Below are 57,671 nucleotides of genomic sequence, written 5' to 3' on the forward strand. Positions count from 1 at the left end.
CCTTCAAGACCGTTGCCAGGACTATCAGAACTCATTATCTGGGTATCCTCAACTTCTTCAACAACAGAGCCACCAATGCGGCTGCAGAATCATTCAATGCAAAAGTAAAGTCCTTTAGAAATGCACTACGAGGGGTGCGGGATGTAGAATTCTTTCTTTATAGATTGACTAAACTTTATGCCTAAAATTTATGGACATCCCCCAACTTTTCAACTTGATCCACGATTTTGAGAGTCTGCAAAATCGTCTACAGTAAAAATTTTTAATTTACTGTAGACGATTTTTTCTGAGATGCTTACCGGTAAATGATTTGGCGACTTGCAAACCAATCCAAAAAACACCAAACAATACCAAAAATCGGTAACCAAAACTTAGTAGACTATGAAAGTAAGTCAGGATTTATCAATCCTCTTATATCTCCGGTACGATACCATGAACCCAGCGGCAAAGCAACTATCTGCGTCCGTATCACCGTCACCGGATTACCCAAAGACAGTTTTTCTCTCGGCTATCAGGTTGATCCCTCCAGGTTTGACAAGAGGGCGGGCTTCGTCATGGGCAGATCAATAGAGGTAATTGAGATTAATGACCAGCTATTGCATGTTAAAGGTGAGCTGCTTTGCCACTACAACCTGTTGAAGAAGCAGGGATCAGCTGTTGTCCCCACTATGATTAAAAACGCCTACCTGGGTGTTCATCAGGAAAAACAAACACTGTTGCAGGTCGTAGATTTTCACAACGGGAAGTTTAAAGAAAAGGTAGATAAGGGAAAACGCGAAAACAGTACCTACAAAAAATGGCTCACCACAAAGGACAAGATCACCGCTTTTCTTTCCGGCGTTCTCAAAATGAAAGATATCCCCCTCGAAAGAATTGAGTTTTCCTTCGCGGAAGATTTCTTCGACTACCTCACCCTTACGGAAGGTATCCAGGACAACACCGCCATGAAATACCTGAAGAACACCAAGCAGCTGTTAAAACTGGCGGTCCAGCGGAATGGTTGCAGTGTAATCCCTTGCAGGATTATGTATGTTCCTATATCAACCCGGAGCGGGATATACTCACCGTGGCAGAACTCAGCGCACTGTATCATAAAGAATTTTCCATTCCCCGCCTGCAGGAAGCAAAAGACGCCTACGTGTTTATGACACTCACCGGCTACGCCTATAAAGACGCGCTGCTACTCACTCCCGACAGTATCTCCAAATATTTCGACGGCGAAGACTGGATCGTGAAAAACAGGGAAAAGACCTGGTGCCGTGAAAACGTTCCCCTGTTACCGTTAGCCAAATAGATCCTGCGGAAGTACCGCGAACACCCGCACTGCGTTGCCAACAATGTATTGCTGCCCATCAAAAGCAATCAACGTTTTAACGGATACCTCAAAGAAATAGCAGACCTCTGCGGCATTGATAAGAACCTCACCACGCACACCGCGCGGCACACATTTGCCACCACCGTTACGCTGGCCAACGGTGTGCCGCTGGAAACCGTGAGCGCCATGCTGGGGCATAAATCTATCCGCACCACGCAGATCTATGCTAAGATAGTAGCTAGTAAAGTGAGTGAAGACATGCAGGTATTGAAGTAACGGTTTAACCTCAAATTACCGGAATCCATGCTGAGCAAGGCTGTGGCTTAATTTAAACTCATCAAGGCAGGCCGGCTGAAAGGTCCGTCTGCTTTGATAAGTATCTGATTAAAAACTTAATTTATTAAATTGGGTTAAAATTTTAAAAAAAATTGGAAAACAAAAGTTCACAATGGTTAAATAAAGAAACTGAAGAAGGGATTATGTTTTTTACAGACATGCTGGAAAAGCTTCATTTAATGGTAACGAGCGATGTAGATTTTTCTGGTCCTATTTCTAAAAGCGGGGTATCACAAGGACATACTCTTCGTGACGAAATAAATCTTCTATACCAAGTTAGTGCGCTTACAACGATATCGATACTAGATTTAATGACAGTTTGTAGGGGGGTAGATAGTGCAGCAAATATTGATTGGTTAAAGATATTCTATGTTAAACAAGGATATCTCACCATATACGAAACAATTATGCACTATGACAAAGAATACAACAAATTGTTGAATAAACTAATTACAGAAGATCATCCACTTTTAATTGTAGATTTTAAGAATTTTACAAATGGGTTTAAAAAGTTTAAAACCAACTATTCTTCAAGATTAGCTTCAGTTCGAAATAAAATTGCAGGTCATATTCATACAAATTTCGTTGATTATTATTCAACGATGGCAGACTTTAAAAAGGAAGATCCTATTGCTATTATTTCAGCCTTTCTTCAAATATTAACTGAACTACAACAGCTGACTATTAGAATACTGCCAGAATCGATCAATAAAACATCCCTAAATATTAAACAGGACAAATGATATGCTTAAGAGGCATGTTGGGGCATAAATCCATACGCACCACGCAGATTTATGCTAAGATAGTGGCTAGTAAGGTTAGTGAGGACATGCAGGTATTGAAGCAACGGTTTAACCTCAAATTGCCTGAATCTAACTTATCAAGGCAGACAGGCTGAAAGGCGCGTCTGCTTTGGTAAGTACATGATTAACAACTCGTTAATATCTTCTTTTTGCCCGATATATTCAACCCCTGTTAATACTTAGCGTATCACAACCCCAGACCCCGATCATGTGACTATGAATGACCATTACGCAACCAAAACTATACTGCACGCATTTTAAAACCACCAATATGCAACAGTATTACCCATTATCCTTTTTTGAAAAATTTATTCACGTTGACCTGCAGCAAGCATCAACCGAACAAAAACACCCCGACGAACAATTCTACACGCACGCCATTAAAGACATCATCAACGAAAAAAACAAGATCCTGGAACGCACTGGCAAATACCTGTACGACCTCCCAGGCGTACCGCAGTCGTGAAGTCAATAACAGTCGCTTCGGCTCCCGTATCAAATAGAATTGTAGTGTATCCTGCTGTCTATCGTTGATCCAAACTTTTATTAAAATTAGCTCTGCTTGTTTTGCTGAGGGGCCGGCCAGGATCAATTCCACGGTACAGTTTACCAGGGAGGGGGCAGCGCATGTTCAAGAAGATCTTTATAATCGAGCATCTCTTTTGTATTTAACCTGCTGGACGCTTCGCTGAAATTGTGATTAGCGCAAAATCCGGTCAGACTTAATCTTTACCAGAGAGCCTCTTATTATACTTGTTTAATAGATCACGCGGGAATCTGCGCTGGGATATGATTGACAATTGAAATAAAGGGGTGGCTAAGAGGTCAGCTTCACATTAGGGGAAGTTCCTGGTCATTCCTTTATTATCCGGGAAAAAATCAAAAAATCACAAAAGCGGAGGGTAAAAATCTGTTTTTCTGTATCTCGTTGTTATAACGATCATTTGGTACCAGTATAAAAGCCAATTGTTTCCATTTATCTCCAAATTTTTGAAGATGAACAGAAAATTCGCGCTGTCAGGGGCGATCGGATGTTTAGTGTTTCTAATCATCCTTTGTAAGAAGGCAGGAGGTCAAACGTCCCGCATTATATCCGGTGTAGTAACGAATAGTGCCGGTGAGCGGATGCCGGGTGTTTCGGTACGTGAAAAGGGCCATGCCAATGGAGTAGTTACAGACGGCAACGGTTTTTATAAGATAGCCCTGTCTACGGCAACAGATAGTCTGTTGTATTCCTGTGTAGGGTATATTTCGCGGACGCTACCCGTAAAGAACGATACGGTTGTTGACGTAGCCATGCAGTCCAAGTCTGGAAATCTCTCAGCAGTAATGGTAATAGGTTATAGTACGGCAAAAAAAATCACCTATGCAGGTTCGGTGGCGACCGTTGGCGGCGACGAAATCAAAAAGAGCGGCGCCGTGAACCTGACCAATGCGCTGGCAGGCCGTTTACCGGGACTCGTTTCCATCGCGGGCGATAATGGAGGCGCTCCCGGCGCCGGTTCGAATCTTACTGTGCGTGGAATGAACACTATTAATGACCGTAATCATAGCAATAAACCACTGGTGATTATCGATGGCGTCCCAAGAAATGTGACATACGATGGGCTAGAGGAAACAGATGAACTGAGCAACCTTAATCCGGACGATGTGGAGAGTATTTCCGTGCTGAAAGATGCCACTGCCGCTGCTGTATATGGAGCACGTGCGGCTAACGGGGTCATATTGGTCACCACAAAAAGGGGCAAATCGGGCAAACCGGTGCTGGGGTACAGCATATTAACCGGTATCCAGCAGTATACCCGTATGGCTAAACCGGTGAACGCTTATGATTTTGCTGCGTTGTACAATGAAGCATTAGAAAACGAAGGGCTGGAGCCTTATTGGAGCCAATCTGCCTTGCAGCATTTTAAAGACGGTGATGAACCTGATAAGTACCCTGATACCGATTGGTGGAAAGCAGCACTTAAATCTCATGGAAGCCAGACAAGGCATAATCTGTCATTGAGCGGTGGCGCTGAATCGGCAAAATATTATCTGTCTCTGGGCTATGCGGATGAAAAAGGCTTTACCTCCAATAATCACTACAAACGGTATAATGTTCGTTCCAATCTAGATGCGCGTGTCAACAAAAATCTGACTGTGGCGCTGGACCTGAATGCGGTATATTCCATACAAAATCAGCCGGCCAGAAATAATTACGAAATGTTTACCGACCTGTTTCAGACGCCTGCGGTTGTTCCCAACAGGTTTAGCAATGATCCATCCAAATGGGGGGCCGTCGGAAACCTGAGCAATGCTGTTAATCCAGTATGGAGCACCAGTGAAGATAAAACCGGCTATCAGCGAATTGGAACTACTTCTCTCCAGGGAACGTTATCGGCAGAACAACAGCTCCCGTTTATAAAGGGGTTGTCTGTTAAAGGAGTAGCATCTTACAACAGGAACTATGGTAACACAAAAACTTTTAGTAAAAATCCACGGGTTTTTGGAGATGCTGCCACACTCTATTTCAAGGAGCTTAACTACGATAGGTTATTCCTGGTAGAATATGCCAACCAGTATGTAACCAAAACATTGGAGGCCCATTTGCGTTATAATCGCACAATTGATAAACATACCTGGAATGGCCTGTTTTTATACACACAATCACAGGAAGAACAACAAGTTCTGAACGGCAGCAGGAGTGGGTTTATTAGCCCGCAGTTGGACTACCTGGATTTTGGAGATGCGAAGACAGCTGTCAACTCCGGCAATATTTATCAGAACGCGAGGGTAGGGTATGTTGGCCGGGCGAGCTATAGTTATGCTGACCGTTATATGGCAGAAGCGAATTTCCGTTATGATGCTTCCGCTAATTTTGCACCAGGACACCGATGGGGCTTTTTCCCTTCCCTGGCGGCCGGCTGGAATGTAGCGGAGGAGCCTTTTTTTAAACGAGCGTCTGCACTCTCTTTTATAGACCAGTTGAAACTGCGTATTTCCTGGGGCCGCTTAGGGAACGACAAAATCAGTTCCGTTTTTCCCTTCCTGGATTTTTTCAATAGCACCATGGCGCGACCAACGTTTAATAACGATGCCGTTTTTACGTTGGCGCCCAGCGCTTTGTCTAACCCCGGCATTACCTGGGAGAAAGCCACCACTACCAATCTTGGTCTGGATATGTCTTTTTGGAACGGCGTCCTGACCTTGACAGCAGACTATTTTTATAAACGTACTACCGACATTTTAGCCCAACCGATAGCTACATACCCGGCTACTTTTGGGGCAGAGTTACCACTGATGAATGCAGGCATCGTCTCTAACCGGGGATTTGAGATACAATTAAAACATGAATATGACCTGGGCAAATTGCATTACAGCATCAGCCCAAATGTAAGCTTTTCCAGAAGTATACTGGATTATGTGCCGGAGAGTCAACCCAATCCTGTACTGGCGCGTTCCGGCACAACACAGGACTACTATCAGTTTGTTGACCCTACCAGTGGGCTGGAGCGGGGCGCATATATCGCCGATGGCTTGTTTCGGACGGATGAAGAAGCTCAAAAATCACCCACTCCCTATAATGTTCCCAAATCCACTGTCAAAGCTGGGGATATCCGCTACAAAGACCTGAATGGCGATGGAATCATTGATCAAAAAGATATGCGCCGTATTGGTCATTCACCAGTACCGGCTATTACCTATGCCGCTAATATTACGATTGGACTAAAGAGTTTTGATCTTAGCATCTTACTGCAGGGGACGGCCAAGGTCTCTGAATATTTGCAGTCGCTGCCCGCATGGGCCTTTCAGGGAGGCAACACGGTTTTCAATGGAAATGCCTTTGAACAACACCTGGGTAGATGGTCTCCGGATAAAACGCCGGAGGAAAATGCACAGGTCACTTACCCGCGTTTGTTCATCAATAACCTGAACAACAAGCAGCGTTCCACCTATTGGCTCACGGACGCCAGCTACTTGCGCATTAAAAATGTCGTGCTGGGTTATACGTTGCCACAACGCTGGCTACGTCCTCTGAGCATCAGTCATATACGGATCTATGCGAGCGCGCTGAACCTGGCGACCTGGAGTAAACTAACGCTTTATGATCCGGAAATCAGGAGTGATGGCTTTGGCGCACTGGTATATCCAATACAACGTTCCTACAACTGCGGGCTGGAAGTGAAGTTCTGATTTTAAAATTTACTTATGCGCTATAAAAAGATTATTCGAGGCATATTGCCGGTTTGCCTGGTAATAGTAACCGCATGCGGAAAGAAACTGCTGGATATCAAGCCCGTCAGTCTAAGTACAGACGCGGTATTTGCAGATGCTATAGCGGCCGGCGCTTTTATGAACAACATTTACAACCTGGTACCGTCGGGTTATTCCGGTACCTGGGCCGGAATGGGCATATCCTATTTGGATGTGCTGATGTTGGCCCAGGCCACAGATGAAGCGGTGTCTTCCTCAGCAGCTTCCCGGGCCAATCAGTTGGCTATTGGGAATTTCAATGCAGAGTCCACCAACCTGAATTATATGTGGGCAACTATGTATATGGGTATCCGGCAAACGAATATCTTCTTGGAAAATGTTGCTAAACTACCGGAAGGGGAGAGCAAGTCCGTATTGACCGGTGAAGCCTATTTTTTGCGGGCCCTGTTTTACCAGGAACTATTACGGCTATATGGTGGTGGCCCGGAGCAGTTGGGCGTACCGTTAATCCTTCACGTGCAACAAGTTGGTGGTGATGTATTCACAGACCGGAGCCCATACATGACTTGTGTCGACAGTATTGTGGCTGACCTGGATAAAGCGGCGCTATTGCTGCCTGACAGGTCGGCTGTAATTTCAGGTCGCCCCTCCAAAGGTGCTGCCATGGCTTACAAAACGCGCTTACTGCTATATGCCGCCAGCCCTTTCAATAACCCGGCCCGTGAACGAAAACGCTGGGAAAATGCTGCAAATGCTGCTAAGAAGGTAATGCAACTGACCGATGGTTATACATTGCATAATGACTATCAGCGGATTTTCCTCGACAAAACCAACAAAGAGCTGATTTTTTACCGGGAATATTCGATCAACGGTAAGCCTGTATCGATGCTGGATTTGTTTACCCAGCCTACTGGTTATGGCGGTCGTGGCGATTGTGCTCCCACGGCGGACCTGGTGAATGCCTATGAGATGCAAAACGGGAGACCCATCACAGATCCGGCGTCGGGGTACAACCCGGCAAAACCCTACGAAGGACGCGATCCCCGGTTTTATGCCAGCATTTTATATAATGGAGCGCCCTGGGCAGGACGTGCAGTGGAGACGTTTGATGGTGGAAAAGATAAGCTGTTGACCACCTCCACACAAACCGGCTATTACCTGAAGAAGTTTCTCGATCCTGTATATTTTTCCTCTGGTAATACCCGGACGCTTCCCTACAGCTTTCAACCGTATATCCTTTTCCGTTATACAGAAATTTTATTGGATTATGCTGAAGCGCAATGGCAACTGGGTAATATCGGAGAGTCGCTCCAATATGTAAACAAGGTACGGGAACGAAGTGGAATGCCGCCCATTGCGGAGAGCGACTATACCTGGGAACGTTACGTAAATGAAAGACGGGTGGAAATGGCATTTGAAGACCAGCGCTTTTTCGATCTGCGCCGCTGGAATATTGCTGCAACCATACTGTCAGGACCCGTGCACGGTACCCGGATCGTCAGACAGCCGGATGGCTCTTTTCGGTATCAGCAAACTGAAGTAGGACAAAGAGTGTTCCGTGCTCCGCAGATGTATCGTATGCCAGTGCCTTTGGATGAAGTAAAGAAAATACAAACCGTTATACCCCGGTTTCAGCAGAGCCCGGGATGGTAAATAAATAGTTGATAAACGTTTAAATCGATTATTATGAAGGGTTTATTTTTGAGCATGCTGTTGGGAATTACCAGCTATACCCTGGCACAGCAAAATACGGTGATCATCGCCAGAATAAAGGGCGCAACAGGTGATTCAGCCAAAATCGGAGTAGCACTCTCCGATCATACTGATTTTCCTTTCCGGATAATTCGGCAGGAAGCTCGCCCGGATGCAGCCGGTGTTGCCAGGCTCTCTTTCGGGTTGGGGAAGGCAATTGAAGGTATATTGTATGCGGCTCCGGTTAGGAAACGGATTGATCTCTTCCTGGAACCGGAAGATAGTCTTGAAATTGTTTGCCAGTCTGAGGAAGACGGCGCCCCTGTGCTGTTCTCCGGTAAAGGCGCCGCGAATAATCAGGTGTTAGCGCTGCTCAATCAATGTAAAACCGATCAGTATAAAAAGTCTGATATCGAGAAAATAACGCCGGACAACTGGGTGAAAGCAATACAGGATTGTTATAAAAGACAACAACAAATTCTGCAGGAGAATAAAACGGGTCTTTCCAAGGGCTTCCTGACATATGCTGTGTCGTCTATCCAGTCAGAATATATTAAAGCGCTGTTACAGGCACCTGGACTTTTGTCTATGTATCAGCATAAGAAAAAATCAGCGTTATTGCCAACGGGTTACTGGGCGTTTGAAAAGGAAGTGGCTGCTGCGGGCCAACAACTTCAAAGTAATGCTGAAGCTTCATTGTGGACTTACACTTATCCTGCATTTCTGCGTGAAAAGGAAATGTTCAGCCAGCATCAATTAGATGAAAAAGTAATAAATGCGCAGTGGTCACTTAGCCTTTACGGCATCGCCGCGAAAATTTATCGTCCCGGAAGGCTCCGTGCACTGGCAATGGCACGCTCCCTGGAAATGCTGTTGGGAAGCGCTAAGAAACCATCCGAATACCGCAATATGATAGAAGAATATCATAAGGAAAATGTTGGATTTCCAGCCTGGTATAAGGAGTTGAAATCGGTATACCAAAAGTATGCCGCTGTAGAAGTAGGCATGGTACCGCCTCCTGTAGAATTAAAAGACCAGGATAACAAGTCGGTGAAACTGTCCGATTTCAAGGGAAAGGCCGTATACCTCGACTTCTGGGCGAGTTGGTGCGGCCCCTGTCGCTACCAGATGAAAAATGGCGCCCCGGGACTTCATGCAAAATTCGGCAACAATAAAGACGTGGTATTCCTCTATGTCAGTCTTGATGACGATATTTCAAAATGGAAACGCGCTATCGCAGAAGACAAAATAGAAGGACTACACGTGTTGGCAGAAGGTGTGCGTGAAAGCAAGATTGCCAAAATATTCAACGTTGAGGGCATCCCGCGGTACATCATCCTTGATAAGGAAGGTCGCGTTTTTGATAATGATGCTCCCCGTCCCAGTGACGCCATTACTGAAACTAAAATCAGGGAAGCGTTGTCAAAATAAGGGGAAGAAATCAGCCGGTATACCGGTATATAGAAAAACAAAGCTACAAACTACTAAACGCGTTCTGTGGCTTTGTTTTTCTGCTCTCTCTATAGATGTCTTAAAACATTCAACTATTAGTACCTGGATCTAAATCCAGGCCTTGGGCCAAAGGTATCTCCTACGCCGTCCCATATAATATAGGTCCAGGCACCTTTCCCGGTGCCAACCACCAGTTTTGTTCTGAGCTTTACAATCGCTTTCTGTGCCATGGTTTTAGCTTTAAGATTTTAAGAAATTAGTTAAGACAGGCAACACCACTTCTGCGGCCACCCAGAAATCTATACAGGGCTACGGCATGCTCCGGTTGAATGTTTTCCCATATGGTGTTTCCTGGAAAAACCGCCGGGACCGAAGCCATCTAAAGCATCCAGCGTAAAATGAGCATAGATCAGTTAATTCAGCTGATTTTTTAAGATCAAAAACAAAGAGGTTCGGGTTTTGTACCATAAGGTTCACAAAAAAATACTTGCAGGATCTTGTAAATAGTCTTTACAAGATCTTTTTTCTTTTAGGGGCACACAGTAAGTACATTTTTGGAAAACGTTCCCTCACTTATTTTTTATCAAATGCGCGCATAGCTTTGTCCAATTCCTTATCCAGGATCTTAGCATAGATCTCTGTATGCTTTACGGAGCTAGTCCCATTAGCTTTGAAACATACTTCAATTCTCATGACCTGCTGTAATGCCCTCACTGCCCAATTGTCCGGCAGTGCTTAAGTATCCGACTTTCAAGCTGGATTTGTGTGGTTATCCAGTGATGAGGTCAATGTAAAACTCATCCCTGACTTTCAAAGATATCTAAATGAGAATCTGATTTGAAGTGGGATTTATTAAATGAACAAAATGAATAGTCCTGCTGCAGAATGAACAAAAAGATAGTTTATTTAATTCCGGAAAATATTTTACTTGCTTAAGTTTTTGCACAGCAGGATTTTGGAATGTTAAGCTAGTTAGTAAAAATTTTCACAACGATTTCTGCCATTATCTTCCTGGGTGGTTTATGCAAATAGACAAATCTTTGTTGAACCGGCAATAATCTAATTTACTCAGAATAACCGCTATTTATTTTTCCTGTAAAAACCCGATAGATTAATTGTCTTCTTATTTTCTGACTACCAACTATTGTTCTTTATGACCAATACAAATGTATTGCTTACTGGTGTTACCGGTATACTTGGGAGGCACGTATTGTATGAATTATTGTATCTATATGCATCAGGGAGGAAAATGGGTGCGTTGGGTGTTGTAATACGCACCAAGTCAGGCCAAACTGGCCTGGAACGGTTAAAGACCATTATTGCTCATCGTTACAGACCGGCATATTTAAAAGGATATGCCGTAAATGATCTATTGAAGCATATAACGTTGATTGAAGCAGGTATTGAAGAATTAAATGCAGCCCACCTTGTCACACTGGAAAATTTTGATAACCTGCACGTTATTCATACCGCTGCGGAAACCGACCTGTCCAATACCTCCACTGCGAATGAAAAGGCCTTTACCCATAACTATCTGGCTACAAAACATCTACTGGCGTGGTGTACGCCGAAATTGTACAAATTCATTTTTATCAGCAGCGCTTTTTCAATAGGTCATCACGAAGGTGTGATCACCGATCAGTATATACAATTCGATGCCGGTGGTGACCCTGTTTTAAATGAAGAAATTAAAAACCGTAACCCATACGAAAGATTTAAAATAAAAATGGAGTTTGAACTCATCAAATATTGCCGGCAACATGGCAAAGCCTGGCAGATTGTTAGGCCATCAAGTATATGTGGCCGTATGTTGGATGAACCCTTATATTATACTCCCACTTTTAACGTGTTTTACTTGTTTGGAAAATTTCTATACGCGTGCAGTTTATCAAATATCCTTCGTATGGGCGAGAAGATCAGGATAGCGGCGAACCCTGCCGGCAGCATGAATATTGTGCCGGTTGATTACGTAGCCAAAGCTATTGTCAGGTCGTTTGAAAATGATGCTATTGGCCAGCTGAATGCCGTTAGCTCCCGGCATGTGCCCGTTGCTTATTTATTTCAATCCATGTGCAATTACGCGGGAATAAAATGTGATCTGACAGCATGCGAGCCCCCGCCCGGGAGCATGTCAGTATTGGAAAAGCAATATTATGAAACAATAGGTCCCATGTTTTCCAGCTATCTGTCTACTCCGGTTCATCAATTTGATACTGTCACACTTCGGGGAATTATGTCTGATGTTGCTGAGGCAGATGTAGTGAAGGGATTTAAGGACCTGTATGAATTTGCTTATGAAAACGAATTCAGATCGCTCTGAAAAAAGAAATTTTCCGCACGTAAACATCTTTTTTAATTGCTATTACTATTCTCATCAATCATGCCATGGAAAAGAAAAGAATTGCTATTATAGGTATTGGCTGCAGGTATGCAGGGAATATTACTGATCCTGCAAGTTTCTGGCGTCTGCTAAGAAGTTGCCATGATGGATTAAGTGACGTACCGGAAGACAGGTGGAGCCTGGACAAATTTTATGATCCGAATGAGGACGCGCCGGGAAAAATGTATGTAAAGCGGGGGGCATTCCTTGGAGGAAATATTTACGACTTTGATTACAATTTTTTCGGCCTTTCCCGCAGAGAAAGCCTGACGCTCGACATTCAGCAAAAACTACTCCTGGAAACTGCATATGAAGCATTTGACGACGCGGGACTGGACGTACGTACGCTCAGGAAAACAAATACCGGTGTATTTATCGGCAGCTTCATGCTGGATAATCTGATGCTGCGGGTGGCCGGAGATGCGCTGCGATATATGAATACGCATACAGCGGTAGCAGGTTCCGCTACTTTACTTTCTAACAGAATTTCCCATGCCTTTGACCTTATGGGCCCCTCTGTTACCATTGATACAGCCTGCTCTTCATCCATGGTAGCCATTCACCTGGCCTGCCAGGCGATAAAGAACGGAGAAGCGGAGCTTGCTATTGCGGGTGGCGTAAATGTAATGCTCAACCCTGCAGCGAGTATATTCATGTGCAAAGGGAAATATTTGGCAAGAGACGGCCGATCCAAAGCTTTTTTTGAACAGGCTGACGGATATGGCAGGGGGGAGGGCGCCGGCATCCTTGTTTTAAAGTCGCTGGACAAAGCTATTGCTGATGGCGATGCCATTTATGCGGTGATTGAAGGCACCGCGGTTAATCAGGATGGGAGAACAGAAGGCATATCGCTTCCCAATCTGAATGCGCAGGTAAAAGTGATTCAGGAGGCGCTGAAGGTAAGCGGCATACACCCGTCAAAAATTGACTATGTTGAAGCGCATGGAACCGGTACAAAGGCTGGCGATCCTATTGAACTGAACGCCCTGGGCAGCATATACGGCAAAGGCAGACCGCATGCATTACCTGTTGGTTCAATAAAGCCCAATATAGGCCATACGGAAGCGGCTTCTGGTGTAGCCGGTGTAATTAAGGCGGCATTGATACTGAAATACCAGGAAATTTTGCCGCACATGAACCTTGGTCCGTTGTCCTCAGGCATACCATTCACCCAATTAAACATCGACATTCCTCTTCAGGGCGCCACCTGGTATCTGGAAAATAAACCGGCATATGCAGCAGTTAATTCTTTCGGCTATGGCGGAACAAATGGTCATGCCATCCTATCCAGGTTTAACCCCGATGCGTCGGTACCGGTTAACGTACCTGAGCAGCCCATTAAATATCAGTTCATTGTTTCCGGAAAATCTGCCGGAGCGTTGAAAGAGAATACGGTGAACCTACTGAGTTTCCTGGAAAAAGAGAGAGAGCTGCCGCTGCATAATCTGGCTTATTCCCTAACCCGGCGGAAAACACTACATGATTTTTCATGGCTTGTGGAGGCCGGCAGCCGGCAGGAGCTGGTAGCTGCCCTGGAGATGAAAATACTAAACGGAGAATATCCCAGAATAACAGCAAATAAAGACCCAAGACTGGTTTGGGTATTTACCGGTATGGGCCCTCAATGGTACGGAATGGGGCAGGAGCTTTACAAGTGTGATGTTGTGTTCAGAAATACGTTAGATAATTGTGATGCTATATTTACCGCTATTGCGGGTTATTCACTACTGGCCGAGATGCAGAAAGATGCAGCAACTTCGCAAATTACCAGCAACAATTTTGCTCAGGCAGCTAATTTCTTCATCCAGATTGGCTTGAGTGAAATGCTAACCGGGAAAGGCGTTCCCAAAGATGTGATAGTAGGACATAGCGTAGGAGAGATTGCCGCAGCAGTAATCGCAAAAACAATTACACTGGAAGAAGGTGTGCGCATTATTTACCATAGGGGCAATATTCTGGAAAAAATAGCCGGTAAAGGCACCTTGCTGTCGGTGGGGCTAAGCAAGGAAAAGGCAGCTGAGTACCTGCAATCCTTTCCAGATCTTGAAATTGCTACCATCAACTCTCCTCAATCGGTTACTATCGCCGGAACAGAGGAAAGCTTAGGCCTGCTCGACCAGCAATTGACTGCGGACGGATTTTTTTCCAGGTTTGTTCGTGTACAGGTAGCTTATCATTCGTCACAGACCGATGTTCTTAAGAAGGAACTGCTGGAGGCTTTCGGCTTTGTGCAACCCCGCCCGCCGGTCATACCTATATATTCAACCGTAACAGGAGAAGCTGTGAATATAGCCACACATGATGCAGGTTACTGGTGGAAGAATGTACGGCAGCAGGTATTCTTCAGCGAGGCGCTTGAAAAACTGATAAAACAGGGTTATACTAATTTTATCGAAATTGGTCCCCACCCGGTATTGGGCGGTGCCATCAAGGAAATTGCCGCAGCATCCGGCGTAAATGTGAGCACGTTCTTTACTTTGAAACGGCAAACCAACGAATCTGAAGCTATCTGTAAAAACATAGAGGGGCTGATTGGCGCTGGCGTGCCGGTTTTATTGAACCCAGGCATTAAAGGTGAAACAATAAAGCTGCCAGCCTATGCCTGGGACAAGGAATATTGCTGGACGCAGGCGGCGGAAATAGCCAGTTTCCGGTCGGGTGAAAATAATCCGAATCCTTTTTTGCAGGAAAAAATGACTGGCCCGGGCATCTCCTGGAGGACCCAGATCAATCGGCCGGCCTTGCATTACCTGAAAGATCACCAGATCGGGAACACTATCGTTTTCCCGGGGGCAGGCTACGTAGAAAGTATTCTATCCCTGCTGTCTGCCGACTTCTCCGGTGGAACACTTATTGTTGAGCAATTGGAATTTAACGCGGCATTTTCCTTTCAGGAAGAAGAGTACCCCGAATTGGTTACCTCCCTGCATCCGGAAGGTAGTTTTTCAATTTCGTCAAAAGTAAATGATAACTGGACAACTCATGTAAAAGGGATGGCCTGGACCTCCGATAAATATGCCACGTTACCCTGCAAAGATGTACACACCCTGTTGGCGCTTCCCCGCACTTTCACCAAAGCTGATGCCTATCAATATTTTGCATCGATAGGATTGAATTATAAAGAACATTTTCAGACCATTTCATCTTATTCATTTTTTAATAACAACGAGGTGTTCGCTGTTTTACAATACACAGGTGAACCAACCGGCCAGCAATCTATTGTGCATCCGGCGATCCTGGATGGTGCTTTTCAGTCGATTTTGCTGTTACTGGCCAACACCTATCCGGGCAAAGCCTACCTGCCTGTTAAAATTGATGCGATTAGGGTGTTTAAAACACTCCCACCTATTGTTTATTGCACAGGTGAAATTACCAGGCAAAATGCCAACAGTTTTTCTGGCAACCTGCAATTGTTGGATGATAACGGCAATGTACTGGTAGATCTGCAGGGGCTCTTCTGCAAAAAAGTAGCTATCAGCAATGAACTGGATCCACTGCAAAACTGGATATACAAGTATACCTTTTCGCCGTACCGGTTTGCTTACAACCATGATTATGCGCATACTCCTTTATTGGCAACAGGTGATCGTTCAACATTCGACAAGCTTTCGCTGCAGTCTGCGCTGCCCATTCAGTTTATACCCATTGATGAACTGGTGGAGATAAAAGATAAAGATTTCCAGCTACTCTATATAGCTGCTACCGATGGTAACGGTATAACTGATACCCTAACAGATTGTCACCGGTTAATAGCTTTATTACAAAGCCCGGTAAAAAGAAAACAGCTGCAACGGTTATTACTGTTGATAGAATATGGTCTCGCCGACGAAATCAATCCTGTAGTTGAAAAGATAAATCCACATCATACTGCCTTAGTAGGTTTTGCCAGAACAGTTACAACTGAAATGCCTCATATACAGTTAAAAACGATTGATTTGCAGCATCCACCGACGGACAGTGACCTAAGAGCACTGGTGCAAAGCTCATTTGAAGAAGAGGAATTGATCTATACCGCATCTGGCTGGTACCAGGGCGCTTTGGTCAGGGACGACATCAGCTTTCCGCAAAGGGCTCAAACGCCGGTAAAGAGAAGAGACAACCGGACATACCGGTTGGATATACTGCAAAAAGGAAAAATGGAAAGCCTTGCTTTCAGAAACATGGAGATCGATGCACCTGGCGCAAACGAGGTGCAGATTGCAGTGGCAGCTTCTTCAATCAATTTTAAAGACGTCATGAAGGCGATGGGTATGTTGAATGAGGCCGCCCTGGAAGATACTTTCTTTGGTACTGAATTTGGCCTGGAGGGCGCTGGTATTGTTACGCAGGTCCATCCTTCTGTTGAACAGCTACAGGTGGGAGACAGAGTATATTTTATTGGCAACGGGTTACGTACACATATTAACATTAACCAACAGTATGTATTCAAATTGCCGGATGACATTTCTTTTGAAGAGGCGGCTTGCTTTTTCGTGTACTATACCGCCTGGACGGCATTGATTGAAATGGGGCACTTGCAAAAAGACGAACGCATTCTGATTCACGCGGCTGCCGGCGGAGTGGGATTGTCGGCGTGCAATATAGCCTTGGCCAGGGGAGCCAAAGTATATGCTACTGCCGGTACAAGCGAGAAAAGAGCTTTATTGAAATCGATGGGTATCGCACATGTGTATGATTCAAGATCGCTGAATTTTTACGATGAAGTACTGAGGGATACAAATGGAGAAGGGGTGGATATGGTACTAAATTCCCTATCAGGAGCGGCCCTGCATAAAAGTCTCCGTCTTATCCGCACCCTCGGCAGGTTTATTGAAATAGGCAAACAGGATATCACTACCAACAGCAGACTTTCACTTCTTCCCTTCAATCAAAGTATACAATTCATTGCATTGGATCTGGATAAAATACTTCCTGTATCTCCTCAGATCGCCCGCCGGTTTTTCCTGAATTTCCTCAGGGATTATACCAGAAAATTATTGCCTTCACTTCCTTATGAAGTTCTTGATGGGGCTAAATGCCGGGAGGCGTTTAAAAAGCTGGCGTCAGGTAACCATTACGGGAAAGTGGTAATTGATTTCAATAATCATGACCTGGAAACAGTACCGGAGGTCGGGGAGAAGCTTAGGTTCAATGAAAATGAAAGCGTCTTAATAACGGGTGGTTGCAGCGGCTTTGGTTTACGAACCGCCCTATGGATGGCAGAGCAGGGAGTGAAACATCTTATATTGGGAAGCAGGAGTGGACGCATTCCTGATGAGGAAAGACATATCCGGGAGAAAATTGAATCTTACAGTTGCTCTGTTTATCCTATTCAATTGGATGTAACCGAGCCCGCTTCGGTAAAAAAGGCCCTCCAATGTTCTTTGGATAAAGGATTGAAATTGACAGGTATAATACACGCCGCGGCTGTGCTGGAAGATTGCCTTATCGAATCAATTACGCCCGCTGTTTTTGATAAGGTGTTTTTGCCCAAAGCATTAGGCGCATGGCACCTGCATGAGCAAACTCAAGGCCATTCCCTAAAATTCTTTGTATGTTATTCCTCCGTAACAAGCTATACAGGTAATACCGGGCAATTGGCCTACACCACCGCCAATTGCTTTCTGGATGGACTGGTGCTGGATAGAATACGACGGGGTTTGCCTGCAATCAGTATCAGTTGGGGGCCTATTGGTGAAACAGGCATGCTGGTAAGGAATCATCTGGCGCAATCTCATGTGGTTAACATTGGCTACAGACCCATAACACCAGCCATTGGTCTTCATTTAATGGGTGAAGCCATCAGTCACTTTCAAAACCACATCGGCATCATCGATGTTGACTGGAATAAAATGACCGCTTCGCTCCCTGGCGCCTGGAAAAGAATAGCAGGACTGCTGGGAAGCAGACAGCGTGGATCATTGCCCGATTTTGTATGCAGCCTTTTGGCTCAGGGAAGAGATCAATGGGATATTGTTGTACTGGATGGTGTTAAACAACTAATTGCTGAAATAACCCGCACTGCCGCAGATTCACTGCAACCAGAAGCCAGATTAAATGACCTGGGATTTGATTCCATTATGTCTGTTGAATTGGTCATAGCCATTCAATCTAAGCTGGGAATTGATTTACCCGTGATGGAAGTACTGGGCGCCGGAACCATTGCCCAATTGGCCCAGCTGCTAAAGTTAAAGATATACCGGTTAGAAACGGGCTTACAGGATAAGAAACAAAAGAGTGAAGAGACCGCAACGGTTACGGCGCCTGCCCTGGAAAAAGGTTAGGGTTTTGTACCATGGGGATCACAAAAAGGAAAAGAGGCTGTATCATAACTAACTTAATGGGTGTGAGAATCGCATATACGAAAATTTTCTCCACCCGGTACCCGAGTAAAATCGGGTAAAAGTTATTTATGATACAGCCTCCTTTCCTTTGTACTATTCTATGTTTCTTTTTAAATGGTCAGTAAAAATAAGCCCAATAGCGTTGCCGGCTGTTTAAGCATATTGACTGATTTTTATTATGGATTTTGCGTGATGTCTTTTGTGAGCGCCGTTGGTGGTATCAATAACGTATATCTGTTACTGTTAGGCGACAGATCGATACTGGTGCCATCCTTGAGATAATGATGTGCTGTGAAACCAAAGACCGGATCGTTGTTAAGCCGCCGCATATCAAACCAGCGCGCCCCATGGCCCAGCAGTTCTTTTCTTCTTTCGGCCAGCAGAATATTCATTGCCTGTGTGGCATTGGCAGCTTCCAGTGGTTTATAATAGGCGCTAACGATCCTGTTTTTGCGGAGGAGGTTGATGTCGGCCATGGCATCAGAGAGGCGCCCCAGGCGTATATTGGATTCTGCGCGCACCAGGTACATCTCCGGGGTGGTAATACTGATGTTGTTGATAAAAAATACATCGGCGTTATAAATATAACTGGTGTCCAGTTTACCGGTTGTTGTGTTGGTAGCGGTATCCGGCTTAATGAATATATTACGCAGATCGTGTGTTTCGAACATTTTGGCGGTGGCAGGGCTGATATCGAGCCCGGACATGCCTCTGGTGTTTGAATATATATGTACATGAATATTTTCCGGAGATGTCAGCATATTGCCAAAGGGTGCATCGATAATTGGCGTATACCGGCCATCCGATGTTTGGTAAACGGTGTTGTAGTTGATAAGGCGGTCATTGTATTTTAATGCGCTATCTGCCATTTTCGCTGCATCGGCATAGTTGCGCTGCATCAGCATGGTGCGGGCAAAGAGGCCGAGCCCGGCTGCCCTGGTGAATAAATAGGGATTGGTGGTGCTTGCGGGCAGGTTTTTAAGCGCTTCCTCCAGGTCAGCCCTGATGAGATTGCAGGTGGCTTGTAAAGTGCTTCTGCCGGGCAACGGCGCACTGATGTCGTTCGTGGTTATCCAGGGCACTCCCGGGGCATCGGATGCAGTGGCAGGATCAAACGGTTTACAATATAAGTTGACCAGATACCAGTAGCACCAGGCCCGGCCCAGCAGCGCCTGGGAGCGGGCGATGGCTTTGCGTTGGGGAGTGCCTCCGTCTGCCGCATCAATGTTGTTGATAACAGCATTGTATTGATAGATGTTGTTATATATCAGGCCCCAGATGCCATTATTATTCCACTCATCGGGCGTGGAATAAATTCCTGCCAACCACAGATAAATACGGCTGTCAACACTATTCTCTTTTAACAGGGATGCTTTGTCTACATCTCTTAAGAAGTAATCATCCGACAACTTTTCCAGCTCAATAGGCATTGCCTGCTGCAAATCCAACCCATTGAGCACGCGTTCCAGATCCTCTGTCGTTTGCGGTATTACGTAGCCTTTAGGTTTTACATCCAGGTACTTTTTACAGGAGAAGAAAGCCGTTAAACCCATTAGGGTTGCGAGAAATATTGTTATTTTTTTCATGATGGTTACCGGATTTAGAAGTCAAGGTTAAGGCCAAAGGAATAGGATGGCATTACGGGTAGTGTGCGGGTCTCGCCGCTAAATGCTTCAGGATCTATACCTTCGTGGTTACGGGTGATGGTCCACACATTTCTTGCATTGGCTGTTAATTGCAACCCTCTTACAATGCCCCAGTTGCGGATGGCCTTTGGTGAGAAGGTGTAACGCAGGCTTACGTCGCGGAGCTTGATGTAACCGGCGTCAAATACGTTTACATCCAGGAAGTAGCGATAATAGCTATTTGTATAGCCGTAACCGGTATAGTCTGCGATCACATTAGGAATATGTGTAGTTGCTTCATCTCCGGGTTGTTTCCAGGAGCTTTCCAATCGTTTATCAAACCTATAGACACCTTTTGAGGCTAGCGGCATTGACTGACGTGCTACCTGTCCCAGGTAGAAGACGAACATGAAGTTGAGATCAAATCCTTTATAGCTGAAATTATTGGAGAAGGCGCCGGTACTGACGGGCCTGGTGGTACCGGAGTAATATATCATGTTCAGATCCGTATGGTCTTTGTCCGGCGCTATCTTCCCGTTGGGGTCCAGCAGTTGAATCTGGCCACCGTCATGCGTTAGCCCGCCAAAGCGAAAGCTGTACATAGCGCCATAGGGGTCGCCTTCAACAAATGGATTGTTACTGGCGATACTAAGAGGTGAGGTATTATTGCTAATAAGCGTTACTTTAGTGATCTTATTTTTGTTATAGGCATAGCTTAAGGTAGTGCTCCATTCAAACCGGGGAGTGCTGACATTTTTACTGGTTAATTGCAGTTCCCATCCGTTGTTGGTCATACTGGCCGTGTTAACCAAAGCTGTCTGGAAGCCCTGTACGGGGTTTATTGCCTGATCACCCAACAGGTCGGTGCTTTTCTTTTTATAGTAATCCACTTTACCGGAAATGCGGCTGTGCAACAACGTAAAATCAATACCAAGATTGGTAATGGCAGTCTTCTCCCACCTTAATTGATTGTTGGCCGGTGTGGTAATTTTATTGTAAGGCAGGTTGTTAAGGAAGTTGGTCCCGTTTGTGGCAATCATAAATGGGCCATTATTTTTGGGAATGTTACCGTTTATACCGTAGGTAATCCTTGTTTGCAGATAGTCTACAAAGCCCAATTGTTGCACGAAAGGTTCATTGGAAGCTATCCAGCTCACACCGCCAGACCACATAGGGCGATACAGGTTTTTCGGATCAGTGCCAAACAGGTTGGTGGCGTCTATGCGGATGCTGCCACTGGTTACATATTTTCCGCGGAACGTATAGGCTGCATTACCGAATGCAGATACAAAGCGGTCCAGGGTATAGCTATAGCCATCCGACAGGTCAAAGTAGGAGCTCGCTGCAGGCCCTAAAATACCAGGAACGGATTTCAGCCTTTGTATGTCAATGTCCACAAATTGCAGGCTGTTATCGTCGTACCCGTATTTTGTAAAATGATTGCCGGTGGCTTTGCTTTGTCTTCTTTCTATACCCGCTACAGCGGCGATGTTATGATCATGGCGGATATTTTTATTGACATTAATCAATCCTCTTATTGTATAAGAAGAAAAATCATTGCGACTTTCGGTAATTGCTCCGCCCAGGGGTATATTATAAACAGGATTGATCAAGGTACCATCGGGATTGGTCAGGATATTATAGCCTGTATCTCTCTGTGGGAGAATGAAATCATTCACCTTCTTTACGAGCAGGGGCTCATCCGGATGGATAAGCACCTTGTTGTAGGAATAACTGTTTTCGAGTTGGTAGCTGATACTCACATCTACACCGGGAATGATGTTGTATTTCAGTTCTGCCTGCAAACGGGCGTAAATGCTATTGGTGTTGTTCTCAATAAGGTTTAGCTGTTTGAGCGGATAGAAAGATTCATCCCCCAAACCCCATTTCATCCGTTGTTCAATGGTGAATGCATTGGAACTATTAAACCCGATTGGATCTGTGACCTGGTTTACAACCTGTGGCTGCCCCTGCGCGTTTTGCAGCATGGAATAGGGTTTCAACCGGTAGATAAATGCCGGGTCGACCGGTGGAAGTGTAGCATCAGTATAGTTTAGGTTGGTACTGACGTTGAATGATAGTTTGGAAGAAACGTTATAATTGTTCTTGAACAGGAAGCTGTAGTTTTTTTTCCGGTCTTTTAAAGCAAATCCCCTGGTGTCAGTAAGCCGGATGGACCCATAGTAATTGTTCTTCTCGTTGCCACCCATAAATGACAGGCTATGGTTCTGGGTAAAGGGTGATTGCATCAGGAGATCGCGGATTTGCCGGCTGTTATCAAGAAGATGCAGCGAGTCTATCGACGTGGCATACTGTTCAGGCGTTATACGTCCGGCAACGGAATCCATATAAAGCCGTTCAAAGGTGGAAAATGCAGCCTTCCTGCCACGTAGCTTTGATTCGATATCAGGCGTAACAAGCATATTACTAATAGCGATATCGTCCGCAGCACCCAGCCGGTTCAGATAGCCCAGGTTTGGTTTGGGTTCAAATTGAAAACTATTCGAATAGGAAAATTGCATCTTACCCTGTCTGGCGGTTTTAGTAGTAATAACGATCACGCCATTGGCAGCACGGGCGCCCCAGATGGAAGATGCGGCGGCATCTTTCAGAATGGTGATACTGGCTACATCATTGGGATTGATGGCATCTAAAGTACCATCGAAGGGAAAATTATCAACCACGATCAACGGGCGTTTGGCGCCATACAGGGTAGATACGCCACGGATAGTGAGCCCATCGTCGTTGTTTTTGCCGTTGTCTTTGCCGTTGATGAGCACCAGACCGGGAACCTGTCCTTCCAAACGCTCCAGTACATTGGTTTGTACGCGGTTGGACAATTGTTTGGCAGAAATGACATCGAAAGCGCCAGTAGCCCTTTCCCTTGGGATCTTCTGGTAGCCTGTGTTTCCGGTCACTTCTACTTCCCCGATATTGGCGACCGCCCGGCGCATGCGCACCAGCAGCTGCTCACTACCTTTGGCCGGAATTTCTGCTCTTTCATAGCCCACCATGGTGAATACAAGAATCGCGTTGCCGGCGTTGGCGCCGGGAAGGTGGAATTGTCCCTGTTCATTGGTGGAGGTCCTGTGTTGGGCGCCTTTCACCATAACTGAAACGCCGGTCAGTGGTTTGCCTTGTTCATCGGTTACCGTGCCGCTGATGCCCGCTACCGGGGCCGGCGCCTGTACCGGTTCATATTTTACCAGGTTGTGGGCTGATAGCCGCAGACAAAAAGGAAGTAGCAAAACGGCTGTAAATCTTATCATGTACAATGATTTGGCTGACAGCCGGCGCCACAGCAGCTGTGGTTGGATTATCACGTAGTGATAACAGGATTTTCTGAGATTAAAGTACATATATAGTTTTGGTTGAGTGATGGGATCGTGAAATAAAGATCTTAAAGGACCAGGTTGAAAGGCGCGTTGTCACTGCGCCCGTCAACTGTGGTCCTGCTGGTTGGTTTATGTATTAATTGTTGCTCCTTATTATTTTAATGTCACAGATGAAAAATGATCACTATTTTCTTATTCATCTGAAGGCAGGCTCTTTTTCTTCCCCTCCGACATGTTTTTCTATTTATGTATACCTATGAGACATCATAGGGCACAATTTACCCTCCCGGGAGACATCTTTTTTTATAGAGCTGAGGTCGCAGTAATTTTTTTAAACATCAAGGGTAAAAAAGAATTCCCCATGTATCTACCTGTTCTAGTTAACAATAATTTAACTCAGATCTTTTAACAACATATGCAACCAACCAATTTCTACAAGACAAGTTTGCGATTTGCTTTTTTTTTTATGTTACTGCTTACCATCTGCAGCACATCATACCTTCTCGCACAACAAGACCCGTTAGTGGTGGTAAGCGGTAAGATCCGCCTCCACGGCAGGCATGCAAAAGATCTTATTGCACCGGGTGTCAGTATTTTGGAAAAGGGCACCAGTAATGGTACGGTTACCGATGCTGGCGGAAAATTTACTTTGAAGGTGAAAAGGAATGCGGTATTACTTATCAGAATGGTAGGGTACAAGACAGTAGAAGTAAAGACCGGGCCAGCATCTTCGCCACTGGACCTGGTATTGGAGGAAGACGTGAGCGGTTTGAAGGAAGTAATTGTTACCGGTTTTCAGCAGATAGATAAAAGTAAGTTTTCCGGGGCGGCAGTGAAGCTAAAGGCGGAAGACATCAAAATGGACGGCATAGCGGATGTGAGCCGCATGCTGGAGGGCCGTGCCGCGGGCGTTTCCGTACAGAATGTATCCGGCACTTTTGGTTCCGCTCCCAAACTTCGTATCCGTGGCGCTACCTCGCTTACCGGCCCTAACAAGCCTTTATGGGTAGTAGATGGTATTGTGCTGGAAGATGTAATTGATGTAACCAATGACCAGTTATCCAGTGGCGACCCATCTACATTGCTGGCGTCTGCGGTTGCCGGGTTGAATATGAATGACATTGCGAGCTTCGATATTCTGAAAGATGCGGCGGCTACTTCTTTATACGGAGCAAGGGCCATGAACGGTGTAATTGTGATCAATACAAAGAAGGGGCGTGATGGTAAGCTCCTGGTGAATTATTCCGGCACTTTCAGTTCCCAGTTACGCCCCAGCTACAGCAATTTTAATATCATGAATTCAGCGGAGCAAATGTCTGTCTACGCAGAGCTTTACAGGAAAGGTTTTTTCAACCTGGCCACTATAGGTAATGGCTCCGACAAAGGGGTATTCGGTAAAATGTACGACCTGTTACAGGAAGTGGATAGCGCCACCGGAAAGTTTAAGTTGGAGAATACGCCGGAAGGCAGGATGGGATTTTTGAAGCGTTACGCAAAAGTTAATACCAACTGGTTCAATGTGTTGTTCAGGAACTCTCTGATACAGGAGCACGCCATTAGCCTCTCCGGAGGAACAGAAAAAATGCAGTCCTATGTTTCTGCCAGCCTTTATAGCGATAATGGATGGACCATTGCGGACAAGGTAAAAAGGTTCACCTTTAACTCGCAAACCAACTACAACTTCTCAGATAAATTATCGGGAGCTTTCATTGCTACCGGTTCCGTAAGAGAGCAGGAGGCCCCGGGAACGGTAAATCGTACGGTGGATGCGGTATATGGCAGAATGAGCCGGGACTTTGATATTAATCCCTTTAATTATGCACTGAGTACCAGCAGAACGATGACTGCGTACGACGATGATGGAAACCTGGAATACTTTACACGCAACTACGCACCGTTCAATATCATTCATGAGCTTAACAATAATAAGATCAAGCTATCTGTGGTAGATGTAAAGTTACAGGCGTCGCTGGCTTATAAGATTAACAAACATCTCCGTTATGAGTTTCTGGGAGCGCTTCGTTATGCAAGAACTACAGAGGAAAACCTGGTACATGAAACGTCAAACAAGGCCGGGGCGTACAGAGCTTACGTTAATGCTATCATCGCTGAGCGAAACCGCTTCCTTTACAAAGATCCGGACCAGCCAAATTCACTGCCACAAATAGTACTCCCGGCAGGCGGGTTCTACAACCGTGCAGAAAATAGCCTCAGTAACTACAATGTCAGGAATCAATTGAGCTATTCAAACAGTTTTGGTAAACAGGCGCTGAATATATTGCTAGGGCAGGAATTGAAAAGCGCCAACAGGCAAAATGCATACAGTAACGGCTATGGCTACCAATATGATTATGGTGGACTTCCACTCATCAATTATATGATGATTAAGAAGGATGTGGAAAAGGGTGTTTCCTATTTTGGAATGGAAAGAAATTATGATCGTTTCGCCGCGTTTTATTCCAAACTTGATTACACATTAAGTAACAAATACAACTTAACTGCGAATCTGCGGTATGATGGTTCAAACCAGTTGGGAAAATCTTCCAACGCCCGTTGGTTACCAACCTGGGGAGTGAGCGGCGCCTGGAATATGGAGCAGGAGAAATGGTTGGGAGGTATAAATTGGCTCGATTACTTAAAGCTCAGAGCCAGTTATGGGCTTACTGCCAGTTATAGCACGGCTATTAACTCTTCCGTTATATTGAGGCCATATAGTACCTTGCGCCAATACCTACGCGACATTGAACCCGGAATCGCCATCGTTGGCCTGGAGAACAGCGACCTTACCTGGGAAAAAAATTATACCACCAACATTGGCGTGGACGCAGGATTCTTCGACAGCAGGCTTACACTGGTATTGGATGTATATAGAAGACGGGGATTTGATCTTATTGCAGATTTCAGAACTTCCGGTGTTGGCGGGCAGTTGATTAAAACAGGCAACTATGCAGACCTGAGATCGCATGGGGTGGAAGTAACCCTGGGCGGCGACGTTATACGGCAAAAGAACTGGAAATGGACTTCCAACCTTACATTTGGGTATAATAAGAATCGCATCACAAATGCCCGGAACACTCCCATCATTTTTGACCAGATTAGGGCCGAAGGGGGCAATAAAGAGGGGTATCCTGTGAAATCATTATTCTCCCTGGATTTTAAAGGGTTGGAGCCGGCAACAGGTATTCCAAATTTTACAAATGAAAAAGGAGAAGTATCCAGGGGCATGAATTTACAGGATAATGAAACCCGCTACCTGGTATATGAAGGGCCGGTTGACCCACCCATCAATGGCGGATGGTCCAATACTTTCCGGTATAAAAATCTTTCGCTCAATATCCTGTTAACCTACCAGGCTGGGAACAAGATCAGGTTAACGCCCATATTCAAGCCCACCTACTCGGATCTGGATGCGTTGCCCCGCGAATTCAAGGACCGCTGGAGCTTACCGGGCGATGAAAATATTACCAATGTACCTTCGCTGATGGATGCCTTAACTAATTATAGAATTGGAAACAATTTCCCTTATAATAACTATAATTATTCCACCGTCAGGGTGGCCGATGGCGGTTTTGTAAGGCTTAAGTACGTATCGCTTACCTACCTGTTGCCACCTGCCGCCATATCCCGTACGGGCTTAAGCAATTTGTCCGTTACTGCATCCGCCAGCAACCTTTGGCTATTATATGCTGATAAGAAACTGAAAGGGCAGGATCCGGAGTTCTTTAACACAGGAGGTGTTGCACAGCCATTACAGCGCCAGTTGGCCCTTACATTAAAAGCAGCGTTTTAAATCTTATAAGGAAATCTGTTATGAAGTATAATAAAACCAACGTTTATACAATTATTCCGGGTAATGGCTGCAAAACGCGGATATGGCTATTTGTATTAAGCGCCGCACTACTGGCGTCAGGATGTAAAAAATACCTGGAACAGGTTCCTGATAACAGAACGGAGCTCGATAGCCCGGAAAAGGTAGCGCAATTGCTTACCACAGCTTACCCGATAGCTGATTATATCACTTTCTGTGAGGCAATGTCTGATAATGCAGGTCTCCGTGGAGCGCAGGGTGGTTATCCGGAAAATGAAGAACCTTATCTGTTCAGAGATTTTCCCGGCACTGGTTCTGGTACTCCCAATTTTTACTGGAGCAGTTGTTACAAGGCTATTGCTGCAGCCAACCAGGCGCTGGAGGCCTGCAAGGGACAATCTGCCAACAATGCTTACGCCGCCTACAAGGGAGAGGCGCTGGTAGCCAGGGCATATCTGCATTTTATGCTGGCCGCCCTCTTTGCTAAAACATACGATCCGGCTACCGCTACCACAGACCCCGGGATACCTTATGTACTGGAACCGGAAAAAACATTGTACAAGCAATATGAACGTAAAACGGTGGCATATGTATACGAAATGATAGAAAAGGACCTCACAGAAGGCATATCCCTGCTAAATGATAACGCATATAAAATACCGGCATTCCATTTCACCAATAGAGCAGCGCACGCTTTTGCCAGCCGCTTTTATCTTTTTAAGCGTCAGTATGATAAAGTGATTGAACATGCCGGTAAAGCCTTGCCTGCAGGGAACCCCGCTGGCAGTCTGCGGCCATGGAATACCGTTTATCTGCCGCTTACGGATAATGAGCTGTTTGCGCGGTATACTAATTCCACAGAGAAGGCCAATTTCCTGCTTGCCGGTGCAGGTTCCGCATGGGCAAGGGAAGCTGGAGATTATAAATATGGCTTGAATTCGATTATTGCCAAGGAGTTGTTTAATAAGCCTAATGTCACTGGTACTAAATTCGTCTATATCATTTTAGAAACCACAATACCAGAGACAAAGGTATTGCCAAAATTTAAGGAAAACTTTGTGGAAACTGCCCCGGGCGTAGGTTATGCGTTTATATATATACCTTTATTTTCTGCAGAGGAGACACTATTTAACAGGGCAGAGGCCAATGTGATGTCAGGGAATTTTGATGCGGCGCTTTCCGACCTGAATGCTTTTGTAAGCACAAGAACGCGGAATTATAATGCAACACAGGATAACCTGACACCGGATAAAGTTAAAGCATTTTATAAAACCACGGATCTAAAAACTGCGCTTATAAGTACTATACTGGATTTTAAAAGGATGGAGTTTATGGGGGAAGGGTTTCGCTGGTTTGATATACTTCGTCATCGCCTGCCGGTTACACATAGAACGAAAGACGGAGCTGTAATAACACTAACAGCCGATGATCCGCGGAAAGTATTGCAAATACCGCAGTTTGCTCAGAGTTATGGAATTACCCCTAATCCCCGATAAATATTAAACCGTGAATATTATGAAGAAATATCTATTGATCTGCTCTTTGTTACTAATAGCAATAATTATATCCTGTAAGAAAGATGATAAACTGGATGATGTAGTACTGAACGGTTTGGGTGGTACCTGGAAAAGAACAGCCCTGGATAATTGGCTATATGATTCACTAACGGCGCCTTATAATATTGAGCTGAAATATAAATGGGACCAATCTGAGTTTGACATGTCATATACCCTGGTGCCACCCAGGGAAGAACAGGTGATACCTGTGGCCCGGGCCATACGGAATTTGTGGATAGAGCCCTATGACCAGGCAACCGGCACGGCGCTCTTTATGAAAATGTATAGCCCCAAGCTGGTAGTGCTATCTGGTGTCCCTGCTGCAAGAACAGATGGTGCAGGCATTATGGGCGTAGCTGAAGATGGGCTTAAAATAATACTATATGACGTCAATTCATTTAGCAAAAAAGATAAGCGAGCAATAGACAGAATTATGCACTTGCTGCATCATGAGTTTACACATATTCTTAATCAGAAAAAAGCCTATCCTGTCGAGTTTAACAAGGTCAGCGCCGGTAGCTATACTGATGGGTGGCAGCAAGCTGAGAATCCCGTTAGCTTGAGCTTTGTTTCCAATTATGCCATGAAGGCCCCCGAAGAGGACTTTGCAGAAATGGTTGCCTTTATGTTGGGGAGAGGCAAAGAGGAATATGAGGCGTATCTGCATACCGCGCCGGATTATGAGAAAGGCATACAAAAACTTCGTGAAAAAGAGGCGTTGGTGGTACAGTACTTCAAAGATGCTTATCACATTGATTTTTACGATCTGCAGACCCGTGTACAACAGGCCAAAAAAGCGTTCATGGATTGATGCAGCCAAAACCACTATCAGGATCATTAAAAGATAAGATATATATGAAGAGATATTTGTTATATATACTGTTGCTTCTCACATTTTTTTCATGTGGCAAAAATAAAGATGACAGTGTGTTCCCTGAAACCCCCGATCAACGGATCGAAAAGGTGTTGAAAGATTATGCTGCCAAACTGACTGCCGCTCCTTATGGCTGGAAAATGAAAGTAATACCGGCCGGTATATCGAGCGAGGTCAGAAGCTATTATTTTTGGATGCGTTTTAATGATGGAAATCGCGTAATAAGCCGGCTTGATAATGAAAAACCGCTTGAAAGCAGTTATCGCCTGAAGGCCTTGCAAAGGCCGGAACTTATCTTTGATACCTATACATATTTGGACGACGGAATTGATCCCGTTTCAGCAATATTCTCAGCTTATTTTGGTTCTGAGGTCGAACTTTTCGATTTTGAATTTGAGATCATTTCGGCAACTACAGATTCCATCATACTTAACGGGAAATATGGTGGGAGCAAGGCCATATTGTTAAGGGCGGCCCCTACGGATTCTACTAACAGCAGCATGCTGGCGCCACACGCCGGTACTTATAACGCAGTTGGCAGAGCGCTCTGTTATAGCGGTCCTGAGCCTGTCGGAGTACCGGATATTATATCCATTGCCAGACGGAAAGTAGCGGTTCCTCTTGCCGAAGATAATAGCATACTTCTGGACTTTTCCAATAAGGAGATCTTCGGCGGCATGTATCGCATTACTTTTGATCCAGGTACCAATAAGGTGACCGCGGTTGCCCCAGGTAGGTTCCTGAAAAAAGAGGTCAGGCCTGATAGCTTTAAGATGCTTACATTTTCTTCCGATCCCGTATTGAAACAGATTTATTTGAAATCATCCTACATTAATTTGGATAACCAATATTGCGAGGTAGAAGAAACGCTTACGTTAAAATAGGAACTACGCTGGTATATTTTAAGTTGTGAAATTTCTTTAATGGTGAACATGGAAAAGACAAAGTACGGGTAGCCTCACGTGCATATCTGTACTTTGTTTGGCTTTATGACAAACTACCTTTAATAAGGAAGTAAAAGGATAGGTATCCAAATTACAGCATGCTCCTGCTGTATGCTTTCAGTGATGCCAAAATGAAATGAACTTAAGTTAAAAAACAGCCCCAAAATATCCATGACATTTGACATAACAAATAACGTATCGTGTTATGACCACATTAAAAGAATCTCAAACTATTCAAACTGCCAGATCCCTGCGCAATCTCTATTTTTTACGCGCTTCATTTTCCATTATCTGGGTGATACTTGTTTCCCTGCTTGCTAAAAACAATCCCGGGATCGCCACTTTTCTTTTTATTATTTACCCGGCCTGGGATGCAGCAGCCACTTTCCTGGATATAAAAGCCAATCCGCCTGCTACGTCCAAAACGCCGCAGTATATAAATGCGACCATCAGTATAATCACCACTATTGCGGTGATCCTGGCATTGCAAAAAGGCATCCCCGGAGCCTTTATAGTTTTTGGTGTATGGGCAATTCTTAGCGGCCTCATACAGTTGATACTGGGAGTGCACCGGCGTAAACAACTGGGAGGGCAATGGCCTATGATCGTCAGCGGAGGTCAGTCTGTTTTGGCGGGTGCTGCTTTTATCAATATGGCACATGCTCCTAATGCCGGTATTACTACCTTAGCCGGTTACGCTGCGTTTGGCGCCTTCTATTTCATCCTGGCGGCGCTGAGGTTATCTAAAACGATTAAAGCTGCTCAGGTTGTTGCTTAAAGGCGCATAAAAAATGTAACCTTTATTAAGCAGGCCGCATTTATAAGACAACTATTACCTGTTGATCCTTTTGCGTATACGGCTTAAAGAAGGATTAGTGATGCCGAGGTAGGAGGATATATGATATGCCGGGATACGGTTAACAATGTTCGGATGCTCCTCCAGTAAGCGTATAAACCGTTCTTCGTGCGTTATGAAAAGTAATTCTTCCGTGCGGGTTTGTGAATAGGTAAAAAACAATTCGGCCAGCAACCGGCCAAACCTTGCCCAGTTGGAATGGGTATCGTAAAGGTTGGTAAGATCGCGATAGGCTATATAGATGATTTCCGAATCTTCCATGGCCTGGATGTAATAATGACAGATCTTACGGGTAATGAAGCTGCGGAAAGAAACCAGGAATTGATTTTCTGAAAAAAAGAAGATGTTTTTTTCTTCGTCTGTTTCCGGGTCGGCGTAATAAATCCGGAAGATGCCCTTCACTACCAGGCCCAGGTCGTTGCAAACCATGTTCTGCATATTAAAGAAATCACCCTTTTTGATTTTTCGCGTCTTCCAGAATATGCTGCTGTCTGCGATATCTTTTTCAGTTAACGCAGCAAAGTCCGCCAGGTGTATCTTGAGTGTTTCAAAATGGTCGCTCATACAATTGATTTTGACTTGCCCGGATGAATGGCAAGTGATATCTAAACAGCAATAAATTTACAAATAATCCTTTGCACGGGAACCTCACCGGTGCAACGGTCCGGCAAATGTCCGCAGGATGCCGGCAACAGTTTTTAACTTAAGTTAAAACCAGGTTACGGGCACATTTAATTTTACAACGGAGGTGTATGTGACCTTTGAAATGTATAAATTTGGGCATGACAGCACATAAAGAAAACCAGGGACAGTTCCGGGTGGCAGCTATCGGCGAAAATAAATGCACGTTGGAGTCCTATAACAGGAGAGACTTTTGTAAGATCAGCCTGGTGACGGCCGGAGGGCCACCCTGCCAGCTGTAAGAGAATGTTGTCACATGCAGATGTTGGCTGCTAAGAACAGCAGCAGTGTAAATATAAGTTTCATTATCCGGAAACAAAGTTTAAGCAGTAAAATATAGTACGGGAAGAAGTGCCCGCCTGTTAACAGTTGTGCAGCCTAAACTTGTTTGGGTGGTTGCCAGATGGCAGGGGAGAAGTCGCCTAACTGTGGTGCTGTATAGTTACTATGCAGTTCGGGCAGGGGTTGTAAAGATAACGGTTTTACCCTGTAAACCTCCGGCACAACTATGGCATGAACGGCGCCACAGGCAAAGAACGGAGAACAGGGAGATACCGGTTTATGGTTTTTGCCTGTTTCGCTTCCGGGGTGATGGCTGGTTTGTGTGGTGAAATCACTACAGCAGTCATCATCGGCGTCGCAGGGAGCGCCCGATAATAATAGCACGTATAATGAAAACAGGTAAACAAGCCATTTCATGCCGGCAAAGATACAATATTAATTAAACGACTGCCGGAACTCCATTGGCGAAAGATTTGTTTTTGTTTTAAATAATTTACTGAACGATTGCAGATGCTCGAATCCCAGTTCATAAGCGATCTCGCTGATAGAAAGGTTCGTTGTGGAAAGCTTCTCCTTTGCCAGCTCTATCAGCTTGTTGTGCAAATGCTGTTGCGTACTTTGCCCGGTAAGCGATTTAAGCAGGCTGCTGAGATAGCCCGGAGAAATATTTAAAGTTTCTGCAATGAGCGTTACACTTGGCAATCCCTTTTGAGCCAGGGCGCCGCCGCTGAAATATTCAGATAGAAAGTCTTCCAGGCGGGTGAGCACTTCATGGCTGGCTACTTTGCGGGTAACAAACTGGCGTTGGTAAAACCTTTCGGAATAGGTGAGCAGCAGTTCAATCTGGGCAATGATCACGTTCTGGCTGAAGCGGTCTATGTTCGTATTATACTCCTGCTCAATCTGGTTGGCAATGGCAGTGAGCATGGCTTCTTCCTTATCAGAAAGATAAAGCGCTTCGTACACGGAGTAGCTGAAGAACTCGTATTGTTTGATGTTTTTTGCCAGCGGTGTATTCCATATAAGGTCCGGGTGAAACAGTATCATCCAGCCTTCGGGACGTTTCATCTCACTGATATCATGCGGCATATCAATACCGAATAGCTGACCGGGCGACATGAAGAATAAAACCCCTTCGTCGAAGTCGCTTGCCTGTTGCCCGTACTTAAACCTTGCATTACCTACTTTTTTCAGCGAGATGGAATAAAAGTCATAGATCAGGCTGAACGGAATATCGGCGATGGGCTGTTTAATGTCGTCCATATGAACCACGCTGATCAGCGGGTGCGCAGGATTGGGTAATCCTGCGGCCCGGTGATATTCGGTGATCGTACTGAAGCGAAGGATCTGTGGGCTGTTCATCTTTATAAAGTTAATTACTTCTGTGATAGGCTTCCGCAAATTCTTTGGCGAAATCGGCCAGTTTGATCTTACCCATTTTGGGGTTGTTCCGGTGAAAGTTTTCAAGCGGTTTACCGCTATGCATAACTGCCTGCATTTCTACAAGGGTTTCAGCCAGTTTCTCCGGCACTTTGGCCATTTTCAGACCCTGCAGCATGGCTTTGTCCGACAGCAGCACCCATTTCAGCCATGGCTTGCCTATAGCCTCGCCAATGATCTTTGCCGCCTGGTTACAGGTCATTTCCTCGCTGCCTACATAGCGGATCGTCTTTTTTTCAGGATGCAGTAACAGTTCCTCAGCAACAGCATCCGCGATATCTTTCGGCGATACAAAAACGATCCTGTCGTTGCCGCCGTAATTTCCCATCAGCAGGCCGGTTTTCCCGGTAAGTAGCGCGCCGATCCCGGAATACCGCAGTGTCAGGAATTTGCCAATGAGGCCTTTGCCCCTGATCAGGTCCATCGACTGGTAAAAGTTGGTATAGAAAGCAGCAGGGCGCATGATCGTAAGAGACGTTTTCAAATCATCAAAAACATCCTCGGTATTTTCGCCACGTATCAGGTCTGCCGACCAGCCGCTCAGCAGCACCACACGCCCAACGACCGCCTGTTTTAGCGCCTGCACGTAATTTTGTGCTATCCTGCGTAAATAATCGCCCAGGTCTGGTTCGGTAAAGCTCAGGGGGATCATGACATAAACGGCGTCTGCACCTTTGAAGGTATCTGTTAGAAAACCGGCATCGGAGATGGAGCCAATAGCGGGTATGGCGCCCATTGCTTTAATAGCCGGCTGTTTTTGCGGATCGCTGCTAATTACGGTTACCTGGTGCCCCTGGGCAACCAGGGTTGCTGTCAGCGGTTTGCTGATGTTCCCTAAAGAACCGGTTACAATGATTTTCATAGCTGTTACCTTGTGTAAACACCGTTTTCAATATCCGCAAGCAATGTTGAATGCACGGGGCGCCAGTTCAAACGTTCCTGCGTCAGTTTAGCGGATGCGGGGCAGTCGATGGCAGCCATCTGTGCAAACCAGCCAAAGTGTTCAGCAGCGGCTTCAGGCGCTATTGATTTCACCGGCATATCCAGTTGTTTGCCTATGGCCTCCGCAACAGATCGCACGGTTACCGCTTCTTCGGCGCAGGCATGATAACGCGTGCCGGGTGTGGCGTTTTCCAGGGCCAGGCGGAACAGGTGAGCGGCATCCAGCCGGTGTACGGCGTTCCACCGGTTAAGCCCTTCGCCAATGTAAGCGGAGAAACCTTTCTCCCGCGCAGTATTGATCAGTATGGGAACAAATCCGTGCTTATCATCGTCGCCATGCACGGATGGTGATAAACGGACAGACGCCGCACGTACGCCCAACGCGCATACGGCATCTGCTGCCTGTTCGGAAGCACGTGGCCAGGCAGGGTTAAACGCAGGGATTATGTCTTCCGTAGCCAGTTTGCCCGGGCTTACCAGCGCCGTACCGGAAGTAACGATCAATGGGCGGTCGGAACCGGCCAATACTTCGCCAATAGTTGTTATCGCTTTCTTATCTGCTTCGCAAACTTCTGCGAACCGGGTAAAGTCATGAATAAAACCGGCATGGATAACGCCATCGGTTTGGCTGGCGCCAGCCCTTAGGCTGTCAAGGTCTTCCAGGTCGCCATAAAGCACTTCCGCGCCCGCTTTTGCCAGCTTTTGGGCGGATGCCTCCGAGCGGGCCAGGCCAAGCACCTGGTGGCCTGCGCTTATCAATTCCTGCACTACGGCAGTACCAACGAAGCCAGTGGCTCCTGTAACAAATACACGCATGATATTTTTCTTTTGATACAGCAAAGATCACTTACACCCTTCAATCCGGTTTATCCAAATCCGCTTTTGATTTAGCCGATTCTCTTATCCGGAGGAAAGAACCACTGAAGGATTCTTCTCAGGGAAAGATGTATATTTCAACCGCGAAATGAATTGAAGCAATGGCAAAAAAAACATCTATCCCGGTAAATTATTTTGACGAAGGGGAAAACGTTGGTATTACTGTAGACAGAATACAAATTGGGGAATTGGAGATGTTCAGGGAAGCAGAAGAAGCGCACCGCCACAACTACCATTCGTTTTTCCTGCTTGAAAAAGGAACGGTTACCATTGAAATTGATTTCAAAAAGCATCATATCAAGGCGCCCTCTTTGATCTATATGCATCCTAATCAGGTACATCTTATAAAAGCATATAAAAATGTAACTGTTAGCGCCTGTGCTATCAATAATGAAAACCTGCATCCGGGATACCTGAAATTGCTGGAAGGAATAATGCCTGCAAAACCAATGACGCCGGGTAAAGCAACGCTTCCGGTTATTCAAGCCGCATGGTCGCTTTGCATGAATTTTTATGAAAGAAAACATGACAGGCTGTATAGCTCCATGCTAAAAGACAGCTGCAATGCATTGATAGCATTGATCCTTTCACTATACCTGGAGAAATCAGTATCGCCCGACAAGCTTTCCCGCTTTGAAACAGTGACCAAATCCTTCAATGAAATATTGGAACATAATTATACCACTGTTAAACGCCCGGCAGCATACGCGGAAAAACTCAACATCTCCACGCATTACCTGAATGAATGTGTGAAAAATACAACAGGGCACTCCGTTTCGTATCATATACAGCAACGCGTTATTTTAGAGGCAAAACGTTTGCTTTATCATTCCCCTAAATCGGTAAAAGAAATTGCCATTGAGTTAGGCTATGATGATTATCCCTATTTTTCACGTTTGTTTACTAAGGTTGCAGGTATAACTGCGCTGGCTTTCCGGAACAAAAACCACCAATAGTCCAATACTTACCCTCTTTTGCTATTGCTGTACTTTACCGGGTAATGCACCTTTGCCGGATAAAATTGTATAAAAATGAGATCCTTAAAAGTGCTTATATCAGGCGCCAGCTTTGCAGGGCTTTCAACTGCCTGGTGGATGAATAAAATGGGATACAGCGTAACTGTTGTTGAAATTGGGAGCCATCTTAAAAAGGGAGGCACGCCCGTGGATATAAAAGAAGTCACCGTTGATATTGTAAAGCGAATGGGGCTTTTTGAGCAGATAAAAGCCAACAGGTTAAGCCTGGAGTCAACGGAATTTAGAAACGCAGATGATGTCACTGAAAGTATCAGGATACTGGAACAGCCGGATGATGAATTTGAAATTGAACGGGATACATTGCTGAATATGTTGTTTGATAGAGTTAAAGATAATGTTGAATTTATTTTTAACAACAGCATCACAGGTTTGAATGAAACAAAGAACAATATTGAAGTTACTTTCAAGGATGGCTCGCATCGCGTATATGACCTGGTGTTTGGTTGTGACGGCGTCCATTCAGCCGTAAGAAGGATCTGGTTTGGAGATGAAACAGCATACTCCCATTTCCTTGGGCAGTATTTTTCTATTACTATCGTCAACAAACTGCTGATAAGGCAAAACACTTTGCAATTGTACAGCGAACCCGATAAAGGTATAATGCTCAATGCCTACAGGCATAAAACAGACATCGTGCTCTCTTTCCGTTCGGAAGAGGAAATTCCCTATAATTACCGGGATGAAGCGCAACAGAAGGAAATAATTTTGGCGCAGTTTGAAGGAGTGAGCTGGAGAGCTGCAGAGTTATTGAAAGAAGTTATGGCGGCAGAAACTTTTTACTTCGACAAATTCTGCCAGATAAAAATGCCATGGTGGACAAAAGGCAGGGTAGCGCTGGTAGGAGACGCCGGTTATTGCGCTTCGCCGGCAGCGGGCATGGGCGGCTCACTGGCAATAATAGGCGCAACCGCATTGGCGGATACTTTTGCTAAATACAACGGTGATTATGAATCAGCTTTTAATGAGTACAACAAGCAACTGCGGCCTTTTATAGAAAAGGTGCAGGCAGAAGCAGAGGCAACGCTGGAATTCCTGCTGCCGGGAACAGAAGAAGCTATCCGTGAAAGAAATAAGGGGGGCTTTGGGTTTTAGAAGAAGTATATTTTCATTTTGGTTATACATCTAATGCTGAACAGTTCAGGCTGTCGTTCAGTTAAGCACCGGTAAAGAGACGTTCCTCTGTTACGGGAAACTGTAATGCCGGCAAATGCGTATTACCGGTGCTTACTATACAACAGATGCTTAATCATCTATTTTTTTACTGATCATTTTTCCCAACTCTTTACCTGCTTTGGCATAGGCATCTCCTATACGGAGGCCGGTAGCAAACTGGCCTTTTCCTCCTTTCATGTCGTCCATCATGACTTTACAGATGGATTTTTTCATATTGGCCTGGTCAAAAATTTCTACATCCAGGTTGATGGCTGCTTTACGGGAGGAGACTGCAACGTTGTAACCAACTTCAATAAACCTGGTATTCACTACCATTACGTATTTGGGAGTGCTGTCTTTTGATAAGGTAATGTCGGCGTACTTCTTGAAAAGCTCGATAAAACTGGGTTCATAATGTTTTTCCCGGTCGGCAAACCAGCTCTGTTCCCAGGCAGCGCCGGATCCAGGTTCCTTGGCTTCTTTTTCTGCCTTTCTCCGCTTAATATAGCTGGCCTCCCGTCCGTCCTCGCCAACAATAAGTTTGTTGTAGGTAAATACCACTTTCATTTTAGTAGTACCTTTCAGAAAATCCAATTTTCCTTTTACGACCTCCCGGGCCTTCAAAAAAACTGGTGTGATTGTTCCTGTTGCCAACAGGATAAGAAAAGTAAAAATTCGTTTCATACAGTATAAGGGATAAGGACGTAAATATACATTTTAGTATTTTATTCAACTCATCATCCCCAAAAAAAATTTGTTAGTTTGAATCATCGATAGTATTTTCGTTAGACTGCTCACATGAATCATGTGTACTTAGTGAATTTCGTTTGCATTATTAAGTTAAGTATTGTATAATATATACTACGAACCACCCTGATATACTATATAGAAGGGAGGGCTTTGAAGAAATTAATAAAGAGCAAATTTTTGTTTGTTGATCGGCTTTCCCGATAATCTTTAGAAAAGTTGCATTTTGAAAATATGGACTATACTGGATTCCCTAATGATCTGGCATAAATCCCCTCAAAATGCAGATAACCCAGAGCAGATCAATTCCCTGGCGGAATGTTTTAAAAATCAAACACGCTGGCAAATCAGAACAAGAAAAAACGAACCCGTACTTACATCACAAAAAAAGTATCATGATCACGACTACTAATTAGGCTTTTCTGTTTGTTAAAGACACAGTGTCCCAATGATTATCAGAACCAACTATCCACATTAACCAGAAAATGAAAATACTTGTACGTCTGTTTTATGTTAACAGCCTGATCTTCTTTTTTTCCTTTACTGTAGCCTACGCCCAGCATACCTGTGCGTTGTCGGGAGTGGTGAAAAGTCTGGAACAGCCTATCGCTTATGCCGAAGCTTGTTTAATGAAGCACGACAGCATCCTGGTAAAATGCAGTTATACTGATACCACGGGCACATTCCTCCTGAACGCAGATACCGGCAGCTACAAATTGGTGATCCGCTCCATGGGAAAGATACTTCATACACAACAGCTCAAACTGAGCCAAGATGAGCGTATGGGCACCATTCATCTGAATCTGTCAAAAGACCTGGAAGCTATCGTAGTGACCGGAAACAAAAGCCTCATTCAAAGAAAAGTGGATCGGCTGGTATTCAACCTGGAACATTCTATCGCCTCCAAAGGAACAGACCTCACGCAATCGCTGGCACTGGTGCCTATGCTGAGGGTCAGCGAATCCGGAGTCTCTATCATCGGTAAATCAGGTGTTTCAATCATGGTGAATGAAAAAATACTGAACATCAGTGGAGAAGACCTCATGAACTATCTCCGGTCTATCAGGTCTGACGATGTGACCAAAGTGGAAGTGATCACCACTCCCCCGGCGAAATATGAAGCGGAAGGGAATAGCGGCATGATCAACATTGTGCTCAAACGAAATCCTAACCTTGGCTGGAGTGGGAATGTAAGCACCTCCTATGCGCAAACTACCTATCCCGGAATCAACAATACAGCCACCATCAACTACCAATCGAAGAAGCTCAATACTACACTCCGGTTGAAACAATACGACAGATCGGTATATGCTACGGAAGATATCGATGTGATCGGGAAAAACTCGATCCTCAGCAATGATTCCAGGAAGGACACCTATAAAGGAGTTGGCGGTAATTTAGGCATGGACTATAAGATCAACACCGGAAGTACGATCGGTTTTATCTATGACGTCAGCGAGATCCGTACCAACATGGATATCAACAATACCACGGAGTATCTCACACAAAACATTGCCGACTCCGTACTTACCACATTTTCACAACACCGGAACAAAACTCTTGCACATACGCTGAACGCCTATTATGAGCAGAAGCTGAATAAAAAAGGAGGAAAACTAAACCTCGGCTTCAACTATTTCTCCAATACACCGGAAACAAACGTTGATTTCAAAACAGCATCAGACAAAAGCACCTTACTGGATACCGTCAACAACTACAGCCATGTAAAATACCGGATCACTTCCGGTCAGGCAGACCTCACGTTGCCGGCATCATGGGCTACAACGGAGACTGGTATTAAGTTTACAAATATAGATAACAACTCAGATGTCAGGTATGCCACATTGGTAAATGGCGGCTACAAGCCGGATCCGATCAGGAGCAACCTGTTCAACTACAGCGAGAAAAATCTCGCGGCGTACCTGATCCTGCATAAGTCGGTCATGGAAAAATGGACCATGCAAGTGGGCTTGAGATATGAGTACTCATGGGTAAACGGATACTCGCTGTCTACCGCAAGCAGATCGAAATCTGAATACGGAAAGTGGTTCCCATCAGTATATCTTAGCTATGTAGCTGATCAGAACAATACATTTTCTATCAGCTATTCCAAGCGCATCAACCGGCCCAATTTCAGGGCTGTGGATCCTTTTAAATGGTATACCAATCCTAACAGCTACTACACTGGAAATCCGCTACTGCAGCCATCTTTCAATCATAACATCGAGTTATCTTATCTGTATAAGGGGATGCTGTCTTTCACTTTGTATGGCCAGCAACAAGTGAATGGCTTTGGGAGATTGACAGAAGTAACGGATGCCCTCAAAGTGGTCAACTATAAAAACTATCTCACGAAGTACGACGCAGGATTGAACACAGGATTGAGTTTCAAACCTCTCAAATGGTGGGAGAACAACACCAGCGTAACGGTATATTATTCTGATTCAAAATCGGCTATACCGGAAGTGGTACCACAACAGGGGCTCGCCTTCTATTACAGCATCAACAATACTTTCACCATCACGCGTACCGTAAGTTGTTTCGTTAACTTCTGGCATGAACTGGCGAACAGACAGAACAACTATTATAGCAATCAACTCTATGGTTTGTCGTCAGGTATGCGGGTATCGATGCTGCACAACAGGCTGCAGGTAACAGCTTCCGGAGATGACCTGCTGAAAGGACTGGTGAGCAGGGGAGAGGTCTATTATACAAATTATACACAGACATATCATAACTATTACGACGCCAGGAAATTCACACTGAGCCTGACATATACATTCGGCAACAACAACGTAAAAGGCAATAGGAAACAGATCAATTTCAGTGAAAAAGACAGAGCAAACTAAGAGTGGACTTGTAATTTCACCCACGATGCAGATATTCTAGAATAGGCGGATGCTGAAAAGCCTGAGTAGAGTAGGCATAATATTTAAAAAATAATCATGAAAAAGGTAATGTTAAACCCTCTGGAGCTCGATAAAGAGACCACTGCCCAACTTGGCGAAAATCAATTACAGCAGATCGTGGGCGGTACTGTTAACTCCGGCTTCCTCATGGCCAATTCAACTGGTTGTGGTGATGGCGGCAGTGGCTGTGGTGCCGGCGGTAATTCCTCAGGCTGTGGTTCAGGTGGTAGCACCTGCGCTGTAAACAGCCCAAACCATTTCTAAAAATGATGAAGAAGCTGGGCTGATAATAGCCTCTTCATTGCATTGACGATTACTTTTGACAGCGACCATTCAGGTGTTTGAACCCGGTGTACGCGTTTGTTCCCGATGATGATTTTATATAGCCCAATGTCATCACTGCTTTATTCCCGTCATTATCATTCTTTCTACAAGATATTCTAGAATAGGCGGATGCTGAAAAGCCTGAAGAGAGTAAGCACAACCTTCAAATTTCAAAATTATGAAAAAAGTAATGTTAAACCCTCTGGAGCTGGACACAGAAATCATTGCTCAGCTGGATGAAGCACAACTGCAACAAATCGTAGGCGGCAATAGTGGTGACCTTGTTACGCAAAGTGCCGCTACGTCTACTGGCTGCGGTACCGGCGGCAGTACTTGCGGTTGATACTGACCAAACAAAATTATCGTTACATGAAGAAGCTGTTTCAGATGGGCAGCTTCTTCATCCCGCTCTATTTGTTTAATCATTCTATCTATTTCAAAACAAAAATTATGAAAAAAGTAATTCTGAATCCTTTGGAGCTTGACAAAGAAACTATTGCACAACTGGACGAAGCACAACTCGGACAGATCATTGGTGGCGTGAATTTACCTTTGATGGCCACTTCAACTGGTTGTGGTGATGGCGGTAGCGGCTGCGGTACCGGTGGTAACTCAACCGGTTGCGGTTCTGGTGGCAGTACCTGCATCGCCTAATCGTCATTTTACAGCTTAAGAACGGAGGGGCTGTTCCATGGAACAGCCCCTCCGTTCATCTGTCATCCGATTCCTATTCCCCGGTAAACATAGAATATGGAGCATAAACGAGATTTCTTTATACATGACCACTATCTGCTCAGAACGCCTGCGCTCCCGGTTGATGATATCTTCAAACTGAATGGCGAAACAGCCGGGCTTAACCTGAATGATGCCAACGCCATTATGAAAGTTATAAACGACTTGTTGAGCAACTCCCTGTTCTATGAAGCGCTGTTTGTAGGTTCCAGAGCTGTTTTCAATACTTACAATGAGCTGAAAGATAAATCTCCGGTAGATCTTCATAAAGTCAGGAAACTACTTTTCTCCCTGTATAAATACTTCGCGCGCATGGCTGTAAGGAGTACGCCTTATGGTCTTTTTAGCGGCGTAACAGCAGGGAGCGTGAATGATGCTGCCAGCAGCATCTTGTTCGCGGAAAACAAATACAGGGTCAGCTTTGAATTTAATATAGACGTTATAGCTGATCTGATCCTCCAGGTGGGATCACATCCGGAATATAAAGCTCGCATACAATATTCCGTTAACAATACCCTTTACGAAATTGATGATAAATTACTTTTTGTAGAACAGGCGCAGGTAAATGGCGGGTTACAATCCCGGCTGTCGTCCGTAACAGTCAATGATGTGATCCGGCATATCCTCCAGCGTGCGCGGGGCGGCGCCACGATCAGCGAACTGGTGGCCACCATTGATGTATCTGCCACCTATCAGCAGAAAGAGAAATTTGTGATGGACCTGATCCGTTCACAAGTGCTGGTAAATGAATTTTATCCCAGCGTTTCTTCCCGCAGTTTTGTACATGATTTCCTGGCGAAGGCCAGGCAACATCAGATCTCCCTGCCGCAGGTGGATGAGTTGCAAAAGATATACGATGCCTTTAATGCCACCACCGGCATTAATGATCTGCCAGCTCTGAGAGCAAGCATGATGGCGCAATCCCTGGAATATCTCCGTGTGGAAAGTGATTTTTTCAAAGCGGATCTCTTTTACAATACGCAAACAAATAATATCAATAGAAAGATCATTACAGAGATCAGTGAAGAATGTTTTGAGTTATCATCGCTGGTGCCGCCGAAATCCGCTCCCGACCTGGAACAGTTCAGGCACCAATTCCACCGCCGCTACGAGGAGCGGGAAATACCACTGGTCCAGGCACTGGACCCTAACTACGGGATTGGTTATGGTAATGCCATCACCGGCGTGGCAGAATATATGCCTTTGATAGAAGGAATGCCTGTCGTTAATCCGCCGCAAAAAATAAATACCCATGAGGATTATCTGGAAACGATCCGGAAAACAGTTTTCAGGCGTTTCTGTGAAAAGAAGGAACACGTCGTAGACATTGCCCCCACAGAGCTGCAGGCATCCCGCAAGAGAAATGAAAGCAAGTTTAACGGTAAAGTGCCTACGAATACTTATATATTCGGAACACTGATCGCAGATTCGCTTCCCTTGCTGGATAGCGGAAACTATAAATTTCAACTGGTCCAAACACATGCACCATTTGCCGCCAAATTACTGACCCGCTTCGCCAACGGCGACGCTACCATCAGCAACAATATCCGGCAAATCATATCGGAGGAAACAACCGCCAACCAGGATGTTATCCTCGCTGAAATCGTTTACCTTCCCTCCGGCAACTACGCCAATATCGTGCTGCGGCCGCCTTTCAGGCAATATGAAATTCCCTACATCTCACAATCCCGCCTCGATGCCGGTTGTCAGATCAATATCAATGATATCATGGTATCGGTGAGGGATAACCGGGTAGTGCTGCGGTCACAGCGGCTCGACAAGGAAATTATTCCCTGTCTTACCAATTCACATTATACTTTTTTTGGACAACCAATCTATAAGTTCCTGGCGGATTGCTCCGCACAACACGTTGTACACGGCTTCATCTGGGACTGGGGAGAATTGGCCGCTGAAAAATTCCTGCCACGGATTACTTACAAACATCTGGTGCTGAGCCGCGCCAGATGGCTGCTGCCGCAAACAATACTGGATCACCGGAAAGAACATATTGTGGAAGAATATGTTGACTCCTTACGTAATAGCAGACAACTCCCCCGGCATGTGCTGCTGGCAGAAGGTGATAACGAGTTGCTACTCGACCTCGACAACCCGATCTGCCGACAGATCCTGGCGAAAGAGCTGGGCAAAAAAGAAGTGACACTATGCGAGTTCCTGCAGTCACCCGAAAATTGTTTCCTGAAACAACACAATAGCAGTTTCACCAATGAAATGCTGATTACCATGGGCACACACCGCCCTATGCGCCCGGGACAACTGTCTAAATTTGTTGCCCCGCAGGAAATAAAACGGATCTTCCCACCCGGAAGCGAATGGCTTTACCTAAAGGTATACACGGGAAACAAGGTACAGGAACGCATCCTGACGGAGTATGTCAGCGATTTCGCGCGTATGCATCTCGAGGCAGGCACCCTCGATAAATGGTTCTTCATCCGGTATAGTGATCCCGGGCATCATCTGCGGATCAGGATCCATCGCGCATCCGGAGCTGATATGCCTAAGTGGCATTCACTCACAGAACAGTTCGAACAGGGCCTGGAACAATTCCTTACAGCCAACCAAGTCATCAACATAACGATAGATACCTATCACCGGGAGATAGAAAGATATGGCGCAGCATTGATCGAAGCAACGGAAACACTCTTCTATATCGACAGTGTGGCTATCACCAATTTCCTTAGCCTGCTTGGTGGCAATGAAGGTGAACACTGGCGTTGGTTGTTCGCACTCGTCAACATCGACAGACTGCTGGATGATTTCAACTATGATATTGCAGGCAAGCGGGCATTACTGGAGAAATTGAGTAACATGTTCCTGCATGAATTCAGCATGAAAGATAAGAAAAGAGAGAAACTGTTAATAAAGATGATGAACGACCGGTACCGGCGTTTTCAGAAAGACATTGCCGATATCCTGCTGAACAGGAAAGCCGATGCAAAGCTAACAGATGCCTACAACGAATTCCATAAAAGAAGCATCGCACTGGAACCGGAAATTGCCAGTCTGAATAACCTTGCTTATTTCCGCAACAACAAAGACCGGCTCATGAACAGTTATATACACATGTCGATGAACCGGATGTTCATGGTGAACCAGCGCAGTCACGAGCTGGTCACTTACTATTTCCTGAACAGGTTTTATACTTCTGTTGCAGCACAAAAAAAACAGTTAAATGAATACCATCAATAAACCCCTCACACTACATGATGTGATTGCAGCTATCACCGGTGCTTTGAAAGATACCGAAGCATCACTGCATAATCCTTCTTACGAAACGGGGCTACTGGGATATGCCCTCTATTACCTCTATCTTGCAAAGCATACTGGTAATGAGGATTACGCGCAGGAGGCCATGGGCTACTTCGATAAGGCGATGGCTGCACTTGATCTTAAAAATTTCAAAAAAATCTACCAGACAGACTCCATCGATGGCCATCTCGCACATATCGGAAGGTTCATTGAATTTTGCAAACGGCATGAGCTGCTTGAAATAGAATCAGATGCATACCTGCTCCGCCTGGACGACATCCTCTTCGGGTTGCTGAAAAGTAAAATAACCATGAGGGATTTTGATCTGAACAGCGGCGCACTTGCCGCCGGTCATTATTTCCTGACACGGCTCAAAAGCACTCCCGCAGTGAAACCCCAGCTGGAATTCCTGGTAGAAAGCATTGATATGTGTGCCAGCCGCGATGAAAAGGGTGACTATTACTGGGTAAGCCCCACCCTGTTCGATCGGGCGTACCTGGGCATCTCCCACGGGTCCTGCATGGTCATCTCCTTTCTTCTCTCAGCCTGCGAAAATAATATCAGACCAGACACTTGCAGGAAAACGATCGGCAAAGCAATCAACTTCCTCCTGAAGCATTACAGAACTTCCCCATACAAAGGGCTGTTTCCCAACTATGTGGGCGATCCCATTGCCCCGATGCAATTCTCCTTATGTTACGGCGATCTCGGAATAGGCTATACGTTGTACAGGGCTGCCAGGCTTTTTCCCGGCGAACAACTCGCAGAATACCGCGACCTGGTACTGAATGATTGTCTGCAAAGAACAAAAGAAGACAACCTGACCCTGGATGCCAGCATCATCTATGGCGCAGCTGGATTGGCATTCACTTTCGATAAGCTGGGAGCCTTGTCCGGCGACTTACGGTTTACCGATCGGGCACGCTACTGGTATGAGCAGATTCCAACATATGCCATCCACGAAAACCGCTTTGCCGGCTTTAAAAGCAGGTTGCTGGCGGAAGACGTACTATGGCAGGTATCCTTCGGATGGGGCATTCTCGGCATCGGTATCGCATCGATGATCCATGTTAATGGCTCGCTGCCACCGATAGATGAGTTACTCATGATTGCTTAACATCAATCCATATTGGCTATGACCGTTTTCAAAGAAGAAATAAACGTACCGGACTTCCTGCTTTCTGAAATAGAAAGCTTTCCTCCTTCCCTGGAGGAATCCACCCTGCCGTATGATCATAACAGGTTGATCTTAATGCTGAGGGAGAAAGAGATATATAAGGTGTGTGACGCCACCAAAAAGGATTATGAGCTGCTGAACCAGTACGACAAACAATTCGGAAAGGTAGTATCCAACCTCGTGAAAGGGATAGAGATGGAAGCTGCTTTTGAAGAATACCTGGCCATAGAAAAACAGATTGAGCAGGAAATCAGCGGCAATCTTTACATCTATGCCAGGCAGATGGCGTTGTCGGTAAAATCACTGTACTACTATAAAACAAAACGATATGATATCGCTACTGCCGTCACAATAGAATGTGTGGCAATGAATGAATACCTGGTGCGGCAAGGGCTCTATACGCTGGTATTCAGATGCCTGGAGCAGAATAAGAATATCTCCAGGATACTTTTCCGCAGCGGCGACGAAGAAGCCGGCAATGCCCTGCTGGTCCGGCTCTTTGATTATATGCTCAATGGAGGTGACCGGGATCTTTATGGCGTCATCTTCAAAGAGCCAGCCTTCTTTGAACGACAGGCGTATATCCGTGAAGCATATGCATACGAATGCTTTCGTATGATCGTAGAAGATATGATCCGTTTCCCGGGGAAAGGAGGACATCAGGCTAATTTCGTGCCCTGGTATCTGCAGCTGGACTTTGAAGTGAATACAACGGATCGCCAGATACTGTATAACTGGATCTACGTAAGCCGGCAACTTTGGGAGAATAATTATGAACATTATTTCGAATCGCTGCTAACCTTCCTGAAAGAGCCCGTAAGCCAATTGTATGATGTGTTGAAATTACAGCAGGCAATCGCTGCTAGCAAGGTGATCAAAGCCAGTGATCATCGTGAAAAGGGGAAAATCATCGACGCAATCAATACATTTATTACGACGAAGCTGAATGTTCCAAAGTCGCTGTTGTTCAAGATAATTGATAACATCTGATCTATGTTGCCCATGTTTAAGCCTTCCATAAATTTTGTGTATCAGTCCAACCAGATGGACTGTGGCCCTGCCTGTCTTGCGATGATCACTGCTTACCATGGCAGGCCATACGACATGGACTTTCTGCGCAAGCACACCTATATCAGCCGCAAAGGTGTTTCCTTGTTAGGGATCAAGGAGGCAGCAGAATATATCGGGCTGAATGTGTTCCCGGGAAAACTCTCTGTTGACGGGTTATGTACAAAAAAGTTACCCTTACCCGCGATCCTGCACTGGAACAAAAATCATTTTGTGGTGCTGGTGAAAATATCCAGGAACAGGTTTAGCGGCAAATACATTTTCAGGGTCGCCGATCCTGCACATGGCATGATCTCGCTGTCGCAGGAAAAATTCGAAAAATACTGGATAGCCTCGGAAGGCAATGGGATAGCGCTTTTCCTTACTCCTACAGAGGATTTTTACAAAAAAGATCCACCGCCACAGGCGGGGCGCCTGGGACTGCGACATCTGTACAGTTATCTTTTGCCTCATAAACGTTCCGTGGCATTGCTGATGCTAATGTTGGTGATCGGTTCGTTTTTTTCTTTCGCATTTCCTTTTCTTACGCAGCAGTTGATTGATAAAGGAATCACTGCCAGGGACATGCATTTCATCACACTGATACTGCTGGCACAGCTGAGCCTTTTTGCCGGTAATATTGTGACAGACATGTTCCGTAACTGGATCGTATTGATCGTTGGTACGAAAGTAAATATCCGGATCATTTCCGATTTTTTGGGAAAACTGCTACGGCTGCCGATCAAGTTCTTCGACTCCAAGCTCATGGGCGATTTTACGCAACGCATCGCCGATCATGCGCGGATAGAACTTTTCCTGACATCACAGAGTTTACCAACCTTGTTTTCCATGATCACTTTTTCAGTGTATTTCGGGATACTATGGTATTACAATACGAACATCCTGCTGGTATATCTTGGACTGAGCGCCGTATCCATCCTCTGGTCGCTCTTCTGGATGAAGAAGCGCAGGATCCTTGATTACCTGCAGTTCCAGCAGCACAGCGAAACCCAGGAATCGATCTATGAGATCATGAAAGGTGTATCCGAGCTGAAATTAAACAGGTTCGAAGATTACAAGCGCCGGGAGTGGGAAAAGATACAAGAGCGGCTTTTTGCCATCAGTATACGGATTCTAAAACTTAACCAGGTGCAGGTAACCGGTTTTGAGTTACTGAACCAGGTCAAGAATATTCTCGTCACTTTCATGGCAGCTTCCCTGGTGATAAAAGGCAACCTCACGCTGGGCGCGTTGTTGAGCGTATCTTATATCATCGGGCAAATGAATGCACCTGTCAGTCAGCTGATGAGCTTCTTCCGTTCCATGCAGGATGCGAGGCTGAGCCTGGAGCGGTTGAATGAAGTACAGATACATCCTGATGAGGAAGCTGCACCCATGGAAAACAACGAACATACATTGCAACAGCTGAAAGAGGCGGGACAGTGTGGCGAACTGCATTTCCGCATACGTAACCTGTCTTTTCAGTATGAAGGTCCACGTTCCCCGTTTGTGCTGAAAGGGATCAATATGGCTATCCGCCAGGGGAAAGTAACGGCGATAGTGGGCGCCAGTGGTAGTGGTAAAACAACGCTGATGAAATTGCTGCTTAAATTTTATGAACCTACCTCCGGTGAAATTATGCTGGGCGGCCGGCAGCTGATAGAAGTGCCCCATAGCTGGGCCAGGCAACATAGCGGCGTGGTAATGCAGGATGGATTTATCTTTGGAGATACCATTGAAAGAAATATCGTTTGTGGAGATGAACACATTGACTATGACAGACTCAGAAAGGCGGTCCGGATCGCGAATATAGAAAGCTATGTCCATTCACTGCCGTTGGGCCTGAACACCAAAATTGGTTCTTCCGGCAACGATATTTCCGGCGGGCAGCGACAACGCCTGCTCATTGCGCGTGCCGTGTACCGGAATCCGCAGTTCCTCTTTTTCGATGAGGCCACTTCCGCCCTTGATGCGGAAAACGAGAAGATCATCCATGAACGTTTACAGGCATTTTTCAAAGGCCGTACGGTAATGATCATCGCACACCGGCTGTCTACCGTAAAGAATGCAGACCAGATCATTGTACTCAAAGATGGTGAGATTGTTGAAAAAGGTACTCACCAGGAGTTGGTGTCAAATAAATTTGAGTATTATAACCTGGTGAAAAATCAGCTGGAACTGGGTTCCTGACGGCGCATGGCCTCTCCCCTCTGAAAAAAGTCTCGCGATTTTGAAAATCTGTTTAGCCCTTCCATTACAGGAAATATCCGAAGAAAAACAGATTGAAGCGATAAATGGTAGAAACGGTTTTTGCTCAGTTGTGCGATCAGCTGAACCTTAGAAGGAACTATGACAGATCATTTGTTTGTTTGGCTACCAGGTTAGCTTCCAAGCTATCGGCAACTTCCTTGCTCCAGTTCATCAATTTCAAAAATGGACTCAAAATTTCAAAGATTAAACATGCTTTAGCTTTTTAATAGCACAACACGTTACATTTTATATAATAATAGCCTGTATGACGGTGCAAACAAAAATGAAGGCCTCCTGGGAATGATTAAAAAAAGCCGGCATGCGAAAGCAATGAATCTGCCGGTATTCAGTAAACATAAATGCCGCAGCAGCCTTTAACAGCTGCTGCGGCATTTTAAAAAATGGTTGGTTTAAGCATGCAGCATAGGAGCAGGGAATTCCTTTTCTGCATTAGCATCTACAGCTGTTGCCTGGTGCTTCTCGCCAAAAGTAACGAAGCTCAGTCCAAGGTTAACAGCCAGCAGCGCTGCACTCATCCAGATCACGTTATGAACGCCGTAACTGGCTATAATTAAGCCTCCCAGCATGGTGCCCAGCGATATGCCGATATTATAGCAGGAGGTAAGCAGGCTGTTTACAAACTCCAGTGCACTGTGTGGTACAGAACGGGTGGTACGTATATTTCCTATTAAGAAGCCACCTGTATGAATGGCGCCCCAGAAGGAAAGGATAATGACCATCGGAATAAAGATACCGCCAAAGAAATACGCCAGCACCTGTACGAGGATCAGCAAAGAGAAAAATATGCGGGTGGTGCGCATCACATTCCTACTTAGCGCAATACCGGTGATCCAGTTACTCAATACGCCCATACCGCCAAATAAAAGCAGCATAAGGCTTACCTGGGCACCATTCATATGGGAGATCTTTTCCAGGTAGACGGCCAGGTAACTATAACTTGAAAACATACCCGCCAGCATCAAAATGGTGGAAACGAGGTTCAGCCATAACTGTGGATTCTTTAATACATACAATTGGCTGTCGCCCGTAGTTTTCCTGATGGCGGGCATAGAGGGAACAAAAAGCAGCAGCCCCATAAATGCGACCAGGCTCACAAAGCTGGCAAGGAAAAAGGAGGCCTGCCAGTTATTGAAAAATTCCGCCGCATAAGTGGTGATCGGCACGCCCATTACGGTGGCAATGCTAACTCCCGACATTACTACGGAAACCGCTTTACTGCCGGATTCTTTATATGCCACTGCCAGTGAAATGTTCCAGAACAGCGGGTGTAAAAAAGCCGGTAACACCCTGGCAATCATCAGCACCGTAAAATTGGGCGAGAAGGCGGAAAGCAGGTTGGATACTACAAATACAGCCAGTACAAGTGTCATCAGCAGCTTGCGGTTTATATTGGTGGTTAGCGCGGTGATAAACGGGGACGACACTGCCACCGTTAACGCAAATGCACTTAATAACCATCCCGCCGTATCCACGGAAACATCAAATACCTTAGCCAGATTAGGTAGTATGCCTATAACGCCAAATTCGGTGGTGATAATTCCAAAGGCTCCCAAGGCCATTGCGTAGATCGACTTTTTCATTGATGCAACAATTTGAATATTTGAATGTTTCGATATGTTTATGATGATAAATATTGCCTGTTCGGGGAAGAAAGTGTTATGCCTTGAAGGCATTAAGGCGATCAATATAATCGTCCAGCACTTTCTGATTTAAAACGTACTTTACATTGCGTCCCTCTTTTTCAGGTATGAGCAAATCTGCATCTACCAACTGCTTCAAATGGTGGGAAATGGAAGGTTGGGTAAGATCCAGCATATCGGTTATCTCTGCACAGTATAAACATCCCTGCTTCTTTCTGAATTGCTGGAGGACAGTGATCCTGCTGGCATCACTCAGTGCACGGGATATCTTCTCAAATTTTCTATTGTCCATATCCGGGAACAAATTGTTTCGGGTACAAAGATAAGAAAAAAAATATAGAAACATATAAATGTTTCTATGAGGTAAAAAAAGCCCCCGGGTTTACCTGGAAGGAAACCCGGGGGCCGCAAGGGGGAAGCCCTGAAAATTATTTGCTTCCGGGCACAGCCTGTGGGGTAGTGGTAGGCCCTTCCACTACCAGCCTGCCATCTTTTAAAATCTTCATCCGGTCAATAAAAACAACGCGCTGATCGCCTGTGGCGGAAGTGCGGGCATGATATACACAAAGCATTTCTTTTCCATCCGGGGAATAGGTGATGCTGTTATGCCCTGTTCCGGTAACGGTGCCGCCTTTTTCCACGTTTTTCTGCAACACAGGATTATTGGCGCCTTTCACAAAAGGCCCCAGGGGGCTTTTGGAAGTGGCATATCCTACGGCGTAGTTCTTACCGCCAAAATAGTTGGCAGAGTACATCATGTAATAGGTATCTCCCTTTTTAAAGGCAACGGAACCTTCCGTCCACCGGCGGTTCACTTCTTTTGAGGTAACGGAGCGGCTTTCCCATTCGGAATGCTTATCATTCATTTTAACAGGAGGACGTAATAACAGCACCGGCTCTCCGGTTACACCGCTGAAATCAGGCTTCAGCTCCACGCCGTATACCCAGCTTTCCTCTATGGTATCAAACCATCCCTTTTGTTTGGCCCAGGTGGCTACTTCGCTTTCTACAGGATGTTTATAGCAGCAGCGGGAGTAGTAAAGATAAATTTTACCGCTTTTATCAAAGAGTACATTGGCATCAATAACAGGATAACCGGGATCAAAAACAGGGCGGTTGTTGATATCGGTGAATGGCCCGGTAGGACGGTCGGCCACGGCCACGCCTATACGGAAATTCTCTAGTTCTTTATTTGGATTTTCTTTCCACTGGGCGCTGTAGAACATATAGAACTTACCTTTATATTCATACACTTCAGGCGCCCAGTAAGCCCCGTTCCATGCGGCGGTAGAATCGCTCCAGCCGCCTTTGTTACCTGCATAATATACCTGGCCTTCATCTTTCCAGTTCACCAGGTCGGTAGAGGAATAAGCAGCAAACCCATTTTTGGCAATACCACCGGTGCCGTACATATAGTATTTGTCGCCGCTAACATGCAATACATACGGATCGCCGAACTCCACCGGCAGCGGGTTCTGGTAAGTGCGCGATTGCGCCGTTAACCCGTTTGTATACAGGGCTAATGTCAGCATTAAGCATCCAATCGAAATCTTCATTATCTGATATTTATATAAAAGCAAATGCCATCAAATATAATCATCAAAAGGAATTATTTATTTATTTTCGGTCTACCTATTCACTCACCAGTTTCCTGTACGTTTCCCCTATAGGCAGGCGCCGTCTGTTCTCCCAGCATGGATATTGTGTGGCAAAAGCATGGATGCTCCCCGGTTCAGCCATATTTCCCCCGGAGATAAGCCATATCTCCCCCGGAGATAACTTATATCTATACGATATGGCCTGTCGTGGCCGCATTATTGCTTTACTTAAGGGTATAATATAAATATAACAGGGCGTTTATTTACGCTTCTCCGTTTTCTCTTCCCTCCCAATTTTGCAAATTCCATTCACTTATACTATTTTCATGGATCACTACCCGTTATGATCCACGCTAATGAACAGGAATTGTTGCTCTCCGTTGCCAACGGAGATGAACGGAGCTTCCAGGTTCTCGTTAAACAATACTGGCCACAGGTATACGGTACGGCGCTGCGCCTCACACGCTCGCCAGAACAGGCTAAAGACCTCTCACAGGATATTTTCATTAAGTTATGGAACAACCGGGTAAAGCTCCCTGGTGTAGAAAAGGTAGGCACGTTCATTTATGTATGTGCCCGTAATCTTATCATGGATCACCTGGAGAAGAAGGTACTGCATACAGATAATATTGAATTCCTGGCCGATCATCTTTCGGAAGCGCCTTTCAGTGATGCCCAGTCCGGGCTGGAATACAAGGAGCTGGAAAAGATCCTGCTGCTGGCCATTGAGCATCTCCCGGAAAAAGTGAAAACGGTTTTCGTATTGCACCGTTTCAATGGGTTAAGTCATGTACAGATCTCCCGGAAACTGAATATCTCCGTGGTAAGCTCACAAACCTATATTGTAAGGGCCCTGCGCAGTATCCGGGAGTACCTTGGCCGGCATTCCGAAAGTGTTTTTGCCCTGCTGTTCCTGGCTTCCAATTATTTTTTATGAAATTTTCAATTTTACTGTCTTACCCCTGTTTTGTTTTCCGTCCTTATAACGGGGAGTATTAAATCTGCATCGGTATATGTCTGAAGTTACATTTGAGGAATTATTTAAAAGATATATGAGCGGAGCGCTGAACGCGGAAGAGATCCGCTTGTTCAGGAGTATGGCCCTGCGGCCGGAAAACAAGGCCAGGCTCTCCCAATTGCTGCAGGAAGCCTTTAATGATCCGGACTATGCCGAGCAGGCAGATTTTGATGCAGGGGAAATGGCGGAAGAGATCATGATGAAGGCAAAACAAAGCGAGATGATACCGGTGCTGCATCCGGCCAGAAAACCCATTGTTGCCCGTTCCTGGTTCAAGTATGCGGCGGCAGCTGCTATCTTTTTATTGCTGCTGGCAGTAAGCTGGGAATGGAATACCCGTAAAAGAACAAGAGCTATAACACAGGAAACACAGTTGAAACCCGGAACAGCACGCCCGGTGCTGATCCTGGGCGATGGCACCCGTATAGCGCTCGACAGTGCCGCTAACGGCGCCATCGCCCAACAGGGCTCCGCGCAGGTAATTAAGCTGGCCAACGGGCAGTTGGCTTATAAACAATTTTCACAGAAGAACACCGGCCTGGTATACAATACCATGCAAACACCTAACGGCTGCCTGTACCAGCTTATTTTACCGGACGGGTCACATGTGTGGCTCAACGCGGCATCTTCCATCCGTTACCCCGCCGCTTTTCCTGATGATAAAAGAATGGTGGAAGTTTCGGGAGAAGCCTACTTCGATATCGTTAAGGATGATAACAAACCATTCATCGTAACCGCTAAAGGCATGGAGGTACAGGTATTGGGTACCGCCTTTAATATCATGGCCTATGCCGATGAAGACGCTGTGAAAACCACGCTGGTACAAGGCGCGGTAAAAATAAACGCCGGCAGGGTATTACATCCCGGTGAACAGGCGGTGCTGGGTACCTCCGGCGAATTAGTGATCAATAAGCCTGCTATGGAAGAAATACTGGGCTGGAAAAACGGGGAGTTTAATTTTAAGGAGACAAATATCAGCACCATTATGCGACAGGTATCACGCTGGTATGATGTGGAAATAAAATACGAGGGAGATATGTCAGGCATTGAACTGTCGGGCATCGTAGCCAGAACAGCCACTATATCACAATTACTGAAAGCACTTGAACTGACCAAAATCGTACGTTTTAAGATACAGGGAAGAACTATTACCGTGATGCCTTATCATGAGGCCAATTAAATCAACCTTTTAAATGTATTTGTCATGACCTGATCGCTGCACGGATCACACATTGTATGCACATCAGCTGAAAAACCAATCGCCGAGGGGCCCCGGCATGGAGCGTTGTGTGCATACCCGGTTAAATTTCCACGTTTATGATTGCTAATATTTAAAATCCACGAGTTAAAATATGAAATTCCTTGTCACAGGTATTCTCCCGGCTGTAAAAAGATGGCCCGGCAAACCGCTATGGATTATTATGGCCATCCTGCTGCTGCATATAAGCGCCTATGCACAAAATGTAACTATCTCTGTAAAAAATGTTCCGCTGGAAAAAGTGCTCGCGCTGTTAAAACAACAAACGGGCTATTCTTTTATCTGGCGCGATCAGCCGCCTGCAGCGCTCAATAAAGTATCGCTGGAATGTAAGGACCAGCCGCTGGAACAGGTGCTGAAATCCTTCCTGGGCAATCTTTCCCTGCAGTATGAAATAACGGATAAAATAGTGGTGATCACTAAAAAGACAGCACCGGTTCCGGCAGGAAAGGAGTTAAACAGGATCGCCGTATCCGGTAAAGTAGCCGATGAAAAAGGATACCCGTTGCCGGGAGTAAGCATCCGCGTAAAAGGTACTACGCTGGGCGCCACTACAGACAACCAGGGCAATTTTTCACTGGCCGTGCCGGATAACAACGCCGTTTTGGTATGCTCCTATGTTGGATTCGAGCCAAAAGAAGTAAACGTTAACGGCCAATCTTCCCTTAACATCGTACTAAAGGTACAGAGCTCCTCGCTGAACGACCTGGTAGTGGTTGGCTATGGCACCCAGCAAAAAAAGAACCTCACTTCTTCAGTAAGCTCCATCAAAGGCAGTGAGCTTACCGGTGTGGCGGTAACCAGCCTGGACGCAGCCTTACAGGGAAAAGCGGCAGGCATCCAGGTAGTGCAGAACTCCGGCGCCCCCGGCGATGAAACGTATATCCGTATCCGTGGTAACGGGTCGCTGTTCGGCGAAAACCGCCCCCTGTACGTGATAGATGGTGTGCCTATGAGCAACCTTCCTGCAGCACAATACGGCGTTTCCGGCGACGGGCAAAGAATAGCCACTACCAATAACATCAACCCCAACGATATACAATCAGTGGAGATTCTGAAAGATGCCGCTGCTACCGCCATCTATGGCTCCAGGGGCGCTAACGGTGTTATCCTCATCACGACTAAAAGAGGTGCGGAGGGTAAGTCGCGCTTTAATTTTAACATGTATACCGGCGTGGCTGATATCCCCAAACGGCTGCCATTACTAAACGGGGAACAGTTCGTGGAGCTGTTCAAAGAATCCCGCGTGAATGCCGGCTTACCGGTAGATTCTGCGGTAGTGGTTACCGGCCGTAATACCGACTGGCAGGATGCTATTTTCAGATCAGCCCCGGTATCTAACTATAATCTGTCTATCTCCGGGGGAACAGGCAAAACATCGCACTACGTATCGCTGGGTTACTTTGATCAGACAGGGACTATCGTCGGACTGCAGCATTACAAACGTTTTAACGGGCGGGTGAACTTCGACTTTGCCGCTACCGACAAGCTGAAGATCGGCGTAAACGTAACAGGGGTAAGGTCTACCAACAACCGTATGGACAACAGCTTCTCCGGGCAATCTGTACTGGCGCTTGCCCTGATAGAAAATCCCAATGATCCCATCTATAATCCCAACGGAACATATTACACCGATAGGAACCGCCGCTGGACAAACCCCGTGATGATCGCTAATAATTTAAGGTTCCAGTCGATCGTAAACAGTTACATCGGCAATATTTATGGCGAATACAGCATACTACCCGGCCTGAAATTTAAAACCAGTTTTGGCTTTGAT

General features: G+C 45.5%; 41 protein-coding genes and 2 pseudogenes (1 of these 43 running past the window's edge). 31 read left to right on the forward strand and 12 right to left on the reverse strand.

The features are described from left to right. From FN124_RS28100 to FN124_RS31575, 9 genes and pseudogenes are all read left to right on the forward strand, one after another. Window positions 1-185 (forward strand): transposase (locus FN124_RS28100; RefSeq protein WP_142688128.1); only part of this gene is annotated, 185 nt, incomplete at its 5' end. Between the two features lie 369 nt (window positions 186-554). Continuing rightward, a complete protein-coding gene (locus tag FN124_RS28105; RefSeq protein WP_185937424.1) occupies window positions 555-1,148 on the forward strand; it encodes a phage integrase SAM-like domain-containing protein in 594 nt (197 codons plus the stop codon). After that, window positions 1,139-1,294 (forward strand): site-specific integrase, encoded by a 156-nt coding sequence (locus FN124_RS31045; RefSeq protein ID WP_185937425.1) that lies wholly within the window; start codon window positions 1,139-1,141, stop codon window positions 1,292-1,294. Before FN124_RS28105 ends, FN124_RS31045 begins: the two co-directional genes overlap by 10 nt. Window positions 1,295-1,342: 48 nt before the next feature. Next, a complete protein-coding gene (locus FN124_RS28110; protein WP_185937426.1) occupies window positions 1,343-1,591 on the forward strand; it encodes a tyrosine-type recombinase/integrase in 249 nt (82 codons plus the stop codon). A 152-nt stretch (window positions 1,592-1,743) separates the two neighbouring features. Continuing rightward, complete coding sequence (locus FN124_RS28115) at window positions 1,744-2,394, forward strand: hypothetical protein (RefSeq protein WP_142688131.1); 651 nt, start codon at window positions 1,744-1,746, stop codon at window positions 2,392-2,394. 331 nt (window positions 2,395-2,725) lie between these two features. Continuing rightward, the gene (locus FN124_RS28120; protein ID WP_142688132.1) at window positions 2,726-2,920 is read left to right on the forward strand and encodes a hypothetical protein; all 195 of its coding nucleotides are present in this window, start codon (window positions 2,726-2,728) and stop codon (window positions 2,918-2,920) included. A gap of 530 nt (window positions 2,921-3,450) precedes the next feature. Next, complete coding sequence (locus tag FN124_RS28125) at window positions 3,451-6,630, forward strand: SusC/RagA family TonB-linked outer membrane protein (RefSeq protein ID WP_142688133.1); 3,180 nt, start codon at window positions 3,451-3,453, stop codon at window positions 6,628-6,630. A gap of 15 nt (window positions 6,631-6,645) precedes the next feature. Then, window positions 6,646-8,304 carry a RagB/SusD family nutrient uptake outer membrane protein gene (locus FN124_RS28130; RefSeq protein WP_142688134.1) on the forward strand — a complete coding sequence of 553 codons (1,659 nt, stop codon included), beginning with the start codon at window positions 6,646-6,648 and terminating at the stop codon, window positions 8,302-8,304. 1,065 nt (window positions 8,305-9,369) lie between these two features. Next, window positions 9,370-9,774, forward strand: a pseudogene (locus tag FN124_RS31575) (TlpA family protein disulfide reductase); the annotation flags it as partial. Between the two features lie 116 nt (window positions 9,775-9,890). Here the strand turns inward: FN124_RS31575 and FN124_RS31580 are convergent. Continuing rightward, complete coding sequence (locus FN124_RS31580) at window positions 9,891-10,025, reverse strand: hypothetical protein (protein WP_260607604.1); 135 nt, start codon at window positions 10,023-10,025, stop codon at window positions 9,891-9,893. A gap of 923 nt (window positions 10,026-10,948) precedes the next feature. Between FN124_RS31580 and FN124_RS28145 the strand changes: the two genes are divergently transcribed. Together FN124_RS28145 and FN124_RS28150 are read left to right on the forward strand one after the other, a co-directional pair. Next, window positions 10,949-12,115 (forward strand): SDR family oxidoreductase, encoded by a 1,167-nt coding sequence (locus tag FN124_RS28145; RefSeq protein WP_142688136.1) that lies wholly within the window; start codon window positions 10,949-10,951, stop codon window positions 12,113-12,115. 65 nt (window positions 12,116-12,180) lie between these two features. Next, a complete protein-coding gene (locus FN124_RS28150; RefSeq protein ID WP_142688137.1) occupies window positions 12,181-18,438 on the forward strand; it encodes a type I polyketide synthase in 6,258 nt (2,085 codons plus the stop codon). A 236-nt stretch (window positions 18,439-18,674) separates the two neighbouring features. Here FN124_RS28150 and FN124_RS28155 read toward each other — a convergent pair whose 3' ends face one another. Both FN124_RS28155 and FN124_RS28160 read right to left on the reverse strand, forming a co-directional pair. Next, window positions 18,675-20,084 (reverse strand): RagB/SusD family nutrient uptake outer membrane protein, encoded by a 1,410-nt coding sequence (locus FN124_RS28155; protein ID WP_142688138.1) that lies wholly within the window; start codon window positions 20,082-20,084, stop codon window positions 18,675-18,677. A 14-nt stretch (window positions 20,085-20,098) separates the two neighbouring features. Continuing rightward, window positions 20,099-23,392, reverse strand: a complete 3,294-nt coding sequence (locus FN124_RS28160) for a SusC/RagA family TonB-linked outer membrane protein (RefSeq protein ID WP_185937427.1) — start codon at window positions 23,390-23,392, stop codon at window positions 20,099-20,101. Between the two features lie 532 nt (window positions 23,393-23,924). Here FN124_RS28160 and FN124_RS28165 point away from each other — a divergent pair. The 5 genes from FN124_RS28165 to FN124_RS28185 all read left to right on the forward strand — a co-directional run bounded on the left by FN124_RS28165 (window position 23,925) and on the right by FN124_RS28185 (window position 31,418). Beyond that, window positions 23,925-27,248 (forward strand): SusC/RagA family TonB-linked outer membrane protein, encoded by a 3,324-nt coding sequence (locus tag FN124_RS28165; RefSeq protein ID WP_142688140.1) that lies wholly within the window; start codon window positions 23,925-23,927, stop codon window positions 27,246-27,248. 20 nt (window positions 27,249-27,268) lie between these two features. Further along, window positions 27,269-28,762, forward strand: coding sequence for a RagB/SusD family nutrient uptake outer membrane protein (locus tag FN124_RS28170; RefSeq protein ID WP_142688141.1), 1,494 nt, complete (start codon window positions 27,269-27,271; stop codon window positions 28,760-28,762). A 19-nt stretch (window positions 28,763-28,781) separates the two neighbouring features. Next, on the forward strand, window positions 28,782-29,633 hold the full coding sequence (locus FN124_RS28175) for a substrate import-associated zinc metallohydrolase lipoprotein (RefSeq protein ID WP_142688142.1): 852 nt from the start codon (window positions 28,782-28,784) through the stop codon (window positions 29,631-29,633). 44 nt (window positions 29,634-29,677) lie between these two features. Then, window positions 29,678-30,580 carry a DUF4302 domain-containing protein gene (locus FN124_RS28180; RefSeq protein WP_185937428.1) on the forward strand — a complete coding sequence of 301 codons (903 nt, stop codon included), beginning with the start codon at window positions 29,678-29,680 and terminating at the stop codon, window positions 30,578-30,580. A 265-nt stretch (window positions 30,581-30,845) separates the two neighbouring features. Continuing rightward, on the forward strand, window positions 30,846-31,418 hold the full coding sequence (locus FN124_RS28185) for a DUF308 domain-containing protein (protein ID WP_142688144.1): 573 nt from the start codon (window positions 30,846-30,848) through the stop codon (window positions 31,416-31,418). Window positions 31,419-31,472: 54 nt separating this feature from the next. On the opposite strand, the gene FN124_RS28190 is transcribed toward FN124_RS28185, so the two are convergent. Next, window positions 31,473-32,060, reverse strand: coding sequence for a Crp/Fnr family transcriptional regulator (locus FN124_RS28190; protein WP_142688145.1), 588 nt, complete (start codon window positions 32,058-32,060; stop codon window positions 31,473-31,475). Window positions 32,061-32,278: 218 nt separating this feature from the next. Here FN124_RS28190 and FN124_RS31050 point away from each other — a divergent pair, with 218 nt between their 5' ends. Beyond that, window positions 32,279-32,419 carry a hypothetical protein gene (locus FN124_RS31050; RefSeq protein WP_185937429.1) on the forward strand — a complete coding sequence of 47 codons (141 nt, stop codon included), beginning with the start codon at window positions 32,279-32,281 and terminating at the stop codon, window positions 32,417-32,419. Window positions 32,420-32,555: 136 nt separating this feature from the next. Here the strand turns inward: FN124_RS31050 and FN124_RS28195 are convergent, their stop codons facing one another. From FN124_RS28195 to FN124_RS28210, 4 genes are read right to left on the reverse strand one after another with little or no spacing between them, the layout of a single operon-like run. Beyond that, a complete protein-coding gene (locus FN124_RS28195; protein WP_142688146.1) occupies window positions 32,556-32,876 on the reverse strand; it encodes a hypothetical protein in 321 nt (106 codons plus the stop codon). Between the two features lie 18 nt (window positions 32,877-32,894). Continuing rightward, window positions 32,895-33,821: a helix-turn-helix domain-containing protein gene (locus FN124_RS28200; protein WP_142688147.1), complete on the reverse strand. Its 927-nt coding sequence runs from the start codon at window positions 33,819-33,821 to the stop codon at window positions 32,895-32,897. Window positions 33,822-33,831: 10 nt separating this feature from the next. Beyond that, on the reverse strand, window positions 33,832-34,761 hold the full coding sequence (locus FN124_RS28205; protein ID WP_142688148.1) for an NAD(P)H-binding protein: 930 nt from the start codon (window positions 34,759-34,761) through the stop codon (window positions 33,832-33,834). 5 nt (window positions 34,762-34,766) lie between these two features. Further along, window positions 34,767-35,657, reverse strand: a complete 891-nt coding sequence (locus FN124_RS28210) for an SDR family oxidoreductase (protein ID WP_142688149.1) — start codon at window positions 35,655-35,657, stop codon at window positions 34,767-34,769. A 161-nt stretch (window positions 35,658-35,818) separates the two neighbouring features. Here FN124_RS28210 and FN124_RS28215 point away from each other — a divergent pair, with 161 nt between their 5' ends. Both FN124_RS28215 and FN124_RS28220 read left to right on the forward strand, forming a co-directional pair. Beyond that, entirely contained in the window at window positions 35,819-36,673 is an 855-nt protein-coding gene (locus FN124_RS28215; RefSeq protein WP_142688150.1) for a helix-turn-helix domain-containing protein, read from the forward strand. Window positions 36,674-36,748: 75 nt separating this feature from the next. Further along, window positions 36,749-37,846 carry an FAD-dependent monooxygenase gene (locus FN124_RS28220; protein WP_142688151.1) on the forward strand — a complete coding sequence of 366 codons (1,098 nt, stop codon included), beginning with the start codon at window positions 36,749-36,751 and terminating at the stop codon, window positions 37,844-37,846. A gap of 150 nt (window positions 37,847-37,996) precedes the next feature. Here the strand turns inward: FN124_RS28220 and FN124_RS28225 are convergent, their stop codons facing one another. Next, window positions 37,997-38,590 carry a hypothetical protein gene (locus FN124_RS28225; RefSeq protein ID WP_142688152.1) on the reverse strand — a complete coding sequence of 198 codons (594 nt, stop codon included), beginning with the start codon at window positions 38,588-38,590 and terminating at the stop codon, window positions 37,997-37,999. Between the two features lie 548 nt (window positions 38,591-39,138). Between FN124_RS28225 and FN124_RS28230 the strand changes: the two genes are divergently transcribed. From FN124_RS28230 to FN124_RS31890, 9 genes and pseudogenes are all read left to right on the forward strand, one after another. Next, window positions 39,139-41,502, forward strand: coding sequence for a TonB-dependent receptor (locus FN124_RS28230; protein WP_142688153.1), 2,364 nt, complete (start codon window positions 39,139-39,141; stop codon window positions 41,500-41,502). 96 nt (window positions 41,503-41,598) lie between these two features. Next, window positions 41,599-41,826, forward strand: a complete 228-nt coding sequence (locus tag FN124_RS28235; protein WP_142688154.1) for a class I lanthipeptide — start codon at window positions 41,599-41,601, stop codon at window positions 41,824-41,826. A 250-nt stretch (window positions 41,827-42,076) separates the two neighbouring features. Further along, the gene (locus FN124_RS31055) at window positions 42,077-42,229 is read left to right on the forward strand and encodes a hypothetical protein (protein WP_185937430.1); all 153 of its coding nucleotides are present in this window, start codon (window positions 42,077-42,079) and stop codon (window positions 42,227-42,229) included. 26 nt (window positions 42,230-42,255) lie between these two features. After that, window positions 42,256-42,540 carry a class I lanthipeptide gene (locus FN124_RS28240; RefSeq protein ID WP_142688155.1) on the forward strand — a complete coding sequence of 95 codons (285 nt, stop codon included), beginning with the start codon at window positions 42,256-42,258 and terminating at the stop codon, window positions 42,538-42,540. A gap of 96 nt (window positions 42,541-42,636) precedes the next feature. Next, window positions 42,637-45,825: a lantibiotic dehydratase gene (locus FN124_RS28245; RefSeq protein WP_142688156.1), complete on the forward strand. Its 3,189-nt coding sequence runs from the start codon at window positions 42,637-42,639 to the stop codon at window positions 45,823-45,825. Next, a complete protein-coding gene (locus FN124_RS28250; RefSeq protein WP_142688157.1) occupies window positions 45,809-47,002 on the forward strand; it encodes a lanthionine synthetase LanC family protein in 1,194 nt (397 codons plus the stop codon). Before FN124_RS28245 ends, FN124_RS28250 begins: the two co-directional genes overlap by 17 nt. 18 nt (window positions 47,003-47,020) lie before the next feature. Further along, window positions 47,021-48,052 carry a hypothetical protein gene (locus tag FN124_RS28255; RefSeq protein WP_142688158.1) on the forward strand — a complete coding sequence of 344 codons (1,032 nt, stop codon included), beginning with the start codon at window positions 47,021-47,023 and terminating at the stop codon, window positions 48,050-48,052. Between the two features lie 3 nt (window positions 48,053-48,055). Beyond that, entirely contained in the window at window positions 48,056-50,299 is a 2,244-nt protein-coding gene (locus tag FN124_RS28260; protein WP_221887945.1) for a peptidase domain-containing ABC transporter, read from the forward strand. Between the two features lie 62 nt (window positions 50,300-50,361). Beyond that, window positions 50,362-50,586 (forward strand): annotated as a pseudogene (locus FN124_RS31890) (IS982 family transposase); the annotation flags it as partial. A gap of 183 nt (window positions 50,587-50,769) precedes the next feature. Here FN124_RS31890 and FN124_RS28265 read toward each other — a convergent pair. The 3 genes from FN124_RS28265 to FN124_RS28275 form a co-directional block, all read right to left on the reverse strand. Further along, the gene (locus FN124_RS28265; protein WP_142688159.1) at window positions 50,770-51,960 is read right to left on the reverse strand and encodes an MFS transporter; all 1,191 of its coding nucleotides are present in this window, start codon (window positions 51,958-51,960) and stop codon (window positions 50,770-50,772) included. A 76-nt stretch (window positions 51,961-52,036) separates the two neighbouring features. Next, window positions 52,037-52,312: an ArsR/SmtB family transcription factor gene (locus FN124_RS28270; RefSeq protein WP_142688160.1), complete on the reverse strand. Its 276-nt coding sequence runs from the start codon at window positions 52,310-52,312 to the stop codon at window positions 52,037-52,039. 136 nt (window positions 52,313-52,448) lie between these two features. Further along, window positions 52,449-53,576: a glycoside hydrolase family 43 protein gene (locus tag FN124_RS28275; protein ID WP_142688161.1), complete on the reverse strand. Its 1,128-nt coding sequence runs from the start codon at window positions 53,574-53,576 to the stop codon at window positions 52,449-52,451. Window positions 53,577-53,961: 385 nt separating this feature from the next. Here FN124_RS28275 and FN124_RS28280 point away from each other — a divergent pair, with 385 nt between their 5' ends. The 3 genes from FN124_RS28280 to FN124_RS28290 all read left to right on the forward strand — a co-directional run. Continuing rightward, window positions 53,962-54,555: an RNA polymerase sigma factor gene (locus FN124_RS28280; protein ID WP_142688162.1), complete on the forward strand. Its 594-nt coding sequence runs from the start codon at window positions 53,962-53,964 to the stop codon at window positions 54,553-54,555. A gap of 76 nt (window positions 54,556-54,631) precedes the next feature. Continuing rightward, window positions 54,632-55,816 (forward strand): FecR family protein, encoded by a 1,185-nt coding sequence (locus FN124_RS28285; protein WP_142688163.1) that lies wholly within the window; start codon window positions 54,632-54,634, stop codon window positions 55,814-55,816. A 172-nt stretch (window positions 55,817-55,988) separates the two neighbouring features. Continuing rightward, window positions 55,989-57,671: the 5' portion of a SusC/RagA family TonB-linked outer membrane protein gene (locus tag FN124_RS28290; protein ID WP_142688164.1), read on the forward strand. 1,653 nt of this gene lie beyond the right edge of the window; 1,683 of the gene's 3,336 nt are visible here — the first part of the coding sequence; the start codon lies at window positions 55,989-55,991; its stop codon lies beyond the right edge, outside the window.

The organism is Chitinophaga polysaccharea (assembly GCF_902150045.1).
GTDB lineage: Bacteria > Bacteroidota > Bacteroidia > Chitinophagales > Chitinophagaceae > Chitinophaga > Chitinophaga polysaccharea_A.

Coding starts and splice junctions, on each gene's coding strand:
- FN124_RS28215 (WP_142688150.1), top strand. CDS start 35,819: ATGGCAAAAAAAACATCTATCCCGGTAAATTATTTTGACGAAGGGGAA.
- FN124_RS28160 (WP_185937427.1), bottom strand. CDS start 23,392: ATGATAAGATTTACAGCCGTTTTGCTACTTCCTTTTTGTCTGCGGCTA.
- FN124_RS31050 (WP_185937429.1), top strand. CDS start 32,279: ATGACAGCACATAAAGAAAACCAGGGACAGTTCCGGGTGGCAGCTATC.
- FN124_RS28130 (WP_142688134.1), top strand. CDS start 6,646: ATGCGCTATAAAAAGATTATTCGAGGCATATTGCCGGTTTGCCTGGTA.
- FN124_RS28255 (WP_142688158.1), top strand. CDS start 47,021: ATGACCGTTTTCAAAGAAGAAATAAACGTACCGGACTTCCTGCTTTCT.
- FN124_RS28250 (WP_142688157.1), top strand. CDS start 45,809: ATGAATACCATCAATAAACCCCTCACACTACATGATGTGATTGCAGCT.
- FN124_RS28240 (WP_142688155.1), top strand. CDS start 42,256: ATGAAGAAGCTGTTTCAGATGGGCAGCTTCTTCATCCCGCTCTATTTG.
- FN124_RS31055 (WP_185937430.1), top strand. CDS start 42,077: ATGTTAAACCCTCTGGAGCTGGACACAGAAATCATTGCTCAGCTGGAT.
- FN124_RS28270 (WP_142688160.1), bottom strand. CDS start 52,312: ATGGACAATAGAAAATTTGAGAAGATATCCCGTGCACTGAGTGATGCC.
- FN124_RS28105 (WP_185937424.1), top strand. CDS start 555: ATGGGCAGATCAATAGAGGTAATTGAGATTAATGACCAGCTATTGCAT.
- FN124_RS28125 (WP_142688133.1), top strand. CDS start 3,451: ATGAACAGAAAATTCGCGCTGTCAGGGGCGATCGGATGTTTAGTGTTT.
- FN124_RS28120 (WP_142688132.1), top strand. CDS start 2,726: ATGCAACAGTATTACCCATTATCCTTTTTTGAAAAATTTATTCACGTT.
- FN124_RS28210 (WP_142688149.1), bottom strand. CDS start 35,657: ATGCGTGTATTTGTTACAGGAGCCACTGGCTTCGTTGGTACTGCCGTA.
- FN124_RS28220 (WP_142688151.1), top strand. CDS start 36,749: ATGAGATCCTTAAAAGTGCTTATATCAGGCGCCAGCTTTGCAGGGCTT.
- FN124_RS28275 (WP_142688161.1), bottom strand. CDS start 53,576: ATGAAGATTTCGATTGGATGCTTAATGCTGACATTAGCCCTGTATACA.
- FN124_RS28165 (WP_142688140.1), top strand. CDS start 23,925: ATGTTACTGCTTACCATCTGCAGCACATCATACCTTCTCGCACAACAA.
- FN124_RS28145 (WP_142688136.1), top strand. CDS start 10,949: ATGACCAATACAAATGTATTGCTTACTGGTGTTACCGGTATACTTGGG.
- FN124_RS28190 (WP_142688145.1), bottom strand. CDS start 32,060: ATGAGCGACCATTTTGAAACACTCAAGATACACCTGGCGGACTTTGCT.
- FN124_RS31580 (WP_260607604.1), bottom strand. CDS start 10,025: ATGGCACAGAAAGCGATTGTAAAGCTCAGAACAAAACTGGTGGTTGGC.
- FN124_RS28285 (WP_142688163.1), top strand. CDS start 54,632: ATGTCTGAAGTTACATTTGAGGAATTATTTAAAAGATATATGAGCGGA.
- FN124_RS28205 (WP_142688148.1), bottom strand. CDS start 34,761: ATGAAAATCATTGTAACCGGTTCTTTAGGGAACATCAGCAAACCGCTG.
- FN124_RS28245 (WP_142688156.1), top strand. CDS start 42,637: ATGGAGCATAAACGAGATTTCTTTATACATGACCACTATCTGCTCAGA.
- FN124_RS28200 (WP_142688147.1), bottom strand. CDS start 33,821: ATGAACAGCCCACAGATCCTTCGCTTCAGTACGATCACCGAATATCAC.
- FN124_RS28180 (WP_185937428.1), top strand. CDS start 29,678: ATGAAGAGATATTTGTTATATATACTGTTGCTTCTCACATTTTTTTCA.
- FN124_RS28265 (WP_142688159.1), bottom strand. CDS start 51,960: ATGAAAAAGTCGATCTACGCAATGGCCTTGGGAGCCTTTGGAATTATC.
- FN124_RS28260 (WP_221887945.1), top strand. CDS start 48,056: ATGTTGCCCATGTTTAAGCCTTCCATAAATTTTGTGTATCAGTCCAAC.
- FN124_RS28235 (WP_142688154.1), top strand. CDS start 41,599: ATGAAAAAGGTAATGTTAAACCCTCTGGAGCTCGATAAAGAGACCACT.
- FN124_RS28230 (WP_142688153.1), top strand. CDS start 39,139: ATGAAAATACTTGTACGTCTGTTTTATGTTAACAGCCTGATCTTCTTT.
- FN124_RS28225 (WP_142688152.1), bottom strand. CDS start 38,590: ATGAAACGAATTTTTACTTTTCTTATCCTGTTGGCAACAGGAACAATC.
- FN124_RS28150 (WP_142688137.1), top strand. CDS start 12,181: ATGGAAAAGAAAAGAATTGCTATTATAGGTATTGGCTGCAGGTATGCA.
- FN124_RS28175 (WP_142688142.1), top strand. CDS start 28,782: ATGAAGAAATATCTATTGATCTGCTCTTTGTTACTAATAGCAATAATT.
- FN124_RS28155 (WP_142688138.1), bottom strand. CDS start 20,084: ATGAAAAAAATAACAATATTTCTCGCAACCCTAATGGGTTTAACGGCT.
- FN124_RS28280 (WP_142688162.1), top strand. CDS start 53,962: ATGATCCACGCTAATGAACAGGAATTGTTGCTCTCCGTTGCCAACGGA.
- FN124_RS28170 (WP_142688141.1), top strand. CDS start 27,269: ATGAAGTATAATAAAACCAACGTTTATACAATTATTCCGGGTAATGGC.
- FN124_RS28195 (WP_142688146.1), bottom strand. CDS start 32,876: ATGAAATGGCTTGTTTACCTGTTTTCATTATACGTGCTATTATTATCG.
- FN124_RS28185 (WP_142688144.1), top strand. CDS start 30,846: ATGACCACATTAAAAGAATCTCAAACTATTCAAACTGCCAGATCCCTG.